Annotated in this window: 51 protein-coding genes (2 of these 51 cut by a window edge); 20 read left to right on the top strand and 31 right to left on the bottom strand. The window is 71.3% G+C overall.

Annotation, left to right across the window (positions count from 1 at the left end; genetic code table 11):
• The 3 genes from ISO16_RS26375 to ISO16_RS26365 all read right to left on the bottom strand — a co-directional run.
• Positions 1-401 carry the 5' portion of an FAD-dependent monooxygenase gene (locus tag ISO16_RS26375; protein ID WP_006938622.1) on the bottom strand. The gene continues 727 nt to the left of window position 1, outside the view, so 401 of the gene's 1,128 nt are visible here — the first part of the coding sequence; its start codon is at positions 399-401; its stop codon lies beyond the left edge, outside the window.
• Between the two features lie 71 nt (positions 402-472).
• Positions 473-1,426: a phosphotriesterase family protein gene (locus ISO16_RS26370; protein WP_072634775.1), complete on the bottom strand. Its 954-nt coding sequence runs from the start codon at positions 1,424-1,426 to the stop codon at positions 473-475.
• Positions 1,427-1,473: 47 nt separating this feature from the next.
• Positions 1,474-2,502: an aryldialkylphosphatase gene (locus ISO16_RS26365; protein WP_072634774.1), complete on the bottom strand. Its 1,029-nt coding sequence runs from the start codon at positions 2,500-2,502 to the stop codon at positions 1,474-1,476.
• Positions 2,503-2,650: 148 nt separating this feature from the next.
• Here ISO16_RS26365 and ISO16_RS26360 point away from each other — a divergent pair, with 148 nt between their 5' ends.
• The gene (locus ISO16_RS26360) at positions 2,651-3,238 is read left to right on the top strand and encodes a TetR/AcrR family transcriptional regulator (protein ID WP_006938629.1); all 588 of its coding nucleotides are present in this window, start codon (positions 2,651-2,653) and stop codon (positions 3,236-3,238) included.
• 37 nt (positions 3,239-3,275) lie between these two features.
• Here ISO16_RS26360 and ISO16_RS26355 read toward each other — a convergent pair whose 3' ends face one another.
• The 13 genes from ISO16_RS26355 to ISO16_RS26295 form a co-directional block, all read right to left on the bottom strand.
• The gene (locus tag ISO16_RS26355; protein WP_044476072.1) at positions 3,276-4,235 is read right to left on the bottom strand and encodes a LysR family transcriptional regulator; all 960 of its coding nucleotides are present in this window, start codon (positions 4,233-4,235) and stop codon (positions 3,276-3,278) included.
• A 58-nt stretch (positions 4,236-4,293) separates the two neighbouring features.
• Complete coding sequence (locus tag ISO16_RS26350; RefSeq protein WP_083662459.1) at positions 4,294-5,439, bottom strand: NAD(P)/FAD-dependent oxidoreductase; 1,146 nt, start codon at positions 5,437-5,439, stop codon at positions 4,294-4,296.
• A gap of 28 nt (positions 5,440-5,467) precedes the next feature.
• Positions 5,468-5,662 carry a ferredoxin gene (locus tag ISO16_RS26345; RefSeq protein ID WP_050034893.1) on the bottom strand — a complete coding sequence of 65 codons (195 nt, stop codon included), beginning with the start codon at positions 5,660-5,662 and terminating at the stop codon, positions 5,468-5,470.
• Positions 5,659-6,837, bottom strand: a complete 1,179-nt coding sequence (locus ISO16_RS26340) for a cytochrome P450 (protein WP_072634773.1) — start codon at positions 6,835-6,837, stop codon at positions 5,659-5,661. Before ISO16_RS26340 ends, ISO16_RS26345 begins: the two co-directional genes overlap by 4 nt.
• 139 nt (positions 6,838-6,976) lie before the next feature.
• Positions 6,977-7,798, bottom strand: a complete 822-nt coding sequence (locus ISO16_RS26335; protein WP_230304437.1) for an alpha/beta fold hydrolase — start codon at positions 7,796-7,798, stop codon at positions 6,977-6,979.
• Positions 7,799-7,805: 7 nt separating this feature from the next.
• Positions 7,806-8,627: an alpha/beta fold hydrolase gene (locus ISO16_RS26330; protein ID WP_072634771.1), complete on the bottom strand. Its 822-nt coding sequence runs from the start codon at positions 8,625-8,627 to the stop codon at positions 7,806-7,808.
• 90 nt (positions 8,628-8,717) lie between these two features.
• Positions 8,718-10,271, bottom strand: a complete 1,554-nt coding sequence (locus ISO16_RS29025) for an HD domain-containing phosphohydrolase (protein WP_072634881.1) — start codon at positions 10,269-10,271, stop codon at positions 8,718-8,720.
• 158 nt (positions 10,272-10,429) lie between these two features.
• Positions 10,430-11,269: an alpha/beta fold hydrolase gene (locus tag ISO16_RS26320; RefSeq protein WP_072634770.1), complete on the bottom strand. Its 840-nt coding sequence runs from the start codon at positions 11,267-11,269 to the stop codon at positions 10,430-10,432.
• A complete protein-coding gene (locus ISO16_RS26315; protein ID WP_072634769.1) occupies positions 11,266-11,697 on the bottom strand; it encodes a helix-turn-helix domain-containing protein in 432 nt (143 codons plus the stop codon). The genes ISO16_RS26320 and ISO16_RS26315 overlap by 4 nt, the downstream gene beginning before the upstream one ends.
• A 128-nt stretch (positions 11,698-11,825) precedes the next feature.
• A complete protein-coding gene (locus tag ISO16_RS26310; protein ID WP_170914060.1) occupies positions 11,826-12,311 on the bottom strand; it encodes an LppA family lipoprotein in 486 nt (161 codons plus the stop codon).
• Positions 12,308-13,891 (bottom strand): alpha/beta hydrolase, encoded by a 1,584-nt coding sequence (locus tag ISO16_RS26305; RefSeq protein ID WP_072634768.1) that lies wholly within the window; start codon positions 13,889-13,891, stop codon positions 12,308-12,310. The genes ISO16_RS26310 and ISO16_RS26305 overlap by 4 nt, the downstream gene beginning before the upstream one ends.
• 228 nt (positions 13,892-14,119) lie before the next feature.
• Positions 14,120-16,642, bottom strand: coding sequence for an ABC transporter permease (locus ISO16_RS26300; RefSeq protein ID WP_072634767.1), 2,523 nt, complete (start codon positions 16,640-16,642; stop codon positions 14,120-14,122).
• Between the two features lie 12 nt (positions 16,643-16,654).
• Positions 16,655-17,413, bottom strand: coding sequence for an ABC transporter ATP-binding protein (locus ISO16_RS26295; RefSeq protein WP_050036311.1), 759 nt, complete (start codon positions 17,411-17,413; stop codon positions 16,655-16,657).
• A 138-nt stretch (positions 17,414-17,551) separates the two neighbouring features.
• Here ISO16_RS26295 and ISO16_RS26290 point away from each other — a divergent pair, with 138 nt between their 5' ends.
• Together ISO16_RS26290 and ISO16_RS26285 are read left to right on the top strand one after the other, a co-directional pair.
• On the top strand, positions 17,552-18,322 hold the full coding sequence (locus tag ISO16_RS26290) for a deoxyribonuclease IV (RefSeq protein ID WP_006938663.1): 771 nt from the start codon (positions 17,552-17,554) through the stop codon (positions 18,320-18,322).
• A gap of 47 nt (positions 18,323-18,369) precedes the next feature.
• Positions 18,370-18,972: an AMIN-like domain-containing (lipo)protein gene (locus ISO16_RS26285; protein ID WP_072634765.1), complete on the top strand. Its 603-nt coding sequence runs from the start codon at positions 18,370-18,372 to the stop codon at positions 18,970-18,972.
• Between the two features lie 9 nt (positions 18,973-18,981).
• Here the strand turns inward: ISO16_RS26285 and ISO16_RS26280 are convergent, their stop codons facing one another.
• Complete coding sequence (locus tag ISO16_RS26280; protein WP_072634764.1) at positions 18,982-19,443, bottom strand: PPOX class F420-dependent oxidoreductase; 462 nt, start codon at positions 19,441-19,443, stop codon at positions 18,982-18,984.
• A gap of 193 nt (positions 19,444-19,636) precedes the next feature.
• Between ISO16_RS26280 and ISO16_RS26275 the strand changes: the two genes are divergently transcribed.
• The 3 genes from ISO16_RS26275 (at position 19,637) to ISO16_RS26265 (ending at position 22,962) form a co-directional block, all read left to right on the top strand.
• The gene (locus tag ISO16_RS26275) at positions 19,637-21,538 is read left to right on the top strand and encodes an ABC transporter ATP-binding protein (protein WP_072634763.1); all 1,902 of its coding nucleotides are present in this window, start codon (positions 19,637-19,639) and stop codon (positions 21,536-21,538) included.
• The gene (locus ISO16_RS26270; protein ID WP_072634762.1) at positions 21,535-22,050 is read left to right on the top strand and encodes a mycothiol transferase; all 516 of its coding nucleotides are present in this window, start codon (positions 21,535-21,537) and stop codon (positions 22,048-22,050) included. The genes ISO16_RS26275 and ISO16_RS26270 overlap by 4 nt, the downstream gene beginning before the upstream one ends.
• 108 nt (positions 22,051-22,158) lie before the next feature.
• The gene (locus tag ISO16_RS26265; RefSeq protein WP_006938668.1) at positions 22,159-22,962 is read left to right on the top strand and encodes a DUF1206 domain-containing protein; all 804 of its coding nucleotides are present in this window, start codon (positions 22,159-22,161) and stop codon (positions 22,960-22,962) included.
• A gap of 46 nt (positions 22,963-23,008) precedes the next feature.
• On the opposite strand, the gene ISO16_RS26260 is transcribed toward ISO16_RS26265, so the two are convergent.
• The 3 genes from ISO16_RS26260 to ISO16_RS26250 all read right to left on the bottom strand — a co-directional run bounded on the left by ISO16_RS26260 (position 23,009) and on the right by ISO16_RS26250 (position 26,622).
• Positions 23,009-24,943, bottom strand: a complete 1,935-nt coding sequence (locus tag ISO16_RS26260) for a DEAD/DEAH box helicase (RefSeq protein ID WP_083662456.1) — start codon at positions 24,941-24,943, stop codon at positions 23,009-23,011.
• Positions 24,944-25,012: 69 nt separating this feature from the next.
• Entirely contained in the window at positions 25,013-26,053 is a 1,041-nt protein-coding gene (locus tag ISO16_RS26255) for an SDR family oxidoreductase (RefSeq protein ID WP_072634760.1), read from the bottom strand.
• The gene (locus tag ISO16_RS26250) at positions 26,050-26,622 is read right to left on the bottom strand and encodes a TetR/AcrR family transcriptional regulator (RefSeq protein ID WP_083662455.1); all 573 of its coding nucleotides are present in this window, start codon (positions 26,620-26,622) and stop codon (positions 26,050-26,052) included. The genes ISO16_RS26255 and ISO16_RS26250 overlap by 4 nt, the downstream gene beginning before the upstream one ends.
• Positions 26,623-26,744: 122 nt before the next feature.
• Between ISO16_RS26250 and ISO16_RS26245 the strand changes: the two genes are divergently transcribed.
• The 4 genes from ISO16_RS26245 to ISO16_RS26230 all read left to right on the top strand — a co-directional run bounded on the left by ISO16_RS26245 (position 26,745) and on the right by ISO16_RS26230 (position 31,242).
• Entirely contained in the window at positions 26,745-28,019 is a 1,275-nt protein-coding gene (locus ISO16_RS26245; RefSeq protein ID WP_072634758.1) for a TrpB-like pyridoxal phosphate-dependent enzyme, read from the top strand.
• Positions 28,020-28,155: 136 nt separating this feature from the next.
• Positions 28,156-28,587, top strand: coding sequence for a hypothetical protein (locus ISO16_RS26240; protein WP_006938685.1), 432 nt, complete (start codon positions 28,156-28,158; stop codon positions 28,585-28,587).
• Between the two features lie 62 nt (positions 28,588-28,649).
• On the top strand, positions 28,650-29,279 hold the full coding sequence (locus ISO16_RS26235; protein WP_006938688.1) for a phosphoribosyltransferase: 630 nt from the start codon (positions 28,650-28,652) through the stop codon (positions 29,277-29,279).
• A 160-nt stretch (positions 29,280-29,439) separates the two neighbouring features.
• Positions 29,440-31,242, top strand: coding sequence for an AMP-dependent synthetase/ligase (locus ISO16_RS26230; protein ID WP_065922814.1), 1,803 nt, complete (start codon positions 29,440-29,442; stop codon positions 31,240-31,242).
• A 70-nt stretch (positions 31,243-31,312) separates the two neighbouring features.
• On the opposite strand, the gene ISO16_RS26225 is transcribed toward ISO16_RS26230, so the two are convergent.
• Positions 31,313-31,951: an alpha/beta hydrolase gene (locus ISO16_RS26225; protein WP_072634757.1), complete on the bottom strand. Its 639-nt coding sequence runs from the start codon at positions 31,949-31,951 to the stop codon at positions 31,313-31,315.
• Between the two features lie 32 nt (positions 31,952-31,983).
• Between ISO16_RS26225 and ISO16_RS26220 the strand changes: the two genes are divergently transcribed.
• The gene (locus tag ISO16_RS26220) at positions 31,984-33,339 is read left to right on the top strand and encodes a DUF2252 domain-containing protein (protein WP_072634879.1); all 1,356 of its coding nucleotides are present in this window, start codon (positions 31,984-31,986) and stop codon (positions 33,337-33,339) included.
• Position 33,340: 1 nt separating this feature from the next.
• On the opposite strand, the gene ISO16_RS26215 is transcribed toward ISO16_RS26220, so the two are convergent.
• Both ISO16_RS26215 and ISO16_RS26210 read right to left on the bottom strand, forming a co-directional pair.
• Positions 33,341-34,516 carry an amino acid deaminase/aldolase gene (locus ISO16_RS26215; RefSeq protein WP_072634756.1) on the bottom strand — a complete coding sequence of 392 codons (1,176 nt, stop codon included), beginning with the start codon at positions 34,514-34,516 and terminating at the stop codon, positions 33,341-33,343.
• 72 nt (positions 34,517-34,588) lie between these two features.
• Positions 34,589-35,233 (bottom strand): TetR/AcrR family transcriptional regulator, encoded by a 645-nt coding sequence (locus ISO16_RS26210; RefSeq protein ID WP_006938699.1) that lies wholly within the window; start codon positions 35,231-35,233, stop codon positions 34,589-34,591.
• 77 nt (positions 35,234-35,310) lie between these two features.
• Here ISO16_RS26210 and ISO16_RS26205 point away from each other — a divergent pair, with 77 nt between their 5' ends.
• Positions 35,311-36,636 (top strand): D-arabinono-1,4-lactone oxidase, encoded by a 1,326-nt coding sequence (locus ISO16_RS26205; protein ID WP_029542516.1) that lies wholly within the window; start codon positions 35,311-35,313, stop codon positions 36,634-36,636.
• A gap of 8 nt (positions 36,637-36,644) precedes the next feature.
• Here the strand turns inward: ISO16_RS26205 and ISO16_RS26200 are convergent, their stop codons facing one another.
• From ISO16_RS26200 to ISO16_RS26180, 5 genes are all read right to left on the bottom strand, one after another.
• Entirely contained in the window at positions 36,645-37,568 is a 924-nt protein-coding gene (locus tag ISO16_RS26200; RefSeq protein WP_029542515.1) for an adenosine deaminase, read from the bottom strand.
• 55 nt (positions 37,569-37,623) lie between these two features.
• Positions 37,624-38,385 carry a crotonase/enoyl-CoA hydratase family protein gene (locus tag ISO16_RS26195; protein WP_006938704.1) on the bottom strand — a complete coding sequence of 254 codons (762 nt, stop codon included), beginning with the start codon at positions 38,383-38,385 and terminating at the stop codon, positions 37,624-37,626.
• A 108-nt stretch (positions 38,386-38,493) separates the two neighbouring features.
• Positions 38,494-39,549, bottom strand: coding sequence for a class I adenylate-forming enzyme family protein (locus tag ISO16_RS26190; RefSeq protein WP_029542511.1), 1,056 nt, complete (start codon positions 39,547-39,549; stop codon positions 38,494-38,496).
• Positions 39,550-39,615: 66 nt separating this feature from the next.
• A complete protein-coding gene (locus tag ISO16_RS26185; RefSeq protein WP_006938708.1) occupies positions 39,616-40,413 on the bottom strand; it encodes an enoyl-CoA hydratase/isomerase family protein in 798 nt (265 codons plus the stop codon).
• Positions 40,414-40,423: 10 nt separating this feature from the next.
• Positions 40,424-41,893: a DHA2 family efflux MFS transporter permease subunit gene (locus tag ISO16_RS26180; protein ID WP_072634755.1), complete on the bottom strand. Its 1,470-nt coding sequence runs from the start codon at positions 41,891-41,893 to the stop codon at positions 40,424-40,426.
• Positions 41,894-41,931: 38 nt separating this feature from the next.
• Here ISO16_RS26180 and ISO16_RS26175 point away from each other — a divergent pair, with 38 nt between their 5' ends.
• Complete coding sequence (locus ISO16_RS26175) at positions 41,932-42,627, top strand: GNAT family N-acetyltransferase (RefSeq protein ID WP_072634754.1); 696 nt, start codon at positions 41,932-41,934, stop codon at positions 42,625-42,627.
• A gap of 28 nt (positions 42,628-42,655) precedes the next feature.
• Positions 42,656-43,684 carry a glutathione S-transferase family protein gene (locus tag ISO16_RS26170; protein WP_072634753.1) on the top strand — a complete coding sequence of 343 codons (1,029 nt, stop codon included), beginning with the start codon at positions 42,656-42,658 and terminating at the stop codon, positions 43,682-43,684.
• A gap of 1 nt (position 43,685) precedes the next feature.
• On the opposite strand, the gene ISO16_RS26165 is transcribed toward ISO16_RS26170, so the two are convergent.
• Positions 43,686-44,087 carry a VOC family protein gene (locus ISO16_RS26165; protein ID WP_072634752.1) on the bottom strand — a complete coding sequence of 134 codons (402 nt, stop codon included), beginning with the start codon at positions 44,085-44,087 and terminating at the stop codon, positions 43,686-43,688.
• Complete coding sequence (locus ISO16_RS26160; protein ID WP_006938721.1) at positions 44,084-44,941, bottom strand: helix-turn-helix transcriptional regulator; 858 nt, start codon at positions 44,939-44,941, stop codon at positions 44,084-44,086. Before ISO16_RS26160 ends, ISO16_RS26165 begins: the two co-directional genes overlap by 4 nt.
• Positions 44,942-45,057: 116 nt before the next feature.
• Here ISO16_RS26160 and ISO16_RS26155 point away from each other — a divergent pair, with 116 nt between their 5' ends.
• The 6 genes from ISO16_RS26155 (at position 45,058) to ISO16_RS26130 (ending at position 56,372) form a co-directional block, all read left to right on the top strand.
• The gene (locus ISO16_RS26155) at positions 45,058-45,807 is read left to right on the top strand and encodes a hypothetical protein (protein ID WP_170914059.1); all 750 of its coding nucleotides are present in this window, start codon (positions 45,058-45,060) and stop codon (positions 45,805-45,807) included.
• Position 45,808: 1 nt separating this feature from the next.
• Positions 45,809-46,648: an alpha/beta fold hydrolase gene (locus ISO16_RS26150; protein WP_072634751.1), complete on the top strand. Its 840-nt coding sequence runs from the start codon at positions 45,809-45,811 to the stop codon at positions 46,646-46,648.
• Between the two features lie 43 nt (positions 46,649-46,691).
• Entirely contained in the window at positions 46,692-47,783 is a 1,092-nt protein-coding gene (locus tag ISO16_RS26145; RefSeq protein WP_072634750.1) for an ABC transporter ATP-binding protein, read from the top strand.
• A complete protein-coding gene (locus tag ISO16_RS26140; RefSeq protein ID WP_072634749.1) occupies positions 47,780-48,565 on the top strand; it encodes an ABC transporter permease in 786 nt (261 codons plus the stop codon). The genes ISO16_RS26145 and ISO16_RS26140 overlap by 4 nt, the downstream gene beginning before the upstream one ends.
• 125 nt (positions 48,566-48,690) lie before the next feature.
• The gene (locus tag ISO16_RS26135) at positions 48,691-52,491 is read left to right on the top strand and encodes an ABC transporter ATP-binding protein (protein WP_072634748.1); all 3,801 of its coding nucleotides are present in this window, start codon (positions 48,691-48,693) and stop codon (positions 52,489-52,491) included.
• Positions 52,492-52,598: 107 nt separating this feature from the next.
• On the top strand, positions 52,599-56,372 hold the full coding sequence (locus tag ISO16_RS26130; protein WP_072634747.1) for a multifunctional oxoglutarate decarboxylase/oxoglutarate dehydrogenase thiamine pyrophosphate-binding subunit/dihydrolipoyllysine-residue succinyltransferase subunit: 3,774 nt from the start codon (positions 52,599-52,601) through the stop codon (positions 56,370-56,372).
• A 117-nt stretch (positions 56,373-56,489) separates the two neighbouring features.
• Here the strand turns inward: ISO16_RS26130 and ISO16_RS26125 are convergent, their stop codons facing one another.
• Positions 56,490-57,038: the 3' portion of a TetR/AcrR family transcriptional regulator gene (locus ISO16_RS26125; protein ID WP_072634746.1), read on the bottom strand. Its footprint extends 84 nt past the window's final position; the window shows 549 of its 633 coding nt (coding positions 85-633); its start codon lies off the right edge, out of view; it ends in the stop codon at positions 56,490-56,492.

Here is a 57,038-nt window from a genome sequence, read left to right as displayed (position 1 = left end):
TCGACGGTCTGCAGCTTGTGACCGAGGTGCACCATGCCGTCGGGGAGCACGCCCAGGAGAGCGTCGATGAAATCACCGCGGTGGATCAGGTAGGTCTTCGTCTGGTCGGCGGAGGCCGGCCAGGTGTCCTTCATGATCGGATCACCGGTGGCGGTGAGGATCTCGAAGTAGTCACTCGGCGAGCTCACGTTCGCGATCGCGTCGAAGATCCCCCATTCGCGGAAGCGGTCCATGCTGGACGGGCGCAGACCGATGCCGGCGCCGACCTCCCGGACCTCGGTGGCCTGCTCGTACACGTCGACATCGGCGCCGAGCAGGCTCAGTGCCTTGGCCGCCGCCGCGCCGGCGTATCCTGCGCCGACGATGGCGACGCGGAGGTTCTTCAGGTCTGAAGGCTGCATGGGTCTCTTCTCTCTGGGTCGGGCGTACGGGAGCGCCCTGGGAGTGGATGCGCTGGGTTGTCCTGGGGCGATCAGGACTGGATCGTGAGGAAGTCGGCCGGGTTCTCGACGAACAGCGTGGTGATCGTGGCCTCGTCCAGACCGGCCTCGCGCAGGTCCGGAATGAGGTCCTCGAAGAGGTAGTTCACGGTGTGGCCCTTGACACCCGGCCACCCGAGCGGGCTGCAGTTGGCATCGACGCCGGCGAGTGCCTGGTCGAGGTGGCCCTCCCCGAGGAACCGGAGGAAGTGGTCCAGGCGTTCCTTGCGCGGCCGGGCCCAGAACGGCGGGTCCTCGAGTTCGGTCTCGTATCCGAAGGTGTCGAAGCCGACGCGGCCACCCTGTTCGGCGATCCAGGTGTCGCGCGTCTTCTCGGCGTTCACGCCGTCGTCGGCGTGCCCGAACAGCACGCGGTCCAGCGGGAGGCCCTCCTCGTTGAAGATGGTGATGGCGTTCTCGGCGTCGATCGCCAGGTGGGTCAGGATCGGCACGCCGGTGCTCAGCGCGGCGCGAGCGGCAGCACGGTAGATGCGCTTGTCCAGCTCCGTCATCCGGCCACCGCGGCTCACCCCGACCTTGATGACGCCGGCGCGGCTGCCGGTGTCGCCGATGCCGACGGTGATCTCGTGCACGAACTGCCGGGTCAGGTAGTCCACGCTCGCCCGTTCGAAGAACGGCAGGGCGGTGTCGCCGCCGACGAATCCGGTGCAGGCGATGATGTTCACGCCGGTCTTGGCGGACAGCGACTTGTAGTAGTCGATGTCACGGCCGTTGCAGATGCCGGTGACGTCGACGAAGGTGCCGCCCCCGTATTCGTGGAACCTGCGCAGCTTCGGGACGGTCTCCTCGTAGCGCTCCTCGGGGGTCTTCCACCATCGGGTGTCCAGTTCGGAGCCGGGCATGCCGTATCCGATGTGTTCGTGGATGGCGACGATGCCCAGTTCCTCGGTCGCGATCGGACCCAGAACGGTGTTCACTCTCGACACAACAACTCCCCTTCGGGAAAATCTCTTCGGCGGTTTCGGGTGGGGCGTCAGCGCACGGCCAGCAGGTCGCGCGGGTTGCCGGTGAGGATGCGCTGGATGTCCTCGTCGCCGAGACCCTGCGCGGCGAGCAGGGGCACGAACGTCGAGAGCACGTAGCTGAACGGCAGGTCCCGGCCGGGCCGGCCCGTGTCTCCGGCGGGTTCGCCCGTGTCTCCGCCGGGTTCGCCCTTCGACACGCCGGTCGCGTTGCACGAGAGCAGGATTCGGCTTCCGTGCCCGGCCTCGATCAATTCGCGGATCACGGCGGCGCGCTCCTCGTCGGTGACGTGGATGTCGTCGGCCGTGCCCACGTGGTCGAGGGCGACGAAGGCTCCGCGGCGAGCGATCTCGAACGGTGCGCCGGCGGCGATCGCGTCCTTGCGGTCGAGACCGCCGACGACGACGCGGTCCGCCGGCAGCTTCTCGGCCAGGACGATCCCGAGGTCGTGGACGGCGTCGTTCCCGTAGCGGATCGAGGCCGCGACTCCCGTAGCGAGGGCGGTGCGGGCCGCGCCGCGGAACAGGCTCTCCTCGGTGGCGGTCATACCGTCGGGATCCGCGGCGGTGGTCACCAGGCCTGCGGCGCCGCGGCGCTCGACGCGGGGAACCACCATGCCCTCGGTGATCTCCCTGGTGAACAGGTCGGCGAACTTCTCCGCGGGCCACGGGGTGGGCGGGTCGGTCTGCGGCGTGAGGAAGTAGCCGCCGAGCAGGTTCTCCGGGCCCATGCCGGTGGACGCGACGATGTGCACGCCTGTCGTGCGGGAGAGTGCCTCGTACAGCTTCACGTCGCGACCGTGGAACATGCCGGTGCTGTCGACGATCGTCCGTCCGCCGTGTTCACGGAAATCGGTCAGTTTCGCGGCCAGGGTCTCGAAGATCTCGGCGCGGTCCAAGGTGATGTCGAATGCGTGCTCCGCGCCCGGAACCACCGACAACAGCGCCTCGTGAACCGAGACAACCCCCAACTCGTCGGCGGGAACGGGGCCGAGGACGGTATGGACGGTGTTGCCCTCGGCAGTGTGGGCGCCAGTCATCGGCACTTCCTTTCGTCAGCGTCGCGTCGGCACGACGTGGTGCGTATCACAGTAAGCGTTCGCATTACATCATGTCAAGTAAAGATGCATATCGACATGTGACTGTGCTGACAAGTCAGTGGCTGTACTGCAGCTAGAATCCGAGCCCATGTCGCTCCGTGCCGCACAGAAGCAGATGACCTACGAGCTCTTCCTCACGAAGGCACTCGAGCTGTTCGGAACCAAGGGCTACGCCGCGACCACGATCGACGACATCGCCACCGCCGCCGGCTCGACCCGGACCACCTTCTACCTGCACTTCGCGTCCAAGGCCGAGGTGATGAGCGCACTGCTGACGAAGGTCGACGCGATCCTCACGACGGCCGACGACCCCACGCTGACCGCAGTGGTCGCCTCCGGCTCGCGCGACCGGATCCAGGAGTGGCTGGACCGCAAGTTCTCGCAGTGGGACGAGATCAAGCCCTACCTCACCGCGTCCTACCAGGCCGCCCATGAGCCGGACGTCGCGGCCAGGACCGAGCAGTGGTTCGAGGACGCGGTCGGCCAGATGACCGAGGGGCTGAACCTGGCGAACCGATTCCCGCCGGACCGTCGCCGGATCCGCTGCGTGCTCGCGTTCGGCCAGCTCGAGTACCTCTCGCGCCGCTACTTCTCGGTCGGCTGGCGGACCCCCCGCGAGATCTGTCTCGACGAACTCACCGGATCCTGGTGCCACCTGCTCGCATCGGCCGACTGAGGCTCAGCATCGGCACGAGGAAGTCCGTCCCCGACGATCACCCGTCACGGGCTGCCCGGGACGTCGGTGCCGCCGGCTCGAAGGCGGACGCGTCGACCAGGATCCCCCGCAACCAGCCGATGAACTCCTGATCTGCCAGGCGCGGGTTCCACACCATGTCGACACCCAACGGAGAGACCGGCAGCGGGAACTCCTCGATGCGGAGGTTCACCCGTTCCCGCATCGCGACAGCGACCCGGAAGGTGTGTACCGCCACCCCACCTGCCGTTGCCACCAGATGCGGGATGAGCAGGTGGTCCGAGATCAATTGCCCGATCCGGTAATGGACGCCGTGCGCGTCCATCGCGGCGTACGGTGCCACCCGGTGCCGGGAGTCGTAGGTGACGTGGGGCAGCGAGGTGAGCAGGTCCAGCGCAGACGCCTCGGGATCGCTGTCCGGGTGGGCGATCACCACCCAGCGGTTCTCGTAGAGCCGGTGGCGCGGGTACGGCGAGGAGAACGCCTCGGACACGAGTACGACGTCCACCCCGTCGTCGGTGAAGTCGCTCGGATGCGGCTCGACGAAGTTGCGCATCCGGAGGGTCGCATTCGGTGCCCGCTCGGCGATCAGTCGCGCCAGATTCGGCCCGACCACGAAGGCGGTGCTGGTGGTCATCGCCACCGTGATGGTGCGGCTGTCGCGAGCGGGATCGAAGCCCGGGAAGTCCACCACCCGCGCGGTCTGCCGCAGCACGTCACGCAGCGGAGCGATCAGTTCCAGGGCGCGCGGGGTGAGCACCAGGCCGCTCCCCTGCCGCATCACCAGGTCGTCGCCGATCAGCCGGCGCATCCGGCCCAGGGCATGGCTCATCGCGGGCTGGGTCATGCCCACCCGGGCCGCGGCGCGGGTGACGGACCCCTCCTCGAGCAGTGCCAGCAGCGGCACCAGCAGGTTGAGGTTGACCGAGGCGAGCCGTCCCAGGTCCGGATCGCTCGGGTGGTCGAGCGGTTGGTTCATCCACACGAACTCTACGTATCCGTCGGCCGACCCCGCGGCGACAGTCGAAACTGCGGCGTCACGCGTCGGCCGAGGCCATGCGGCGCAGCTTCGGGATCGGGATCCGGTGATTGACGGCCACCGCGACGCCGCGTCCGTCGTCGTGCGTCCAGCGCATCACCGACGGTCCGTGCGGGCTGTCACCGATGAGGAACTCGGGTTCCCCGGCCGCCGGCAGGTGGCCGGTCGCCTTGAGGTTCAACCCGAACTGCTCGGTCCAGAAGTACGGATCGAGGTCGAGTTCGGGCGCGGCGTCGCCGGCCAGGAGCGCGACGGCCGCGACCTTGGCCTGCTCGATCGCGCTGCTCCACAGCGGAATCCGGCGCACACCTCCACGCGTCGGGATCGCCGCGACGTCCCCGGCCGCGACGATGCCGGGCGCGACTCGCCCGCGCGAGTCCGCCTCGAGGCGGCCGTCGACCATCAGTCTGCTGGTGGCCAGCCACTCCGTGTTGGGAATGTCGCCGATCGCGGTGACGATCAGGTCGGCCTCGACCCGTGAGCCGTCGCTCAGGACCACGGCACGCGCGCCGTCGATTCCTGCGGCGGTACCGTCGACCAGTTTCAGCCCCTGGGCGACCGCAGCCGCGGTGAACGCTTCGGACAGGCACGGCCCCAGATGCGGGAGCATCGGCCTACCGTCGGCCACCAGCGTGACCTCGCATCCCGCCGACAGCGCCGCGGACGCGATCTCCATGCCCAGTGGGCCGGCGCCGACGACTACGACAGACGGCCGCGCCGCCAGCCGCTCCCGCAACGCGAGGGCATCGTCGAGGGTGCGCAAGGTCAGCTCCGGGCTGTCGGGACCACCGAGGCGCCGGGCCCGGGAACCCGTCGCGATCACCAGTCCGTCGAAGCTCAGCTCCGATCCGTCGGCGAGACTCACGCGGCGGGACTCGACGTCGAGGCCGACCGCTGCGACCCCGAGCACCTCGGTGGCCTCGTGCGTGGGCGGGGCCAGTTCGTGGGAACCACCGTCGACCAGGAGCGCCTTCGAGAGCGCGGGCCGCGAATAGGCCGCCCGCGGTTCGTCCCCGACGATGGTCAGGTCGCCGTCGAAACCCGCGGCGCGCAGGCTGTCACAGGCCGTCTGGCCGGCAATCCCGTTGCCGACGACCACGATTCGTCGGGGAGCTTCGGTGCCGTTCATGTCGGTGCCGTTCATGTGGGTTCCGTTCCTGCGGCTGTCGGTGTCAGGCCAGTTTGAGGGCGGCCACGGGGCAGACCCGGACGGCGGCACCTGCGGCGGCGAGTTCGGTGCTGCCCTCGGGGAGCTCGCCGACGTCGATGATCAGTTCGCCCTCGTCGTCGAGGTGCATCAGTGCGGGAGCGACCTCTTCGCACAGTCCGTGGCCTTCACAACGGGGCCTGTCGAGCACGATCTTCATGCGGGGACCACCTTCAGGATCTCGAGTTCGTCGATGGAACGGGTGATGTTGCTGGGCACGCGAACCGGCTCGGCGGCCACGAGCCGCTGCGCGTGATTCGCCAGTGCCGCGATGACGGCGTGAGCTTCGAGACGGGCCAGACCCTGACCGGCGCAGCCGTGCGGACCGTAACCGAAGGACAGATGGTCGACCGGGTTCCGTTCGACCAGGAAGGCGTCCGGGTTCTCGTAGTGCCTCGGGTCGCGGTTGCCCGCACCGAAGAGGATCGCCACCTGGGATCCGGCCGGCACCAGGGTGCCGTCGATCTCCACGTCCTCGGTGACCGAGCGGCCCCAGGCATGGATCGGAGCCCAGAAGCGGAGAGCCTCGTTGAAGGCCGCCGGCACCAGGGCGGGATTCCGGCGGACCAGGTCGAACTGGTCGGGGAAGGCCGAGAAGAGCGCGACGATGTTGCCGAGCGCGGTGATCGTGGTGTCCACCCCCGCACCGAGGTACTGGTGGATGATGTGGCCGGCGGTGCCGGGGGGAATGACGCCCCGGGCCTCGGCATCGAAGATCCCGCGACCCACCGACCCCGGTGCCAGATCCTCGGCCCGGACCCCGGCGCACCATTCGTAGAGTTCACCCGCGATCGGGAAGTTCTCGGCCGTCCGCTGGTTCATCGGGCCGATGACCTCGATCGCGGCCTGTCCCCAGCGCAGCATGTTGTCGCGCGCCGCGCCGGTGAAGCCGATCAGGTCGGCGACGACCTCGAGCGGAAAGGCGCGGGCCAGCGCATCGATGGCCTCGAACGATCCCTCGGCCACCAGGTCCGCGACCAGCGCATCGGCCTTGGCCTCGATCTGGCCCTTGAGTCCCCGCAGCGCCCGCGGGGTGAGGTTCTCGGTGAGCGCCGCGCGCAGTTCGGTGTGGATCGGCGGGTCGGAGGCCAGGGACGTGCCTCGGAGCGCCTCGTTGACCATCGGGTTGAAGCCGATCGTCCGGGACGAGAAGGTGCCGGGGTCGGCCAGGGCGTCGCGGATGACGTCGTACCGGGTGAGGGCATAGACGTCGTTGGCGGGCAGATGCACCACCGCGCCGAGATCGCGGAGTTCGGCGTACGTCGGATAGGGGTCAGTCAGGACCTCGTCGGCGAAGAGGTCGATGTCGGAACTCGCGGGAGTGCTGCTGGTCATGCACCCATTGAAGTGACTCCACTCACATAAATCCAACTCATATTGTGCATACAAATACATGCACCTAGTTCATGTGATGTCCCGCGGTCTTCGGGGATACCGCCGGTAGGAGATGGCGTTGAGGCGGGGACGGCCGCTTCTACGACCGGATGAACCGGCCGATGACGGTGGCGACCATGGCGGGATCGGTCTTGAGGGCCATGTGGGCATGCCCTTCGAGCATCTGGATCCGGGCGTCGGGAATTGCACCCGCTGCGCGGTGAGTTGCCTCGTTCAGCCGAGAAGGGCTCTCGGTGCCCGCCAGCAGGAGCGTCGGGGCCGCGATCCCGTCGAACCGGCCGGGCCGATACACCCAGCCCTCCTCGGCTCTGCACTCCCTGGACACGGTGGGCGCAGCGGCGAGGAGGGCCGACCATTGCGGACCCGATCGCATTGTGTCGCATTCCTCTTCGGTCAACTCCAGGATCTCGACGAGGATTGCACGGATCGCTGTTTCCATGTCGCCGGCAGCCACCGCCTCCTCGATCGCATCGATCAAACCCGCGGGATAGACCATCCCCAGGCTCGGCTCGTAGAGCACGAGGTGATCGACGTTGCGCGCGAGGGCAGCTCCGCCCATCGCGCAGTTGGCCCCGTAGGAGTGACCCCACACCGCGACAGTCCCGCCGGTGCGGGCCACGACGGCATCCACGACCGCGGCCACGTCCTCGAAATCACGCTCGATGGCGTAGCCCGGTGTGTCGCCGCTCGCACCGAAGCCTCGGCGGTCCATCGCGAACGTGGTGACGTCGGCGTGCAGCTCGTCCACCAAGGGGCCGAACGTGGTGTGGTCGCGGAGGGACCCGTGCACCATGACGAGCGGCGGCCCGTCGCCGTCGACCCACACGGCCAGCGGTGTCCCATCGGTGGATCGAACGTCGAATCGGGTTGCTCTGCCCTCGGCAGCCCTCATGTGACTCATGACCGTCTCACCTGCCGCCCTGTGCGGCTGCCGTGCGCCGGTCGAGCTCGGTGGCGAACGACGACGCGGCGTCGGCGAATTCGTCGGGCCGCTCGGCGTAGGTGACGTGGCCGCTGCCCTCCAGCTCGACGAAGCGAGCGTCGGGGAGGGCCGCGGCCAGTTGACGGGCGATCGACCGCAGCGACGGGTGGCTTTCGCTTCCGGCGACGACGAGCGCGGGCACTGTCACGGCGGCCAGGTCCCCGGCCGTGACCTCGAGCGACGGGGACCGCAGGTCGGTGAAGCCGATGTCGGCGTTGGCTCGATAGCGGTTCCTTCGCTCGTCGTCGATCATCGACCACAGCCCCGGGCAGACGACGGAGAAGAACGCGTCGACCCCGGCGGCCGGTCCGCCGGCGGCGGTGGCCTGCTCGACGCGGGGCACCACGTCGCGGAGGACGACCCGGCCGGCAACCGGATCGAGGCTGAACAGCGGCGGCTCGCTGAACACCGCGCCGCGGAGCAGGTGACCGTGGCGCAACGCGACCTCGACGGCGACGGCGGCGCCGCTGCTCGATCCCACCAGCAGGCAAGGGGCAAGTTCCAGGGCTTCGATCAGGGCGGCGGCGTCGTCCGCGTGCAGGGAGTCGCTGATCGTGGCGTCGCCGCGGGAACTTCGGCTGTGGCCCCGGCGGTCGTAGCGCACGCACGTGTAGCGGTCCGACAACCGCCGTGCCTGGTCTGCCCAGACCTCGGCGTCGCCGCACATACCGTGCACGAACAGGATCCCCCGCCCTGACCCCGTGCGCTCGAAATAGATTCTGGCGTCGTTGATGTCGATCGTGGGCATGGCTGCCTCCCTCGTCTCCGGTCCCTGTCGGCGAGTGTGAACCGGTCGCCGCCGGCGCACATCGGGCGTTCGCCCCATTTCCGACGCCGGTCAGGGTGAGAGGAGGCCGTGCTCCATCGCGAACAGCGTCGCGCCCGCTCGCGTGGTGACCCCGGCCTTGGTGTAGATGTGTTCGATGTGGTGTCCCACCGTCTTGGGCGAGATGACGAGGGCGCTCGCCACTTCCTTGTTGGTGCGGCCGCGGGCGATGAGCGCCAGCACGTCCACCTCGCGCTCGGTGAGACCCGCGGGACGGGAGACCCGCGGCGGGCGGCTCACCTGACCGGCAGCATCGAGCACCGCGTCGACCTCGACCCGGGTGAAGCGGCCCGCGTCGACCTCGTCGAGCAGCTGCGACGCCGCCTCGGCCGGGGTGAGCGCCGGCCGGTGCGGCCGGTTCTCGGTCATCGCGTGGTAGGCATCGGCGGCGCCCAGCAGCCGGGCACCAAGGCCGAGCTGGTCTCCCGAGGCCCCGCGGTGGTAACCGGAGCCGTCGGCTCGCTCGTGGTGGCGTGCCGCCAGGTCGGCGAGGGGGGCCAGCAGCGCGCAGCGGTGCAGGACCCGCTCGCCGAGGTAGGGGTGCAGCCGAACCCGTTCCCACTGCTCGGCGCTGAGCGGACCCCGGCGATCCCAGATCCCGTTGGGGATACCGACACGTCCGACGTCGTGGACCAGTCCGGCTCGGCCCAGCGTCGTCGCGTCGGCAGTGGCAAGGCCGGCAGCTTCGGCGGCGGCAACGGCCAGCCGCGAGACACCGGTGGAGTGGCCTCGAAGGTACGGCGACTTCAGATCGGCGAAATCGGCCACCGCGGTCAGAGCCACGTCGAGGTTGCCCGACTCGATCGTCAGGGCCGGTGCCGGCTCGGCATCGAGGACCGCCGCGCACGGGTCGTCACCGATTCCGGCGAGCCAGTGTTCACCGTCTGCGACCACGGCGTCGACCACGGCCGGGTCGTACGCGCGGCCCCTGCGGTGCAACAGCACGTCGGTGGCTGCCGCCCAGCCCGCCCGGCGCACCCACAGCTCGGCGTCTCGGGCGACCGTCACGATCCGCACCGCCACCGGCACCTCGTCGGCCGCCAGGCCGGCCGGATAGCCCTTGCCGTCCCAGCGCTCGTACGCATGCGCGAGCGACCGACGGACGGATTCGGCCATCCCGAGGCGGGTTGCCAGGCGGGCGCCCGCCTCGCAATGTTGCGACAGGCTGCGCCGATTCATGTCCGGGTCGCTCAGTGCCCGCACAATCCGCCCCACGCGGCGGTGCGACGGGAGATCGTTCGCCAGATGGCGGACGAAATAGCGCACACCTTCACCGGGCTCGGCCATCAGCATCGGCGCCATCGTCGCGTCGAATGCGATGTCGTCGCCGCCGGCCAGTACCGCGGTCTCCGACGCATCCGACGTGCATCCCAGAAACCGAAGCAGCGCAACGTAGTACACGCAGGACCGCGCCGGCGCGGCCAGCCCGAGTGCCTCCGACGCGGCCAGTGACAGCCAGCACGTACGCAACCCGTGCTCCATCGGTTGCCCCGTGCCCAGATCCGTCGCCAACGACAACGCAATCGTCAACTCCGCCACGCGTCCGGACCGGGCATGGTCGCTCACAACCACCACTATCCCAGCCGGAACTCCCTGGTAGTCGCGATTCGACCGTCGATCCTGCGGCGGTCCGCGGGTCGGCCCGTCTCGTGAGGCAGGTTCGGGGACATGACGCTTCTTCCTGGCGGATTCGCCTCGACCGAAGCGGGTTGCCGCGCGACGGGTCAGTCGCGCAGGAATTCGAGGACGGATTCCGTCCGGCCGAGGATCGCGTGCCCGGCCTCGGGTAGCACCTCGACGGTCGCGTGCGGGAGGCACCGGTGCACGCGGTCGGCGGTGCCCTCGGAGTCGAACAGGACGTCGCGGCCACCGACGATCACGAGCGCGGGCATGGTCAGCCGCCGCAGCGTGTCGTCGGAGAACACGGGCAACCGCTCCGTACGCGGCTTGAAATGGGCGAACGTCAGCACCACCTCGTCGAGGACCGGACGCGTCTCGGGAGTGTCCAGGCCGGTGACGACGGCCGCCGAACGGAGTGCCCCCCGGCGCCCGAAAAGACGCAGGAACATCGCCTTGACCAGCCAGCCCATCCGCTGCCGGCCCAGGCCACCGGGGCACAGCAGGACCAGCCGCGTCACCCGTTCCGGGCGCCGGGTGGCGTAGTCCACCGCCATCCAGCCGCCGAGGGACACGCCGACGATCGCAGCGCTCGTGACCCCCAGACCTTCGAGCACGTCATCGAGCCACAGCGCGTACGCGTCGGAGGCCAGGGGCGGCCGGGACGGCGCGCTCTCCCCCGGTTCACCGACGAGGTCGACGGCGTAGGTTCGGAAATGCCGCGCCCAGGAGCCGATGTCGTCACGCCACATCGTCGCGTTCGCTCCCGAGCCGTGCAGCAGCAGCACGGGCGGCGCGTCGTCCGGACCGGAGACGAGCACGAAGGTCTCCCCCTGGCGAGTGGGTACCCGCACATGCTCGGCCGGAATCGGCCAGTCCCGCAGGGCATCACGATAGCGCCGCCGGACCTCGCGGGCGCCGGCCTCGGACGTGTAGATCGTGGTCATGACTCGAGCACCCCGTCGATGTAGTCGAACAGCCGGGCGGTGTCGGCCAGCCCGCCGAGGATGACGATCTTCATCCTCGCCCTCCTCTCGTCGTACACCGTCTCGATCCGCAGTGGCTCGTCGCCCGAACGGCGGTTGCCCGCCGCGCTCGTCACGAGAGTGGTCAGGCGGTGGGCCGTCTCGGCGCCGACCGCGTCGATCTCCACGATGCTCGACACGTCGGTGTGCCGCCGGCGTCCGGCCGACTCGCGCGACGACGGCGGCATCGGGCGGCCGGTGAAGGCCTCGAGGTCCTGCTGCGCGATGCGGTACTGCTTGCCGATACGGACCGCGGGGAGCCGCCCGGAGCGCACGTAGTTGCGGACGGTGCGCACATGCAGACTCAGGCTTTCGGCCACCTCATCCACCGAATAGAGACGTTCACTCACATAAATACCCTAAACTTCCCTCTCTATCCGCGCAATAGGGATATTAACGTGCGTATGAGGAACCTCCCCCACTTCTCGCCTCCGGCCCTTTCTGCCCTCGTCGCACACCGGCGGGCACGGGGAGTTCACTACGGCCGGTCCGGGTAGCACCCCACCGTCAGCCCCACCGTCGCGGCGAGATAGCTGCCGAACGAGATGGAGGAACCGTCCGCGGCGAACATCCGGATCTGGAGCCCGGTCTCGACCGGCAGCGACCGGGCACCGCGGAAACCGGTGCCCGCCAACGATTCCTCGAACACCCGCGCCGCCCGCTCCAGCTGCCCCGGCGGCACCGGCCGATCGGAGAGGTGGATCGGGAGGAATACCGTGGTGCCCGCCGATCCGTCGGGCATCTTGCAGTAGGCCGTCGTGGCCGGGTCCGATTGCCGGAACTGCATCTCCGGGAAAGCGTCCGACAGGGCGGCCATCGCGTCGCGCTGGACCCGGGTGTAGTACTCGACGGCACCGGCGCGGTCCGCCGCCACCGGCTCGGGCACGGCGACGGGGACCGGCCCGCCCGCGCACCCCGCGAGCGACAGGGCCAGCACCGGCACACCGACGCGCAGAACCTTCATCGCACCACTCGATCCGGGAGGCCGCCGACGACCGCGGCGACGTTGTACAGGCTCATCGTTCCGTCGCTCAGGTACTCGCTGTGCCCGGTCGAGCCGAGCCGCGGCCGGCCGGACGCGTCCGCCCCGGCGTCGCTCGACAGGTGGGTCACGCCGTCGAGGAAACTCGGATCGCCGTCGAACGTGCCGACGTCACCGACCGGGTCGCGGTCGGCCTCCACGAGGTACGTCGCGCCCGGCGGCACACCGAGTTCGGCGACGTCGTCGGTGCCGATTCCCGGGGCGCCGAGGAACACGGCGGCGTCCACCCCGACACCCTGCTGCAGCGCCAGGCCGGTGGCGAGCGCACCGTAGGAGTGACCGACGGCGGTGACGTGCGGGTCCCGCTCGGCGTACAGACCGTCGAGAAAGCCGGCGAGCCGCGGGGCGGCACGAACCGCCGCGAGGTCCGACACCGGGCTCAGCTCGGTGCGGGCGAGGCCCCAGCCCCATTGCGGCACCTGGTAGTTCAGCCACGTCACGGCGGCGACCGACTCGGCGGCACGGCCGGCCTCCTGCAGGTGGCGCATGGTCTCCTCCCGCAGCGCCGCCATCCGGGTGTCGTACCCGGCGAGGTTGCCCTGCACCGTGGAGCCGGCGCCGGGGGTGAACACGGTGACGTGGTCGGCGGTGTCGACGTCCCCGACCGCCACCGCGGCCATCGCTTCCCGGCCCGAGAGATCGAGGCCCAGCAGCCGCCTGTCCTCGCGGGCCAGCGTCGTCTCGATGGCGTCGAGCGCGGCGATCTTGTTGCGGGTCTGGGCGAGTCCGGCGTCGGCGTTGCTCGCCAGTCCGCCGAGCGGATCGGCGTCGAGCTGGGCCTGCAATCGGGCGGCGACCTCCTCGAGCCGGCGCCGTTCCCCCGTCAGTTGCGCGCGGTTGGCCAGGTCCCGGACCGCGGCCGGCACGCCGTCGAGGTTGCCGATCAGCTCGGGTGCCAGGGTGACGACCTTCGTGCGCTCGCCGTGGTCGAGTCCGGCCCACCACGCGGCCACCTGGGCCGCCGCCGTCCCGGGCGCCGGCACCGCCGGGGTGGACGCGGGCGCAGCGCGCACGCCCCCGAAACCGAGCGGACGCGAAGGGCTTTGGTCCGGCACCCGGCCGAGGTCGGCTGCGGCCCGCCGATCCAGCGTCTCGGCCCGGTCGAGGACCGCACGGATGCGGGCCTGTGCCTCGTGCCGCTCCGGGTCGGTACCCGGTCCGCCCGCGACGGTTCCGTCGTCCCGCACGGTCAACGCCCGGTCCCGCGCCCAGCGGGTCGCGTCGTCGAGTTCCGCGCGCAGTGCCCGCAGCCGCGGCGCGCACCACGCCGCGCAGCGGCTCACCTCCCGATACGCGTCGGACCGTCGCACGATCCCGCCGGTGACGTCACCGAGCCGCTGCTCGGCGGCCGCGTGCGCGAGCCCCGACCACTGTCCGTCGAACCGTCCCGACGCGGTGATCTGCGCGCCGATCCGCTCGAGTTCCCCCGCATGCCGGTCCAGCATCGCGCCGAGACCGTCCAGCGCATCCGGGTCCCACCGCTGCAACTGCCGAAGATCCATTCGATCCACCCCCTCGGCGCGGCAGCGTAATCCGCTGCGCGCCTGCCGCGGCGGGGTGCACTGCCGCCGGCGTGAAACTGTGGAAGAACGGGCCGGTTGTGGACAACTCACGTCCGGAGACGAGGGTCCCGGTCACCGCGGCCGGGTCGCGACTGCGGCAGCACGAGTTCCGCCCCCGGCGCGCGGGGCACCGGGGGCGGACGGAGACGGGCGAGGGATCCCGTCGCGTCAGATGTCGGAGATCGCCTCGAGGGGCGGCGTGCGTGCGGCACGGACGCCGGGCCACAGGGCGGCGAGCACACCGACCACGCCGGATCCGACGAGCATGGCGATCACCTGCCCCCACGGGACGGCGATCTTGTCGAGGCCCTGGTCGGCCAGCGTCCGGACGAAGCCCCAGCCGAACGCCAGGCCCAGCACCAGACCGACGACCGCGCCGAACACCGCGATGAGCATCGACTCGATGTAGATCGTGCGGCGGACCTGGACCCGCTGCATGCCGACCGCGCGGAGCATGCCGATCTCCCGGCGTCGCTCCACCACCGACAGGGCGAGGGTGTTGACGATGCCCAGGACCGCGATGACCACCGCCAGCGCCAGGAGCCCGTAGAGCACTGCGAGCAGCGTGTCGATCTGGGCGGCCTGCTGGCCCTTGAACTGCTCCCGATCGAGCACCTGGACCACGACGAACTGCTTGGTGGCGTCCTCGAGCGCCGTGCGGATCGTCTCCGGATCGCTGCCGGCCGCGGTGTTCACGAACACCACGAAGTCCGAGCGCGACGCAGGCGGGGTGAACTGCTGGTAGACCTCCTCAGAGACGACCCACGAGCCGAGCAACTGGTTGTCGGCGAAGATGCCGCTCACCGTCGTGCCGACGTCCTCGCCGTCGCGGCTGGTGAGGGTGACCGCGTCGCCGACCTTCCAGCCCTTCTCGCCCGCGGTGGTCTGCGACACCAGCAGGTCGGTGCCGGCGACGTCCTCGCGGCCCTCGGTGACGTCGACCTCGAGCACGTCGCCGAGGGGGCCGGACAGCGCGACACCGAACGTGTCCTCGTCGCCGATGCGCGCCGGGACGCCGTGCATCGCGATGGTTTCCTCCACGCCCTCGGCCCGCGCCGCTGCGGCGGCGGCCCCCACGGGCACCCCGATCATCTGCGGTCCGGTGAGCATGAAGTCGGACTTGACACCGGTGTCGACGAGCGAGTTGACGCTCTCCTTGGCGGACGCGCCGAACACCCCGATCACCGACACCAGCATCAGGCCCAGCGTGAGCGCGAAGGCGGTGGCGGCGGTACGGCGGGGGTTGCGCACCGCGTTGGTGCGGGCGAGCCGGCCCACGGCCCCGAACGGGCGGGCGAACACCGCGCCGAGCCCCGCGACGAAGGGCCGCGACAGCGCGGGCGCCGCGAGCAGGACCGCGATGATCAGGGCGAAGGCCCCGACGCCGACGGTGGAGGCCGCGCCACCGCCGGTGCCCTGGGCGCCGACGACGACGGTGACGGCACCGGCCACGGCGGCGACGGCTCCGATGACGGTCCGCAGCCGCAGCGACTCGACGGTCGCGGTGGACTCCTCCCGCATGGCCGCGACCGGCGGGACCTTGCTCGCGCGGCGGGCCGGCGCGTAGGCGCTGACCACGGTGACGACGACGCCGATGAGCAGGGCCACGAGCACGGTCCGCGGCGCGAGCTGCAGCGGGCCCGAGGGCAGGCCGACGTCGAACGCGTTGAGCGCGGAGCGCAGCCCGTAGGCCAAGGCCACGCCGCCGGCGATGCCGAGGGCACTGCCCACGATCCCGACGACCAGTGCCTCGAGGTTCACCGACCGGCCCACCTGGCTGCGGCTCGCCCCGATCGCCCGCAGCAACGCGAGCTCCCGCAGTCGCTGCGCCACGATCATCGAGAAGGTGTTGTAGATGATGAAGGTGCCCACCAGCAGCGCGATCGCGCCGAACGCGAGCAGGAAGTAGTTCAGGAAGCTCAGCGCCTCCTCGATCTCGGTCTTGATCTCCTCGCTGACCTCGGCGCCCGTCTGGACCTTCTGGCCGGGCACGGCGGCGGCGATGCGGTCCCGCAGCTCGTCCGCGGGCACACCGTCGCCGGCGACGTCGATGTACTGCACGTGCGTGCCGTCGGTGAACAGGGTGCGGGCCTGGTTCTCGGTGAACATCGCCCCGACGTAGCCGCCGGTGTCGGTCTCGACGTCGTAGATGCCGCTGACCGTGACCGGGACGATCCCGGCCGAGGCGGCGAGGATCTTCGTCGGGTCCCCGACGGACAGTCCGGCACGCTCGGCGGCGCTCGAGTTGAGCGCGATCTCGCCGTCGACGGCGGGCGGTTGTCCGGCGACGAACTCGCTGGGGTCGCCGAGCTGCTGGTCGGGGGGCAGGTAGGCGGTGCCCTCGCTGGGGGCGCCGCCGGTCTGGATGGCCGCGCCCTCGGAGTCGAGGACGATGACCGGCCCGCCGAACGCCGGCACCACGGTCCGCACGCCGGGGACCGCGGAGACGACGGCGACGTCGGAGTCGGGGACGCCGCTCGCGCCCTGCTGTTCGCTGCTGACGCGGACGTCGACGCCCTTGGCGGCGTCGGCGAAGATGCTGTCGAATGTGCGCTGCAGGGTGTCGGTGAAGACGAAGGAGCCGGTGACGAACGCGGTGCCGAGCACCACGGACAGGACGGTCAGCAGCAGCCGCACCTTGTGGGCGGCGAGATTGCGCAGGGCAACTCTGCGGATGGGATTCGCGCTCATGATCGGCTCGCCCTACTTCGCCGTGGGAACGGCGACGGCGTCGAACTGCTTCATCCGGTCGAGCACCGAGTCGGCGGTCGGGTCGCGCATCTCGTCGACGATGCGCCCGTCCGCGAGGAACACCACCCGATCCGCGTAGCTGGCCGCACGCGGATCGTGGGTGACGATCACGACCGTCTGCCCGAACTCGTCGACCGCGGCCCGCAGGATCGACATCACCTCGCCCGAGGAACGGGAGTCGAGGTTGCCGGTGGGCTCGTCGCCGAAGATGATCTCGGGCCGGCCGGCGAGCGCGCGGGCGCACGCCACGCGCTGCTGCTGACCGCCGGACAACTCCCCGGGCCGGTGGTCGAGCCGGTCGCCGAGTCCCAGGCGGTTCACGACGGTGTCCAGCCATTCGCGGTCGACTTTGCGGCCGGCGATGTCGACGGGCAGCGTGATGTTCTCGAGTGCGGTGAGCGTTGGCACCAGGTTGAACGCCTGGAAGACGAAGCCGATGCGGTCGCGCCGCAGCTGCGTCATCTGTTTGTCCGACAGGTCGGTCAGGTCCGTGTCGCCGAGGACCACCGAACCGGACGTGGCGGTGTCGAGGCCGGCGAGGCAGTGCATCAGCGTCGACTTCCCCGAACCCGAGGGACCCATGATGGCGGTGAACTCCCCCGCCGCGAACTCCGCGTTCACGCCGTCGAGGGCGTGGACGGCGGTCTCACCGGTTCCGTAGGTCTTTCTCAGGTCGATTGCGCGCGCGGCAGTGGCGGTGTGGGCTGGCATGCCCACCATCTTCCTGACTTTTCCGACAGGGCACCATCGGGGACGTCCCGGATTCCGCGCCGGACGGTTCTCAGGGTGCGCCCGGTGACGTCCCGGTGAGGTTCTCCTGCGTCGCCGCCGGGCGCTACCGTCGAGACCATGCGGATAGGAGCACACGTCCGGCAGGACGACGATCCGATCGGCTGCGGCGAACGCGTCGGCGCAGACCTGGTGCAACTGTTCCTCGGCGATCCCCAGCAGTGGACGAAGCCGGGCCCGCACCCCCGGGAGGAACAGATCCGCGATTCCGACGTCGCGGTGGTGGTGCACTCCCCCTACGTGATCAACGTGGCCAGCACGAACAACCGGCTGCGGATGCCGTCGCGCAAGGCCGTGGCCGAGCACGCCGAGGCGGCCGCCCGGATCGGCGCCTTCGGCCTGGTGGTGCACGGCGGCCACGTCCGGTCCGGCGAGGAGGTCGCCGCGGGCGTGGAGAACTGGCGCAAGCTGTTCGAGCGACAGGAGGACAAGGGCGGGTTCGCGGTGCCCGTCCTGATCGAGAACACCGCCGGGGGCGAGTTCGCGATGGCCCGGCACGTGGATGCGATCGCGCGGTTGTGGGATGCCGTCGGCGACTACGACGTGGGCTTCTGCCTCGACACCTGCCACGCGTGGGCGGGCGGCGAGGACCTCGTCGACGTCGTCGAGCGGGTACGGGCCGCGACCGGCCGGATCGATCTGGTGCACCTGAACAATTCCCGCGACGGCTTCGGCTCCGGCCGGGACCGGCACGCCAACATCGCCGCCGGCACGATCGACCCCGGCCTGCTGGTGGCGGTGTGCCGGGCCGCGGACGCGCCGATCGTCCTCGAGACCCCGGCGGAGGGGATCGCCGAGGATGTCGCCTACCTGCGCGAACTGCTCGGGTGAGGCACGTCTCCCGGAGACCGGGCCGTCACAGCCGTAACATCTTGCTCATGAAGCACGCCCGGATCGCCTTCGCCGTCACCGCCGCCGCGCTGGTACTTGCGGGCTGCTCGGACGCCGACAGCCCGGCACCGTCCGCGTCGGCGAGCACCGCCACCTCCACGATCTCGCCGGGGTCGGGGTCCGCCGACTCGTCGCCGACCCCCGAGCCCGCGCCGACCGACGCATCGGACAAGACGTCGCCCGCCTCGGCCGGCGCGAAGCTGACCGTCACCGACATCCGCACCGGCCGGCACGAGAACTTCGACCGGGTCGTGTACGAGATGGGCGGCACCGGCACCCCGGGGTGGCGCGTCGGATACGTCGACCGGGCGGTGCAGGACGGCAGCGGCAACGACGTGGCCGTCGCCGGCGGCGCGATCCTGCAGGTGCTCATCGACGGGTCCGCGTATCCGTTCGACAGCGGGGTCGAACCGTACTCCGGCCCCAACCCGGTGCTCGCGCAGCCGGGCGGCTCGGTCGTCGAGGTCAACGGCTCCGGCGTCTTCGAGGGCGTGACCCAGTCGTTCGTCGGCGTCGCGGAGCCGAACACGCCGTTCGCCGTGTACGCGCTGACGAACCCGACGCGGCTGGTCGTCGACGTCGCTCGCTGATCGGGCGGCTCAGGCCCGGCCGGGCGGGAAACCGCCCGTCGCGACCGGACCCCAGTCCTCGACGGTGATGCGGATCAGCGACTTGCCCTGCGTGCGCATCGCCTCCCGGTACTCGTCCCAGTCGGGGTGCTCCCCGGCGACGGCGCGGAAGTACTCGACGAGGGGCTCGACCGAGTCCGGCAGGTCGATCACCTCGGCGGTGCCGTCGACCTGGACGTAGGGCCCGTTCCAGTCGTCGGAGTGGATCAGGATCGACACGGCCGGGCGGCGGCGGATGTTGACGACCTTGGCGCGTTCCGGGTAGGTCGCGATCACGATGCGGCCGGCGCCGTCCAGCCCGCACGTGACCGGGGACATCTGCAGCCGGCCGTCGGACCGGGTGGTGACCAGGGTGCCGCGGTGGCGCGGGCGGACGAATTCGAGCAGCCGGTCGCGGTCCACGCGGTCCGCCGTTGCGATCTTCGGTGCCATGCTCCGACCCTACGTGCGCGGCCGTGACGACGGGCCCTGTCGGAGGTCACGTGCAGAATCCGGTGGCGGGTTCTACACGAACGGGCAGACTCGGTGCCGGCCTCGCGAGCCCGCAGCAGTCCGCGCACCTACGCTTGACCTCGAGTCCACTCGAGGTTCTACGGTCGGGCGACCGACTTCAGGAGGCTCCCGCATGAGCATGGAAGTGACCGCGTGGAACGCGATGTACAACGCGATGCACGCGCAGAGCGACCGGCGTCCGTTCTCGCGCGCCAGCCTGCGCCGGATCGCCGAGTTCGCCCGCCCCCACCGCCGCAACATCGGCATTTACCTGCTGCTGAGCGTGGTGATCGCCGCACTCGGCGTGGCCACCCCGGTCCTCGCCGGCCGGGTGATCGACGCCATCGTCGACCGCGCCGACCTCTCGGTCATCACGTGGCTGGCGATGCTGATCGCCGCCATCGCCGTCGTCGAGGCCGGGCTCGGCATCCTGAACCGCTGGCTGTCCGCGAGCATCGGCGAGGACCTCATCCTCGACCTGCGCACCACCGTGTTCGACCACGTGCAGCGCATGCCCATCGCGTTCTTCACCCGCACCCGCACCGGCGCCCTCGTCAGCCGGCTCAACAGCGACGTCATCGGCGCCCAACGGGCGTTCAGTGACACCCTGTCCGGCGTGGTCGGCAACCTCGTCACCCTCGCGATCACGCTCGTGGTGATGATCGGGATCTCCTGGCAGATCACGTTGCTCGCACTGTTGCTGCTGCCGATCTTCGTGGTGCCCGCCCGGCACATGGGCGTGCGGCTGGCGCGCCTGAATCGTGAAGCGGCCAACCACAATTCGGTGATGAGCACCCAGATGACGGAGCGATTCTCCGCGCCCGGCGCGACGCTGGTGAAGCTGTTCGGCCGGCCGTCGCAGGAGTCGTCGGAGTTCGCCGTCCGCGCCCGCCGGGTGCGCGACATCGGGGTGAAGACGGCGATGCTGCAGTCGGTGTTCGTCACAGCCCTGACCCTCGTGTCCGCCCTCGCGCTGGCCCTCGTCTACGGCCTCGGCGGCTTCTACGCGCTGCGCGGCCAGCTCGAGCCGGGTGCCGTCGTGGCGATGGCGATGCTGCTGACGCGCCTGTATTCGCCGCTGACGGCACTCGCGAGCGCCCGCGTCGACGTGATGAGCGCGATGGTGAGCTTCGAGCGGGTCTTCGAGGTGCTCGACCTGCGGCCGCTGATCGAGGAGGCCCCCGACGCCCGCCCCGTCCCCGACGGCCCGGTCGCCGTCGAGTTCCGGCACGTGGACTTCGCATACCCCGCCGCCGACAAGGTCTCGCTGGCGTCGCTGGAGGAGGTGGCCACGCTCGACACCCGCGGCGGCGCACCGGTCCTGCACGACGTGAGCTTCCGGGCCGAGCCCGGGCAGATGGTGGCCCTGGTGGGCTCCTCCGGCGCCGGCAAGTCCACGATCGCGCAACTGGTGCCGCGGCTCTACGACACCGACTCCGGATCCGTGCTGCTCGGCGGGGTCGACGTGCGCCGGCTCACCACCGCGTCGATCCGCGGGACCGTCGGCATGGTCACCCAGGACGGGCACCTGTTCCACGAGAGCGTGCGGGCGAATCTGCTCCTGGCCCGCCCGGAGGCAACCGAGGACGAGCTGTGGGAGGTGCTGGGCCGGGCCCGGCTCACCGACCTGATCCGCTCCCTGCCCGACGGCTTGGACACCGTCGTCGGCGAGCGCGGGTACCGGCTCTCCGGCGGTGAGCGCCAGCGGCTGACCATTGCGCGGCTGCTGCTCGCCCACCCGCGGGTGGTCATCCTCGACGAGGCCACCGCGCACCTGGACTCGACGTCGGAGGCTGCCGTGCAGGAGGCGCTCACGGAGGCGCTGGCCGGACGGACCTCCGTGGTGATCGCACACAGGTTGTCCACGGTCCGCGCGGCGGATCTGATTCTCGTGGTCGAGGCCGGACGCATCGTCGAGCGCGGCACCCATTCCGAGCTGCTCGCCGCCGGCGGGCGTTACGGCGAGTTGTACCGCACCCAGTTCGCCGATTCAGGACCGCGGGTGTCCGCAATGGCTCCCACACTGGGCGCATGACGACGAACGAGACCGATCTGCTGCTCCTGCTTCTCGACAATCAGCACGCCGCGTTCCGCAACGCACTGTCCGGCCTGACCGAGGACCAGGCACGCAGCGTGCCCAGCGCCTCCGCGATGAGCCTGGCGTCGCTGTTGAACCATGTGATCGACGGCGAGGTCGCCGCCGCCGACCGCATCGCCGGGACGCAGAGCCGCGAGCCGGACCCGGTGGCGGCGTGGACAGCCGGGTGGGCGGTGCGCGACGACGAGACCGTCGCGGATCAGCTCGCCCGGCTCGACACAGTCGCGGCCCGCTTCGCCGACGTGCTGCGGGCGGACCCGGACCTGGGCCGGGTGGTGGACCTGCCGGCGGACATCGCCCGATGGCTGGACCAGGGCGTGCCGCTCTCCGTGCGGTTCCTGGTCCTGCATCAGATTGAGGAATGGGCCCGGCACGCCGGCCACGCCGACATCATCCGCGAATCCGTCGACGGCGCCACCGCCGACGTCCTGGCCGGCAGGGTCCGGTAGCCGGCGCCGGCGAACCCGGACGACGCCCCGCCGGCGCGATAGGCTCGCCGTAGGCACCACTGCCGGGGCGCCCCGGCGCCGTCGCCGCGAGATCCTGGAGGCCGTCGCGTGACCGGACAACAGACCAGCACGGGAGCTGCGGGCGCTGCCCAGCACCCGATGTTCGAGAAGGTGGCGCGGGTCGGACAGGCCGCGAGCGGGGTCGTGCACCTGCTGATCGCCTACATCGTCGTCCAGGTCGCGTTCGGCGATCCGGCCAGTGCCGATCAGTCCGGTGCCCTCGGCGAGCTCGCCGCCCAGCCCGGCGGCCGGATCGTCCTGTGGATCCTGGCCGTGACGCTCACGGCGCTGGCACTGTGGCGTCTGGTCGAGGCCGCAGTGGGCAAACGTTCGGACGTCGAGAAACCGTCCGCCCTGGACCGGGTCAAGACCGTCGGCGTCGCCGTGGCGTACCTGGCGCTGGCACTGGCCGCGTTCCAGTTCGCGCGGGGCACCGGCAAGTCGAGCGGTGAACAGAACGCCGGACTCAGTGCTCGCTTGATGCAGTCCGGAGGCGGCAAGGTCCTGCTCGTCGCGGCCGGGCTGGTGATCATCGGAATCGGCGCCTACCACGTCTACAAGGGCGCGGCGAAGAAGTTCCTCGACGACCTGCACCGGGCGCGGTTGCCCCGGTACGCCGAGCCGCTCGGCGCCGTCGGGTACGTCGCGAAGGGCCTGGCGATCGCCGGCGCCGGCGTCCTGGTCCTCGTCGCGACGTTCACCGCCGATCCGTCCAAGGCGACGGGACTGGACGGTGCCCTCAAGACGCTGGGCACCGCCCCGTTCGGTCAGATCCTGCTCGTCGCGGCCGGCCTCGGTATCGCCGCGTACGGCGCGTACTGCTTCGTCCTCGCGCGGTACGGGAAGATGTGAGCCCCGCCGCTGTGCTCAGTCGCGCCCGCGGTGGCCGCCGCTGTGCTCAGTCGCGCCCGCGGTAGCCGCCGTTGTGGCCGCCCGAGCCGTGTCCACCGGACTGCCCGCGCTCGCCGGAGCGTTCACGGAATCCGCGGTTCGGCTTGTCTCCGAACCGGTCGCCGCGCCCACCGAAGTCCTTGTTGCGGCCGCCGCGATCGCCCCAGTCCTTCTTGCCGCCGTACTCCTTGCGCTCACCCTGACGGCGTTCGCCGCGGTCGTCGCGCTGACGGTAGGTCGACGGCCGACCCGCCGGTGCGCCGCTGTCGGGCTGCAGCTGGATGAGCACCCCGGAGATGCGGGTGCCGCGCAACGCCTCGAGCGTCTCCGGCGACAGGTCCTTCGGCAGCTCGACGAGGCTGTGGTCCGGGCGGATGCTGATGTGCCCGAAGTCGCTGCGGCGCAGGCCGCCCTCGTTGGCGATGGCGCCGACGATCGCGCCCGGCACCACCCGGTGCCGCTTACCCACGGCGATGCGGTAGGTCGCCATTTCCTGCCCGTCGCGCCCGACGCGTGACGCACCGTCGTCGTCGAACCGGCGCGGCGGCCGCTCCCGCGGCTCGCGTTCCCGCCGCGGCGGCGCCACGGGCTCGGGTTCGGCCTCCATGAGGAACGACTCCCCGTCGCGGGAGAGCACGGCCAGCGCCGCCGCGATGTCGGCGAGGGGCACGTCGTGCTCGCGCTCGTAGTCCTCGACGAACGTGCGGAAGAGCGACAGGTGATCCGACGTGAGCGCCTCGGTGATCGAATCGTTGAACTTCTCGACGCGCTGGGCGTTGACATCCTCCACCGACGGCAGCTGGATCTCGGTGAGCGGCTGCCGGGTGGCCCGCTCGATCGCCTTGAGCAGGTGCCGCTCGCGGGGGGCGACGAACAGCAGGGCGTCACCGCTGCGCCCGGCGCGGCCGGTGCGGCCGATGCGGTGCACGTAGGACTCGGTGTCGTGCGGGATGTCGTAGTTCACGACGTGGCTGATGCGGTCGACGTCCAGACCGCGGGCCGCCACGTCCGTCGCGACGAGGATGTCCAGCGCACCGCTCTTGAGCTGGCCGATGGTGCGTTCGCGCTGGGCCTGCACGATGTCGCCGTTGATCGCGGCGGCCGAGAAACCGCGGGCTCGCAGCCGCTCCGCGAGGTCCTCGGTGGCCTGCTTCGTACGGACGAAGAGGATCATCGCCTCGAACTGCTCGACCTCGAGGATCCGGGTCAGGGCGTCGAGCTTGCGCTGGTGCGACACGAGCACCCAGCGCTGGGTGATGTTCGCCGACGTCGTCGTCTTCGACTTGACCGTGATCTCGACCGGGTCGTGCAGGTACTGCTTGGACAGCCGGCGGATCGCGCCCGGCATGGTCGCCGAGAACAGCGCGACCTGCTTGGTCTCCGGGGTGTCGGCGAGGATCCGTTCGACGTCCTCCTGGAAGCCCATGGTGAGCATCTCGTCGGCCTCGTCGAGCACGAGGAACTCGAGTTCGGAGATGTCGAGGGTGCCCTTGGCGAGGTGATCGATCACACGTCCGGGGGTGCCCACGATGACGTGCGCGCCACGGCGCAGCCCGGACAGCTGCACGCCGTAGCTCTGGCCACCGTAGATGGGCAGCACGTGCAGACCCGGGATGTGCGCCGAGTACTTACCGAAAGCCTCCGCGACCTGCAGGGCGAGCTCACGGGTGGGAGCCAGGACCAGTGCCTGGGGCCGCTTCACCGCGGTGTCGATCCGCGACAGGATCGGCACCGCGAACGCGGCGGTCTTGCCGGTGCCGGTCTGCGCGAGACCGACGACGTCGCGTCCCTCCAGCAGCGGCGGGATGGTGGCCGCCTGGATCGGCGACGGGGTCTCGTAGCCCACATCCGAAAGCGCTTGCAGCACACGGGCGTCGATGTCCAGATCGGCGAACGTGGGGGTAGCGGTGTCGGCTTCGGGGTCTTGCACAGTATCACTCATTTGACCTGCAGTTTATCGGATGGACGGCCATGACCCTTCCACAGCGCCGGACAAGGGTCCCCGACCACCCTATCCGGACGTCGCATCCGGTGCCGTCGCCGCCACGTGGCGGGCCCACAGCCGGAGCGCCGGCCGCACCGGCGGGTACTCGAGCCCGTGCCGGCGCGCGAGGGCGGTGGCGGGCGCTGTCGGATAGGTGTCGGCGCTGAGAAAGCTCAGGGTCTCCTTCTCCGCCCCGGTCAGGCGGGCCGGCAGAGCCCGCAGCGCCGCGACGGGTATCCGCAGGCGCGGCGCGGCCACCCCGAGTTCGCCGGCGACCAGCGCGACCAACTCGGGCAGCGGCGGCGTGGCGTCGTCGAGGACCCAGTAAGCCTGCCCCGCCGTCTCCGGGTCGCGCGGCATCAGCGCCAGGAAGCGCGCGAGGTGGTCGATGGTGACGACGGGCAGCACGGTGCGCCGCGAGCCGGGCACGGCGCGCAGCTGCCCGCGGGCGAGTTGCACGACCAGCTCCGCGAGCCCCAGGTACTGATCGGCCTCCCCGGTCCGGGAGTCGCCGATCACCGTCCCGGGGTTGACCACCGTGAGGGGGACCCCGAGCTCCGCGGCGAGTGCACGCACCACCGCGTCGGCCTCGATCTTCGACGCCTCGTATGCGCCGAACCTCCGGTAGATCCGGCGCCGGTGCCGGGGCGGCCACGGCGCCGGCACGGCCGGGTACGCCGCGACGCGGTAACCGCTGACGTGCACCAGACGGCGCGCGCCGGCAGCGGCCGCGAATCGGGTGATCTTCTCGGCCAGAACCACATTCACCTCACGCGCCGCCCGGGCCGTCATCCCGAAGGCGAACGCGGCGGCGAGGTTGTAGACGTCGCGCACGTCCGCCGCCACGGGATCCAGGACGAGCTCGGCGGAGCCCGGATCGAACACGTGGACCGAGAGCCGGTCCAGCGGCACCCCGCCGGACGCGAGCCGGTCGCGCAGCCGCGCCCCCGACTCCGCGGTCCGCACCGCCGCGACGACGAGGTCGTCGCCGTCCGGGTCGGTGAGCAGTTCCCGCAGCAGGCCGCGGCCGATGAACCCCGTCGCGCCGAAGACCACCGCGGCGCTCATCGCGCGGCTCCGAGGAGGTCGAGCGCGACGGCACGGGCGTCCACCAGAGGGGCCACGTCGTGCCGGGCACGGGCGACGGTGGTCGCGCCCTCGACGAGGCTGACGATCACCCCGGCGAGCCGGGCGGCATCGGGCATCCCGTCGCGGACGAGCACCCGCTCGAGGACCACCCGCCACGACTCGTAGACGCGGGCGCAGCTCTGCTGCAGAACGGGGTTGTCGGTGGCGGCGTCGACGGCGACGGAGGCGACGGCGCAGCCGGCCGCGAACCCGGATCGCCCGAGCCGGGCGGCGAGGTCGTCGAACACCGCGGCGACGATCTCAGCGGCGGTCCGCCCCTCGGCCAGCAGCGCCTCGAGCAGGCCGGTGAACTCCGCACCCACCCGGTCCAGCGCCGCCACGACGAGCTCGTCCTTGCCGCCGGGGAAATGGAAGTACACCGAGCCCCGGGGCGCACCGGAGGCGTCGGTGATGCGGGCGAGGCCGGTGCCGTGGTAGCCGCGGGTCTGGATCAGCTCCAGCGTGGTGTCGATCATGCGCGCCTTCGTGCGTGCTCCCTTGGTGGTCACAGCAAAATAATAGACCGGTCTACATATTTCTGTCGACACCGCGAGCCCTCCGCCGGACGGGCCACGTGCGACGGGGGGCACACTGAACCGGTTCCACTCTCGACAGACGAAAGGACCTTCCGGTGCCGGAGCTCGTCAGCATTCCCACCCACTGGTACAACATCGCGGGAGACCTGCCCGACGCCCCGCCGCCGCACCTGCATCCCGGCACCAGCGAACCGGTCACGGCCGCCGACCTCGAACCGCTGTTCGCCGCCGGCCTGATCGAGCAGGAGCTGTCCACCGAGACCGACATCGCGATCCCCGAACCCGTCCGGGAGGCGTACGCGACCTACCGCACCACGCCGCTGCTGCGGGCCCGGTCCTTCGAGCGCGCACTCGGTACCCCCGCCCGCATCTACGTCAAGTACGAGGGCGTGAGCCCGGTGGGCAGCCACAAGACGAATTCGGCTCTGGCGCAGGCGTATTACAACTCCCTCGACGGCGTGAAGAAGCTGACGACCGAGACCGGCGCCGGCCAGTGGGGCAGCGCGCTGTCGTTCGCATGCGCCAAGTTCGGCATCGATCTCGAGGTGTGGCAGGTGCGCGCCTCGTACGAGTCCAAGCCGTACCGCCGGCACCTCATCGAGGTGTACGGCGGCACCGTGCACTCGAGCCCGTCGGAACTCACCGCGTCCGGCCGCAAGGTGCGTGCCGAACAGCCGGACACCCCCGGCTCGCTGGGGATCGCCGTGTCCGAGGCCGTGGAGGTCGCCGCCGGCGACCCCGCCGCCCGGTACGCGCTCGGCAGTGTGCTCAACCACGTCGTGCTGCACCAGACCGTGATCGGTCTCGAAGCCGTCGCCCAGCTGCGCGCCGCCGGCGAGGAGCAGGCCGACGTCGTGTTCGGCTGCGCCGGCGGCGGCTCCAACCTGGCCGGCCTGTCGTTCCCGTTCCTGCGCGAGGTGCTGCACGGTCGCGCCACGACGCGGGTGGTGGCCGCCGAGCCGGCCGCGTGCCCGTCCATCACGCAGGGCGAGTACCGCTACGACCACGGCGACATCGTCGGCCTCACCCCGCTGCTCAAGATGCACACCCTCGGTCAGGACTTCATCCCCGACCCCATCCACGCCGGCGGGCTGCGCTACCACGGCATGGCGCCGCTGCTGAGCCACACCGTCGAACTGGGATACGTGCAGGGCACGGCCGTCGCGCAGACCGATGCCTTCGCGGCGGCCGTCGAGTTCGCCCGCAGCGAGGGCATCGTGCCCGCCCCCGAGTCGGCCCACGCCCTCGCGGCGGCCGCCGAGTACGCGCGGACCGTCACCGGGCCCGAGGTGATCGTGATCGGGCTGTCCGGGCACGGGCAGCTCGACCTGCCGGCCTACGCCGCATACCTGCACGGCGAGCTCGGATAGCCCCGGAGCGTGTCTTCCTCCCCTGTGACGGGGAGGAAGACACGCCGAGGAAGTCTGTGATGCAACACACGCCCGGTCATCGGCGATACACCTGTGGAACCGCTCCACCGCGCCATGTCACCACCGGGAGGCCCCGATGCCCGACGCAGCCGACAACCTGGCCCTGCGCCTGCTCGACGCAGTGCACCGCACCCGAGGCGTAGATCCCGGGATCGTCACCGATCGCTACCGGGCCTACCGGGCCGCCCAGGGCGCGGACGCCGGCCGCGACGGGATCCGCGCGCTCCTGCGCACCTTCGAGGAGACCGGCGGCAGCGCCCAGTGGGCCGGCAAGGTCGGCCACTACCGTCGCCGCTACAGCCCCGACGAGGCCCCCATCGCCGCCGACACCGTCGAACTGGCCGCCGAGGTCCTGTACCGGCACGGCGTCGACACCATCGACGACCTCGCCGGTACGGACGACACCACCCTCGCCGGCGAGTGGCAGCGGCGCGGCGGCGACGCCTCCACCTGGCAGCCGCTCCTCGACGCCCTGCGGCCCGCCCGAGCCCTGCACACCGTCGCCTGAGCGGGCCCGGATCCGGACGCAAACCCGCCCGGGCCGCCCGCCGCCGGGCGCATACTCGACCTATGCGTTATTCCGGCCGTCCGGAGGCCGGGCGGCGGCTGGCCCGCTCGGTCGCCCACCTGCGCGACGCGAACCCCGTGGTCCTCGCCCTCCCACGCGGCGGCATCCCCGTCGCCCGCGAGGTGGCTCGCGCCCTCGACGCCCCGCTCGACGTGCTCGTCGTCCGCAAGCTCGGGGTGCCGTGGCAGCCGGAACTTGCGATGGGCGCCATCGCCGAGGGCGGATTCCGCGTGCTCAACGAGGACGTCATCCGGATCGGCCGGGTGGCCGAGGACTCGATCGCACGGATCGAGGCCCGTGAACGCACCGAACTCGACCGTCGCGCCCGGCTGCTGCGCGGCGGCAAGGAGCGCACGTCGCTGTCGGGACGCACGGTGGTCCTCGTCGACGACGGCATGGCCACCGGCGCGACCGCAGCCGTCGCCTGCCTGGCCGCTCGGGAGTCCGGTGCCGAACGGGTGGTGCTGGCGGTGCCCGTGGCGTCCCCGGAGGCGGCGCGTCGCGTGGGCGCGGTGGCCGACGAGGTGGTGTGCCCGTTCACGCCCGCGGACCTGGGCAGCGTCGGCGCCGCATACGACGACTTCCATCAACTCTCCGACGACGAGGCCGCCCGGCTGCTCGAGCCCGCCTGAGCACGCACCCGCGGACAACGGTTGTCCGTGTCCGTTATTAACAGGTATCTTCACGGGTCAGAGCGAAAAGGCTACAAATCGGGCACCCCCGTTGCTGCGTTTTCCGTCCTCGTGTGATGCAATGCACATCCACCAGTGAAAAATTGATGGAGGGGTCACCGTGAGAGAGTTTGCCGTGCCACAGTCGTTCTCGATTCCCGAGGACGCATCGATGGCGGACGCCGTCTTCCGGCACGAGAAGGAGTCGCCGACCTGGGTGCCGTTCGAGCGCAGGGTCGACGGCCGGTGGGTCAGCGTCACCGCCGCCGAGTTCGCCGCCCAGGTCCGCGGGGTGGCCAAGGGCCTGATGGCCTCCGGGATCGAACTCGGCGACCGGGTCGCGATCCTGTCGAGCACCCGCTACGAATGGGTCCTCATCGACTACGCGATCTGGGCCGCCGGGGGCTGCACCGTCGCGATCTACGAGACCTCCTCGGCCGACCAGGCCCAGTGGATCCTCGAGGACTCGGGGACCTCGCTGCTGGTCGTGGAGAACGACAACCACGCGCGGACGGTCGCCGCCGTGGCCGAGGCCGCGCCGGCCCTGCGCGAGGTCCTGCAGATCGAGGGCGCGGCGGGAGCGAAGGGCGCCGTCGACGAACTGATCGCGCGCGGCGCCGCGATCACCGACGCGCAGCTCGAGGAGCGGCGCCACCAGGTGCGTGCCGAGTCTCCCGCCACCCTGATCTACACATCGGGCACCACCGGCCGCCCCAAGGGTGTGCAGCTGACCCACAGCAACCTGTGGGCCGAGGCGGCGGCCGTCAAGCTCGCCCTGCCGAACTCCATGGTGAGCGGCAAGCGGACCCTGCTGTTCCTGCCGCTCGCGCACGTGTTCGCCCGCGAGATCTCGTTCGGCGCGTTCGAGCACGGCGTCACCGTCGCGCACACCTCCGATCTGACCACGCTGCTCGACCAGCTCGGCGAGTTCAAGCCGAACTTCATCCTGTCGGTGCCGCGCGTGTTCGAGAAGGTCTACAACTCGGCCAAGCAGAAGGCGTACGACGGCGGCAAGGGCCGGATCTTCGAGAAGGCCTCCGATACCGCCATCGCGTACAGCGAGGCGCTGGACAAGGGCCGGCCCGGTCTGGGCCTGAAGATCAAGCACGCGGTGTTCGACAAGCTGGTGTACAGCAAGTTGCGCGCGGCCCTCGGTGGCGAGTGCGAGCAGGCGGTTTCCGGCGGCGCAGCCCTCGGCGCGCGCCTGGGCCACTTCTTCCGCGGCGTCGGCATCCCGATCTTCGAGGGCTACGGCCTGACCGAGACCACCGGTGGCGTCACCATCAACACCCCCGAGCACCAGCGGGTGGGCAGCGTCGGCCGGCCGGTCAACGGGCACGCCGCACGGATCGCCGAGGACGGCGAGCTGCTGCTCAAGGGCCCCGCGGTGTTCGGCGGCTACTGGAAGAACGAGAAGGCCACCGCCGAAGCGATCGTCGACGGCTGGTTCCACACCGGTGACATCGGCAAGATCGACGAGGACGGATTCGTCCACATCACCGGCCGCAAGAAGGAGCTCATCGTCACCGCCGGCGGCAAGAACGTCGCCCCGGCCGTGCTCGAGGACGCTCTGCGGGCGCACCCGCTGATCAGCCAGGTCATCGTCGTCGGCGACGCGAAACCGTTCATCGGCGCGCTGATCACCCTCGACCCCGAGGCCCTGCCCGGCTGGAAGGAGCGCCACGGCATTCCGGCCGACGCCCCGGTGTCCGAGCTGTTGAAGAACCCCGACCTGATCGCGGAGATCGACGCCGCGGTGGCCGAGGGCAACAGGAAGGTCTCCAACCCCGAGCAGATCAAGAAGTACCGGATCCTCGAAGTGGACTTCACCATCGAGACCGGCGAGCTGACCCCGACGCTCAAGCTCAAGCGCAACGTCATCCACGAGGCGCACGGCACGGCGATCGAGGCCATCTACTCGTAGGGCCACGCCCATGGTGAGCGAATGTATCCTTCATCTCATCTGATCGAGTGAGGGATACATTCGCTCACTGTTATTGGGGGGCCGGCACTTCGGTCACGGTCCGGACGAACTCGGCGACGTCGCGCGTCACCGTGCGGTGCACCGGTTCGTGCAGCAGGTCGTGGCCCGCGTCGGGGTACTCGCGCAGGTCCAGGGCCGGGATCGCCCGGGCCCAGGCCCGCACGGGGTCGATCGGGGCCAGCCGGTCGTCGGCGCCGTGCACCGCGAGCAGCGGGATGCGAGCCCCCGCGAGGATCTCGGCCGTCGCGGGCACGGCCGCCGAGCGCGGCGTCCCGCACAGCACGGCCCCACGGAAGCGGCCGGCGTCGGTGCGCAGCAGCGTGAGGGCGGTCGCCGCGCCGAGCGAATGCCCCATCACCACCAGCGGCATCCCCGGCTCGGCACGCTCCGCCACCTCGGCGACGCGCAGCAGGTCCGCAGCCAGGTCGTCGAGGACGCCCGGTTCGCCGGGGCTGCCCTCGGACAGACCGTGCCCGGCGAGATCGATGCCCCACAACGCGATGCCGTGCGTCGCCAGGACCGCCGCGAAGCGGTGGTAGTGGCCGGTGTGCTGACGCATCCCGTGGGCGAAGACGACGGCGGCCGCCGCGCCGTCGACGGGCCAGTGTCGGTAGTGGATACGGCCGGTGCTGCCGTCGAAAAAGGGCATGCGGTCATTGTGCGCCGGTGCACAATCGCGGGATGACACCGACTACCGCCGCCGAGCGCAGTCGAGCCGAGGGGCGTGCCGCCCGCACCCGCGTGCCCCGCGGTGCGCACGGCGAATTCCGTTGCCCCGACCGCGACCCCGTGGCGATCTTCGAGCAGCAGAACCGCACCCGGCTGCCGGAACTGGTGCCGATCCGGTACGAGCGGATGACGGAGTCCCCGTTCGCCTACTACCGCGGCAGCGCCGCCGCGATGGCGGCGGACCTGTCCACCGAGCCCGTGACGGGACCGCACGTGGTGGCCTCGGGCGACGCCCATCTGGCGAACTTCGGCCTGTACGCCTCGCCGGAGCGACGGGTCCTGTTCGATCTCAACGACTTCGACGAGGCGTATCCGGCGCCGTGGGAATGGGACGTCAAGCGGCTGGCCGCCTCGGTATGGCTGGCCGGCCGTCACACCGGCTGCACCGAGCAGCAGTGCCGCGACGCGACCCTCGCGACGGTGCGCTCGTACCGCGAGACCATCCGGTTCCTGTCCGGCCTGACGGCCACCGAGCGGTTCTACTTCCAGGTCGACGCGGAAGAGATCGAGCAGGCGTCGCGGAATCCGGAGGCGATACGAGCCGTCGTGCAGAAGGCTCGCAGCCGCACGTCGGAACAGGTCCTGAGGAAACTGACGGTCACCACGGCCGACGGCGTTCCGCGCATCGTCGACCAGCCCCCGATCGTCCGCCACCTCGACATCGGGTCACTCGACGCCATCGAGCGGATCGTCGCGTCCTACCGTGCGACGGTGCGGGCGGATGCCCAGCTGCTGCTTTCCCAGTACCGCGTCGTGGATTTCGCGATGCGGATCGTGGGGGTGGGCAGCGTGGGCACCCGGTGCTTCCTCGTCCTGCTGCTCGGCCCAGCCGACGAGCCGCTGTTTCTCCAGGTCAAGGAGGCCGGGCGGTCGGTGTTGGAGACGCACGGCGGGATCCGGGAGACCCCGCACCGGGTCGAGGCCGACCTCATCGCGCACGGCCAGGGCGCCCGCGTCGTGGGGGCGCAGCGGATCCTGCAGGCCCACTCGGATCCGCTTCTCGGCTGGATCACCGGCGTCCCCGGCGCCGACGGCGTGCGCCGGGACTTCTATGTGCGTCAGTTCCGGGACATGAAGGGATCGGTGCAGTGGGAACGGCTCAGGCCCGCACAATCGGAGCAGTACGGCCGGCTGTGCGGAGCGCTGCTCGCCCGCGCCCACAGCCAGAGCCCGGACGGCGCGTTCGTCGCCGGGTACCTCGGCCGCGGGACGGTGTTCGACGAGGCGGTGGCGCGGTGGTCCGCCGCCTACGCCGATCGCACGGAGCAGGACTGGAAGGCGTTGTGCAACAGCGCGGCACCGGCGTAGCTCACCAGCAGTGTCCCTCGCCGCGATAGGTGGGGACGGTGGTGCGGGTGCCGCCGGCGTCGACGAGATGCAGGTGCGCGAACCGCTCGCACAGCTCCCCCGCCTTGGCATGCCGCAGCCACACGCGGCCGCCGACGGGCAGGTCTGCGGCGGCGCGGCCGGTGACCGGGGTCTGCACCTCGCCGGCACCCTCGGCGCGCAGCAGCCGCAGTCCGGCGGGCCGCACCGGCCGCGGTACCCGGGACGGACCCGTCGGGCCGGAGGCGATGTAACCGCCACCGAAGAGCGTGGCGATGGTGGGACTGGGCCTGCGCACCGTGGGCAGCGCGAAGTACAGCGCGGGCCGCGGTGTGAAGGCCCGGTATCGGTCGAACAACGTGGGCACGTAGAGGCCGGAGCCGGCGGTGACCTCGGTGACGACCGGGTCCGCGGAACTGATCTCGAGCGAACCCGTGCCGCCGCTGTTGACGATCTCGAGGTCGCCGACGACGGCGCGGACGGCCCCGACGACGGCGCTGCGACGGGTGGCCAGCTCGGCGGCCGACCGGCGCTTGATCAGGCGGACCGCGAGCGACGTGTCGGGCAGACCGGCGATCTGCGCCTCGTAGAACATCACTCCGACGACGGCGAAGCCGGCGGTCGTGGCGCAGCGGGCGAGCTGCCCCACCTCGTCGGGCGTGCGCAGCGGCGAGCGCCGCACGCCGAGGTGCACCGGCCCGAGCCGCAGCGACGCATCCACGTCGAGGCACACGCGGGGTCGCACACGGGCGGTGCCGAGGGCGTCGCGGACGATGCCGAGCTGGGCGGCGGAGTCGACCATGAAGGTGAGGGCGTCGAGGGCGTGCGGCCGGCCGGCGAGTTCGGCGAGCGCGGCACGGTCGACGGTCGGGTATCCCAGGAGCACGTCGCGGGCGCCGCGCTCGACCAGCCAGAGCGCTTCGCGCAGCGAGTACGCCATGATCCCGCGGAAACCGCCGTCGGCGGTGAGGCCGGTGCCGAGCACCTCCTCGAGGACCGCGCGGCACCGGACGGACTTGCTCGCCACCCGCACGGGCGTGCCCCCGGCGCGACGGACGAGGTCGGCGGCGTTGCGTCGGAGTGTGGGAAGGTCGACGGCCGCGAGCGGCGGGTCCAGGTCGGCCGTCGCGTCGTGGAGCCGGTCGAGGGGGTGGGTCACGGCGGGGGTCCAATCCACGGCAGGTCGGGTCGTCGCGGCCAGTCAAGCACCGACTTGGACCTGTGTCCAGGTTCAGGTCGTTTCCACGGCCCGGCCGGCGACGATCGCGGCGATGTCGTCGAGTTCGGTGACGATGGCGTCGCTGTCACGATCCACCAGCCACCGCAGGACCAGGCCGTCGAGCATGGCCAGCGCCAGGCGCGCGACGGTCGAGACCGGCTCGACCCACTCGGTGCCGGTGCGGGCGGCGCACTCCTCGAGAAATGCCTGGGCCTCGACGTCCATGATGCGGTACTGCTCGGTGGCGATGTTGCCGCCGAGCGGCTCGCCGGCGGCGCGGTGGCGCAGCGAATAGGTGGTGATCTCGTAGGTGAGCAGCTGACGGTCGGCCGTCGCCTCGATCGTCGGCCACATCGCATTGATCCCGGCGTAGAGCAGCTGCCGCAGCCCGCGCGGGCCCTGCGGGTCCGGCCCGTTCTGCGGGAGGGTGAAGGCGGTGCGCAACGCCTGGCTGAGCTGGAGCACCAGCGTCTCCCCCATCGCGGCGACGAGGGCTTCCTTGCTCTCGAAGCAGTAGTGCACCACCCCGAGCGATACGCCGGCGTGCTCGGCGACGGCACGCACTGTGACGGCCCCGAGACCGCCGCCCTCGGCCAGCGCGAGGGCGGATTCGACGAGTTGGGCTCGACGTTGGTCCGCCGGCAACCGGTTCAGCATGCCTCCGATCGTAGAACCCGGTCCGGATCCGTCGGCCCCTATTGACCTGGACGGTCGTCCAAGTCGATGATTGCCCCATGGCCACCGACCGTCCCGCAGCCACCTGGCGCAACTGGGCGCGCACCGAATCCGCGACGCCGCGCGCGTACGAGACTCCGGAATCCCTGGACGAGATCGCCGCCGTCGTCGCACGCGCATCCGAGCGGGGCCTGCGCGTCAAGGCGGTCGGGGCGGGACACTCGTTCAGCGGCGCCGCCGTCACCGACGGCGTGCTCGTCTCCCTCGACCGCTTCACCGGCATCGAGGACGTCCGGCCCACCTCCGCCGGTGCGCTCGTCACCGTGCGGGCCGGCACCCGGCTGCGGGATCTCAACCGGCTCCTGTGGGACCAGGGTCTGGCCGTGCCCAACCTCGGGGACATCGACGTGCAGTCGCTCGCCGGCGCGATGTCCACCGGCACCCACGGCACCGGCGCGCGATTCGGGGGCCTCGCCACCGTCGCCCGCGCCGCCACCGTGGTGCTCGCCGACGGTTCCGTCGTGCACTGCTCCCCCGACGACCACCCGGAACTCTACGAGGCCGCCCGGCTCGGCCTCGGCGCCGTCGGCATCCTCGCCACGATCACACTCGAGTGCGTGCCCGCCTTCGCGCTGCACGCCGCGGAAGCGCCCGGCACGCTGCACGACACCCTCGCCGTGCTCGAGCGCGACCGGCTCGCCGTCGACCACTTCGAGTTCTACTGGTTCCCGCACACCGACCGGGTGCTCACCAAGCGCAACACCCGGCTGCCCGCCGACGCGCCCGGCGCCCCGGTGGGCCGGGTACGGGGCTTCGTCGACGACGAGGTGCTCGCCAACGGCATGTTCGAGGTCGTCCAGCGCGTCGCGACCCGCGCCCCCGCGACCATCCCGCGGCTCAACGAGTTCGCCGCCCGGACGCTGTCGCCGCGGGAGTTCGTCGACCGCAGCTATCGCGTCTTCGCCTCCCCGCGCCGGGTCCGGTTCCGGGAGATGGAGTACGCCGTACCCGTCGGCTCGGTGACCGACGTGCTCACCGAGATCGATGCGTGGCTCTCCCGCAACGACTTCCGTGTCGCTTTTCCCGTCGAGGTACGCTTCGCCGCCGCCGACGACGTGTGGCTGTCGACGGCACACGGCCGCGACAGCGCGTACCTCGCCGTGCACCAGTACCACCGGCGCGAGCACCGGGCGTACTTCGATGCGGTCGAGGCGATCGCCCGCGCCGTGGACGGACGGCCGCACTGGGGCAAGATGCACGGCCGCAGCGCGGCCGACCTGCGCACGACGTATCCGCGCTTCGACGACTTCCTCGCCGTCCGCGACCGCGTCGACCCGCAGCGCACCTTCGCCAACCCGTACCTGGACCGCGTGCTCGGCCCGTAGGCCGCGGGCTAGCCGAAGGACGCCGCGATCGAATTGCGCGCCAACGTCTCCCGCTGATCGGACGTGAGCCCGAGCCGATCGCGCAGCGCCGCGAACGTGTCGTCGACGTACCCACCGAAGTACGCCGGATCGTCGGAGTTGACGGTCACCAGCAGACCCGCCTCGAGCATGCGCGGCAGCGGATGCCGCTCGAGCGAATCCACCACGCGCAAACGGACATTGGACAGCGGACAGACCGTGAGCGGAATCTGCTCGTCCACGAGGCGCGTGACGAGGAGGGGGTCCTCGAGGGATCGGATGCCGTGGTCGATGCGTTCGGCCCCGAGCAGATCCAGTGCCTGCCACACGTATTCGGGCGGGCCCTCCTCTCCCGCATGGGCGACCGTGTGCAGGCCCTCGGCGCGGGCGCGGGCGAACACGTCCTCGAACAGCGACGGCGGATAGCCCACCTCCGCAGAGTCCAGGCCCAGCCCGATGATCGGAGCCGACAGGCGCAGCAGCTCCCCGAACACCTCCTCGGCCTCGTGCACGGGCCGGTCCCGCACGACGGAGGCGATCATCGCCGCATCGACGCCGAACTCTCGCCGGCCCGCCGCGACGGCGTCCGCGAGGCCCTCGACCACCTCCGTCAGCGGCACGCCGCGGCTCGTGTGCGCCTGCGGGTCGAAGAAGAACTCGGCCCGCGTCACGCCGGCCTGCGCCGCCCGGCGCAGGTACGCCCGCGCGAGATCGGCGAAGTCCTCGGCCGTCCGCAGCACCTGCATGTTCGCGTAGTACAGGTCGAGGAAGGACTGCAGATCGGTGAACTCGTACCGGCTGCGCAGTTCCGCGAGGTCGGCGTACGGGAGCGCGACCCGGTTGCGCTCGGCCAGAGCGAAGATCAGCTCCGGTTCGAGAGTGCCCTCGATGTGGACGTGCAGTTCGGCGAGCACGATCCTCCTTCGTCGACGCGTCCCTTCCGCGGCCGCGCGGAAGGGACGCGGGTCGTCAGCGGCCCTTCCAGACCGGGGAACGCTTCTCCGCGAACGCCGTCGCGCCCTCGCGGGCGTCCTCGGACACGAACACCGGGCCGACGATCTCGCGTTGCCTGTCGAAGGCCTCGTCCGCCGGCCAGTCGGCGGCCTTGGCGATGACCTCCTTGGTGGCCGCCACGGCGAGCGGGCCGTTGGCCGTGATCCGTTCGGCGAGGGCCAGGGCACCCTCCAGCGCGCCGCCCGGCTCGGTGAGAACGTTGACGAAGCCGTACCCGTGGGCCTCCTCGGCGGTGAACGCGTCGCCGGTGAGGGCCAGTTCCATCGCCTTCTGATACGGGATCCGGGTGGGCAGGCGCAGCAGGCCGCCGCCCGCGGCGACGAGTCCGCGCTTGACCTCCGGGATGCCGAACCTGGCGTCCGCGGCGGCGACCACGAGATCCGTGGCGAGGACGAGTTCGGTGCCGCCGGCCAGCGCAAAGCCCTCGACGGCGGCGATGATCGGTTTGCGCGGCGGCGCCTCGGTGAAGCCGAGGCCCTTGCCCGGCACCGCGACGTTCTCCCCGGCGACGAACGCCTTGAGATCCATGCCGGCACAGAAGTTGCCACCCGCACCGGTGAGCACGCCCACGGACAGGTCGGGATCGGCGTCGAGTTCGTCGACGGCGGCGGCGAGGGCGTGGCTGACGGCCGCGTTGACGGCATTGCGGGCCTCGGGCCGGTTGATGGTGATCACCAGGATTCGACCGCGACGCTCGAGCAGGACCTCGTCGGACATGCGCGCACACCTTTCACAGGATTCGGTAGCCGACCGCGCGTACCGCGGTCCATTCGCTTATACCGCAACCGAACCCGGCGGCGGCGGCGGACCGGCCGTACCGCCGTGTCACGACACCCGGACGGCGACGGGCGTGACGAAGCCGTCCCCGTCGATGTGCACCTGGTCGCCGGTGTGGAACCAGCCGTCGTCGAAGGTCTCGGCGGTCGATTCCGGGTCGTTCCAGTAGCGGCGCGCGACGCTGGGACCGCGGCACAGCAGTTCGCCGACGCCTTGATCGGCGGCCGGGCCGAGGAGCGCGACCTCCATGCCGCCGAACGGAACTCCGACGCTGCGCGGGTGCGCGGCCCGCTGGTCGGTGGGCAGCAGCAGCCCGATGCCGCCGGTTTCGGCCACCCCCCAGCCGCGTACGCACCTCGCCGCGGGGAACGACGCGCGCAGGTGCCGCCACGGCACCCGCACCCCTCGGGCCCCGGCGGCGACGACGGTGCCGCCGGCCGCCAGGGTGGGCAACAGCTGCACGGCGCTGCCCGCCGCCGTGGACAGCGGTGCGGTGAGCACCGTGCGCGCCCCCTCCGCGGTCAGGTCCATCGCGTGCACCACGGCCTCGATCGTGGAGAGGATGTTCTCGTTGGTCAGCTCCACCCCGTGCAGTCCCCCGCCGCGTTTGCGCACGTAGTACAGCACCGCGAGCTCGTCCGGGGCGGCGCCCTCGTCCAGGAACGCCACCCCGTCGGGCAGCTCGCCGTCGAGGGTCAGGACGGCGCCGCTGTCGTCGGCGATCCACTCGAGTTCCGGATCGCTGCACGTCGGATCCGGCAGCACCGGCACCCCACCGGCGAGGACCACCCCGAGAAACGCGTACAGCCAGCGGAACCCGTTCGGATAGTGGACGACCACCCGGTCGGCCGGGCCCACGCCCTGATCGAGCAGTCCACCCGCCACCCGTGCCGCCGACGACCACATCTGCCCGTAGGTGAGGGCGTTGCCGGCCCGGTCGACGGCGGCGACGCGGGCGGAGTGCCGCAGCGCGCTGCGGTCGAGCAGCTCGGCCAGGCACGGCTCGAGGTCCTCGTACCGCAGGACACCGTCCAGTCGGCGACTGACACGCTCGTCACGGAACCACCCCGCTGCGCACGAAACCCGGACCACCGCCACCGACATCGTCACCTCCGCCTCGTCGTGTGCCTGCACTATATGGCGCGGGTCACAACTGGGGGCGGGATCGGCTCACCTTCCGGTGTACGACGCCTTCCCCGGGCCGACAGTGAGGAAGCTGCGCACGGCACCCTTCAGGTCGTCGGTGCCGAACAGCGCGCCGGAGACGTCCGGGGTCTCCGAGTCGGCGTGCGCGACGCCACCGGACCGCCACGCGCCGATGATCTGCTTGGTGGCGTCGTGGGCGCGGGTGGGGCCGTCGGCGAGCCGGTCCGCCAGGGCGCGTGCGGCGGAATCCACGTCCTCGTGGACCGCGTTGACCACGCCCCACGACCGCAGCGTCTCGGCGTCGTAGAGGTCGCCGGTCATCACCAGTTCGCGTGCGCGGCCGGAGCCGGCACGCTCGGCCAGCCGCTGCGGCCCGCCCATCGACGGGGTCAGACCGACGACGGTTTCCACCAGCCCGAACTTCGCGCCCGGCGCCGCGAGGACGATGTCGCAGGCGAGGGAGATCTCGAACGCCGCAGTGAGGGTGAGCCCGTGCGCGGCGAACACCACGGGGCACGGCAGGGCCTCGAGCGGGTGGATGATCTGCGCGAACAGGTCCTGCCACAGCTGCGCGCCCTGCCCGGCGTCGAGGCCGTCGAACAGGTGGACGTCCACCCCGCCGGAGACGACCTTGCCTTCCGCGCGGATCAGTACCGCGCGCGGCGGCGCGGCCACGAGCGCGGTGATGTCGGCGATCACGGCGTCGAACAGGGCCCGGTCGAACAGGTTCAGCGTGCCGTGCGCGACGGTGAGCACGGCGACCTCGGCACCGGCCGCGGTGGTGTGGCGCTCGAGGCGGGTGGGATGTGTGGTCTGCGTCATGCGCGCCACACTAGGCGAGCGTGCGGCGCTGCTCGAGGGGTGGTCTCGGCGCCGGCTCGGTGCGCACGGGCCGCGCGAAGAACAGCGCCGCGGCGAAGCCGACGAGCAGGACCGCGGCAGGCAGCAGCGTCGACTCGGCCATGGCGGCGGCGAACGGCGCGCGCACCGGCTCGGGCAGGGCCGTCGTCCCGCCCTCGCCGGCACCGCCGCCGGCCAACCCGTGCACGGCGAGGCGGGACGTGATGAGCGCACCCACGGCGGCGCTGCCCAGGACGGCACCGACCTGCCGGGTGGTGTTGTAGACACCCGACCCGGCCCCCGCCTGATGCGGCGGCAGGCCGTGCGTCGCGGTGGCGGCCAGCGGCGACCAGATGCCGGCCATCGCGGCGCCCATGAGGGCGATCGGCAGCAGCAGCTGCCACACCGGCGAGTCGGGCGTCATCACCGCGGCCAGCCACGCCAGCGACACGGCGAGCAGCGCGAATCCGGTGCCGGCGATGTAGCGCGGATGGGTCCGGTCCACGAGCCGCCCGACCATCGGGGCGAGCACGCCGGTGAGGACCGCCATCGGGGCCATCAGCAACGCCGACTCCGTGGGTGTCCAGCCGCGCACGCCCTGGGCGTAGAACATCAGCGGCAGCACCATCGCGGTGACCGAGAAGCCCATCGTGGCGATGCCGATGTTGGCCAGCGAGAAGTTGCGGTCGCGGAACAGGCCGAGCGGAACGAGCGGCTCCCCGCGCCCCCGGGACTGGTACCACACGAACACCGCCAGCAGCGCCACCCCGGCGGCGATCAGCACCCACACGGGAGTGGACCAGTCGTAGGAGTTGCCCTCCTGGATACCGAACACGAGACAGAACATGCCCGCGCCGCTGAGCAGCACGCCGAGGAGGTCGAACCGGTGCGGATGGGTGGGCAGCGCCGGGACCAGCCGCGCCGCGAGGACGAAACCGACGATCCCGACCGGCACGTTCACGAAGAAGATCCATTCCCAGCCGAGGTTGTCGACGAGGACACCGCCGGCCAGCGGGCCCACGAGGGTCGCGACCCCCGCCACCGCGCCCCACAGGCCCATCGCGGTGCCTCGCCGGTCGGGCGGGAAGGTGCGGGTGATGATCGCCATCGTCTGCGGGGTCATCAGGGCCGCGCCGAGGCCCTGGAAGACCCGGGCGACCACGAGGGCGGCGACGGTGCCGGACAATCCGCACCACAACGACGCCGCGGTGAACAGCACCAGGCCCGCCAGGTAGACGCGCTTCGGGCCGAACCGGTCGCCGAGGCGGCCGGTGACCAGCAGCGGCACCGCGTATGCCAGCAGGTACGCGCTGGTGACCCACACGACGTTGTTGATGTCGGTATCCAGCGCCCGCATGATCGCCGGGTTGGCGACCGCCACGATGGTGCTGTCCACCAGGATCATGAAGAACCCGAGGCACAGCGCCCACAGCGCCGGCCACGGATTTGTCTCGGTCTCCACCCGCACGTCCTCCGCTCGTAGGCGTCTACGGTAGCGCCGTGGACGGACATCTCCTGGACATCGTGCGGCTGGCCTGGTGCCGCGAACTCGGGCTCGACGACGGAGCGCTCGCCGCGCCGGGACGGGTGACGCGGGTGGACGACGCGTCCGCGCTGGTCCGGGTGCTGCGCCTCGGTGAGGCCACCGCGGTGGTGGGTCCGAGCTGGGCGGTCGAGGCCGTCGCGGCGGTGCCCGACGCGGAGCTGGACGCGTCGGCGTTGCTCGACCTGACCCGCGGCCGCGCGGTGCGCAGCCACGCGCTGAGTTACTGCGCCGACTGGGTCGACGCGACGCGGGTGCGCGATCCGCTGATCTCCCACGAGGTCGACGATCTCGCGGAGCTGTTGCGGCGCTGCCCACCCGACGACGCGACCGAGGCGGGACTCGAGAATGTGAACGGGGAGGCCTCGTCGTTCGTGCTGCTCGACGACGACCACCGGCCGCTGTCGGGGGCGGTGTACCGGGAGGTGCAGTCGATCCTGGCGGACGTGACGGCACTGACCGTGCCGGAGCACCGCCGGATCGGTCTGGCGGCGACGGTCGCGACGCTCGCGACGCACGACGCGCTCGACGCCGGGCTGATCCCGCAGTGGCGGGCCCGGCGCGACAACACCGCGGGCCGTGGCCTGGCCGCGGTGCTGGGATACACCGAACTGGGTACCCACACCTCGGTGGCCGTACCGGCTAGCGTCTGAACGGGCCGCACCGAGCGAAGGGAGCCCTGTGAACGAGCACTCCGGAGGCGACAGCGACGGGTATGTCACGCCCGGCGCCGAGTACAGCCGCGACACGCACTACATCACCACGCGCATCACCGCCGACGGGCGCGACGGGTATCCGGTGGAGGCGGGCCGATACCGGCTGATCGCCGCCCGCGCCTGCCCGTGGGCGAATCGCACGCTCATCGTGCGCCGGCTGCTGGGGCTCGAGGACGCGCTGTCGCTGGGGTTGTGCGGGCCCACGCACGACGAGCGCAGCTGGACGTTCGATCTCGACCCGGGCGGGGTGGATCCGGTGCTGCAGATCCCGCGGTTGCAGGACGCGTACTTCGCCCGGGACCCCGAGTACCCACGGGGCATCACGGTCCCGGCCGTCGTGGACGTGCCCACCGGCCGGGTGGTCACCAACGATTACGCGCAGATGACCCTGGACTTCTCCACGGAGTGGACGGCGCTGCACCGCGACGGCGCCCCCGACCTCTACCCGGAGCCGTTGCGCGACGAGATCGACGAGGTGGCCCAGCTCGTCTACCAGGACATCAACAACGGCGTGTACCGGTGCGGGTTCGCCGGGTCGCAGCGCGCGTACGACCGCGCCTTCGACCGGCTGTTCGCGCGGCTGGACTGGCTCGAGGAACGGCTGAGTTCGCGCCGGTACCTGGTGGGCGAGACGATCACCGAGGCGGATGTCCGGCTGTTCACCACGCTGGCCCGCTTCGACGCCGTCTACCACGGGCACTTCAAGTGCAACCGGGGTCTGCTCTCGTCGATGCCGGCGCTGTGGGGGTACGCCCGGGACCTGTTCCAGACGCCGGGCTTCGGCGACACGATCGACTTCGTGCAGATCAAGGAGCACTACTACATCGTGCACGCCGACATCAATCCGACGCAGATCGTGCCGAAGGGCCCCGACCTGAGGGGGTGGCTGACGCCGCACGGCCGGGAAGAGCTGGGCGGCAAGCCGTTCGGTGACGGCACGCCACCGCCCCCGCCGCGGGCGCAGGAGGCGGTGCCGGCCGGTCACGGCGCGTGATTCACGCGCCCGGATAGGTTCCGAAGCTCCAGTACACCCCCTGCGGGTCCCGGCACGTGAAGTCGTGTGAGCCGTAGTCGGTGTCGTGCAGGGCGACGACGATCGTGGCGCCCGCGGCCACGGCGCGTTCGTGCAGCGTGTCGACGGCGGTGGTATCGGGGGCGACGAGGTAGATGCAGCCGGTGCCGGCGGGCGTCTCGATCGGGCCGCCCCGACCGGCCGAGCCGAGCATGACGCCGCCGCCGTGCGGCCATCTCAGCTCGGCGTGGTCGACGCGGTCGCCGTCGCCGTAGACGGCGTTCTCGGTGAAGCCGAACGCGTCGACGAGGAAGCGGATCGCCGCCCGGGCATCGGTGTAGGAGAGGCAGGGCCACACGGTTGTGGTGAGTGCTGTCGTGGTCATGTCTGCCAGTGTTCGTCGACGGCCGGGTCGCCGTCTTGGACGATTGGGAACTGCTCGTCGCGCAGCCAGCGCGACGGCGGGACCCCGGCGATCTCGCGCCATTCCCGCGCGAGGTGGGCCTGGTCGTAGAACCCGCACCGGGCGGCCACGTCGGCGAGCACGTGCGGCCCGGGGCTGCGCAGCAGCCGACGGGACCGGTCGAATCGGATCACCCGTGCCGCCTCCTTGGGCCCGACCCCGAACTCGGCGGTGAATCGCGACGTCAGATGCCTTCGGCTCCAGCCGATCTCGTCGGCCAGATCGGTGATCCGCGGCCCCGGCGAACGCGGGTCCTGCAGCCTGCGCCACGCGTGCCGCAGGCGGGGATCGATCTCGCCGCGCCCGCCGGCGAGCCGCCGGCCGAGCACCTCGTCGAGGACCCGGAACCGGCTCTCCCACGCCCCGGTGGCGGCGATCCGTTCGCCGAGCTCGCGGGCGGCGGCGCCGAGCACCTCCTCGAGGTCGACGACCCAGGCGCCGAGCGCACCGGCGGGCACGCCCAGCAGCACCCGGGCTCCCGCCGGGGTGAGTGCGAGCTGGATGCCGTGCTGGTTGCCGTCGTGGGCGATGGTGACGGCGGTGGTGGCCAGCCCGCTCGCGAGCGCACCGAACCGGCCGGGCCCCTGGCCCGGTGCGGCGGCCCGCGCGAGTTCGAGCGGTGCGCCGATCGTGAGCACGACGGTCAGGTCCGGGGACGGCAGGCCGAGGTGGGTGCCGGGTGCGAATCCCGTCAGCCGGTACCCGTCGTAACCGCGCACGTAGGGACGCAGCGACGGGGCGGGCCGCCGCCGGGCACCGTCCGAGATGCCGGTCACGGTCCCAGGGTAAACAGGGATAGAGGACACGCCCATGGGGTACACGGGGTGAGCAGCCGTGGACTCACGGCGGCGCATGCAGGCCCGGGAGGGCCGGGAGGATCGAGGACGGAACGATGACCGACAGGGTGGGACGCGTGGAGAAGTATCTCGTCACGCTCCTGGACAACGGCAGCAGGCTGCAGGCGCCCGCGGTGGCGCGCTACGTCGAACTGACGCGGCGCGCCCATCCCGGCGAGACTCCGGAGCAGATCATTGCGCGGCTGGAGAAGATCTTCCTCACCGGAGTCACCGGCAGCGGCACGGCGGCGGGTGCCGCCGCGACCGTTCCCGGCATCGGCACGCTCGCATCGATCGCCGCGGTCGGCGCCGAAACCGCGTTCTTCCTCGAGGCTGCCGCGCTGCTGACGCTTGCGGTGGCGTCGGTGCACGGGATCGAACCGCACGAGCACGAGCAGCGCCGCGCCCTCGTGCTCGCCGTGGCACTGGGTGAGGCAGGCATGGAGATCGTCGAGCGGGCCACGGGCACGACCGCGAAGACGTGGACGTCGGCGATCACCGGCAAGATCCCCGGCGCCCAGCTGAGGTCCGTGAACAAGTCGCTCGCGCGGACGTTCGTCCGCAAGTACCTCGCCAAGCGCAGCGCCCTCGTGTTCGGCAAGCTGGTGCCGGCCGGGATCGGTGCCGCGATCGGCGGCGTGGGCAACCGCGCGCTGGGCAAGCGGGTCATCGCGAACGCGCGCGATGCGTTCGGCCCGCCGCCGGCGCAGTGGCCGGCGAAGCGTCCGCCGCTCGCCGGACCGGCCACCGGGCCGGACGGCGATCCGAACTGGCAGGCGCTGTCCTCTCCCCTGACCGGCTGGTGAGATGTCCGCGGGCACGGTGTTCGTGCGCGAGAGCGGATCCGGCCCGCGCACCGTGGTCCTCCTGCACGGATACTCCGACCACGGGGGCACCTGGTGCAAGGTGGCCCCGGCCCTGACCGAACGCCACCGGGTCCTGACCGTCGACCTGCCGGGGTTCGGCCGGAGCGCCGGGCACTGGCGGGCGCCGGTACTGGACCACTACGTCGACACCGTCGCCGACGTGATCGCCGACTGCCGGGATCCGGTTGCGCTGATCGGCAATTCGCTGGGAGCGGTGACGTCGCTGGCGTTCGCGTCGACGTATCCGCGCCGGGTGGACGGCGTCGTACTCGCCGACATGCCGGGGATGGCCGGCATACCGCGCAGCTGGCTGGGCGGAGCGCGGCTGCCGTTGGACATGGTGTCGCGCGCGCTGTCCCGGCCCGTGCCGCCGGCGCTCGTGCAGTTCGCCGTCGCCGCCCTGTACACCCGCGCGGCGCTGCACCGCCCGGACCGGCTGGGCGTCGACACGCGCACCGCGTTCGCGGCGAACTACGCGACGCGGCGCAGCATCGAGACCATGCTGGCCGTCGGCCGGGCCGTGATCCCCGAACTGGGCCGGCTGCCGATTCCCGAGATGGTGAACTCCCTGACCGTGCCGGCGCTGCTGGTGTGGGGCGAGCGGGATCTGATCACCCCGGCGCGCGCCGCGGGCCGGGTGAACACCGGGGCCCGGCGACGGGTCGCGATCATTCCGGACGCCGGGCACTGCCCGCAGCTCGACGCCCCGAGCGAATTCCTCGAACTGGTGCTTCCCTTCCTCGACCGGTCCTTCTCCCGGTCCGCCGCGCCGGGCACGTAGGCTCGCGGGGTCCGAGCAGGGGCCCACACCAGGGAGGGTATCGATGACAGCGCCGTTCCCGACGGGGCCGGTCGCCGGCGCCGGGTACGCGAACGCGGCCGCGCCGCCGCCGGGCATCGCCGTGCAGGGGCTGAGCAAGACCTTTCGCAACGTGCCGGCGGTGTCGGACCTGTCGTTCTCCGTCCCGCCGGGATCGATCACGGGATTCCTCGGACCGAACGGCTCCGGGAAGACGACGACCCTGCGGATGCTGTTCGGTCTGGTGCGCCCGACGGCCGGTGCCGCGCTCGTCGACGGGATGGCCTTCACCTCGCTGCCGCAGCCGGCGCGGGTGGTCGGTGCAGTGCTGGACGCGCAGAGCTTCCATCCCAAGCACACCGCCGGAACCCATCTCGACGTGTACGCCGCCGCGATCGGCGTGCCGGCGGCCCGGGTGCGGCACGTTCTCGACCTGGTCGGGCTCGGCGCGGCCGCCCGACGGCGGATCGGCGAGTTCTCCCTCGGCATGCGGCAGCGGCTGGCCCTGGCCACCGCGCTGCTCGGCGAACCGCGCTACCTCGTGCTCGACGAACCGGCGAACGGCCTGGACCCCGAAGGCATGGCCTGGCTGCGCGACTTCCTGCTCGGCTACGCGCGTTCCGGGGGCACCGTGCTGATCTCGAGCCACATCCTGCGGGAGGTCGAGCAGACGGCCGACCGTCTGGTGATCATCAGCCGCGGCATGCTCGTGCACCAGGGCACGACGGCGGACCTGCGGCACGCGCACCGCGCGCGGGTCCTCGTCGCCGCCTCCGACCCGGCCCGCCTGGCGACGGCGCTGGCCGCGGCGGGCCACACCGACGCGCAGGTGCAGCCGGACGGCCGGCTCGCGATCGTCGGGGTGGAGCCCGAGCGCGTCGCGGCGCTCGCCGCCGGACACGGCGTGACGGTGTTCGGGACGAGCATCGAGCACGCCGACCTCGAACAGGTGTTCCTGGCGATGACGGCCGGGCAGTACGTGGGGGCCGCGCCGGGGTGGGGCATGCAGGGGCCGACGCCCCCGCAGCAGCCGCCCTACCCGGGACAGTTCCCGCCGCCCGGGCCGTTCCCGCCCGGGCAACAGCATTCGCCGACCGGCTGGGAGGGACCCCGATGACCGCGTTGCTGACGGCCGAGTTCCGCAAGGTCCTGGGCCTGCGCTACTGGTGGATCCTCGGCATCACCCCGGTGGTGGTGGGCCTGTTCTCCGGTGCGCTGACCCTGCCGATCCTCGGCACGCTCGAAAGCGTCGTCGGCGAGAGCTTCGCCGAGACCGCCGCCGCCGCGATCGGGGTGAGCGTCGCGCTCGCGCTGGTGTTCCTGTTCGCGGCGCTGTTCGGGGTGGTCAACACGGGCAGCGAGTTCCAGCACCGCACCATCGTCACCAGTTTCCTGACCACGCGCGGCCGCGACGGGGTGATCGCCGCCAAGCTGACGACGGCGGTCGCGTTCGGGCTGCTGTACTGCGTGGTGGTCGAGGCCGTGTCGATGCTGACCATCCTGATGTTCGGCGGTGGTCTCGCCGGTGACGGCTCGGGTGCGGGCAGTGTCGCCGCGGTCCTCGGCGCCGGCCTGTTCGCCGCGATGCTGTGGGCCCTCATGGGCGCCGGGCTCGGCCTGCTCACCGGGTCGACGGCCGGCAGCGTCCTGGCGATCACCGCCTGGATCCCGTTCGGGGAGCTGATCGTCTCGCTGATCCTCGACGGCCTCGGGGCGAGCGCACTCGCCCGGCTGCTGCCCGGGCAGCTCACCTGGTACACGGTCTTCACCGTCATCGACCTGCCCGAGGAGGTCGACCCGGCCGTGACGTGGCCGGCGGCGCCGCTGGGGCTGCTCGGCTGGACCGCGCTGATCTGCGGCCTCGGCTGGTGGCGCACCCGGACCCGCGACATCGTCTGAGTCCGACGGCGGTTCTCGCGGCGAAGGGGAGGTTGCTGCGGCATCGATCGAGTGGTGGGCGCAACAACCACCCCCTCGCCGCAGAATCCTCCCGTGTCCCCGGCCGGCGCTAATGTCGGAAGACGATGGCACACGACGCGCGTTCCCCCGGTTGGATCCGTCGGCTGGGCGCGGAGGCCTGGCAGCATCGCCGCGTCGCGCTCGGCGCGCTGACCGTCACCGTCGTCGCCGCACTGATCGACATCACGTTCCCGTTGCTGACCAAGCTGGCGCTCGACAGCGCCACCCACCCCGACGGCCACGACCTGCAGCTGATCGGGCTGGCGGCGGCGGCGATCGCAGTGGGCGCGCTGGTGCGGTTCGGGTGTCAGTACGGCCGGCGGATGCTCGCCGGCCGGCTCTCGCTGGACGTGCAGCACGACCTGCGGCTCGGGCTGCTCGCCTCGCTGCAGCGGCTCGACGGGCGCGGCCAGGACCAGATCCGCACCGGGCAGGTGGTGTCGCGGTCGATCACCGACCTGCAACTCGTCCAGGGCCTGCTGGCGATGGTCCCCATGTCGGCCGGGGCGCTGTTGCAGTTCGCGCTGGCGCTGGTGATCATGGCGGTGCTCTCACCGCTGCTGACCCTCGTCGCCCTCGTCACCGTCCCGGTGATCGCCGGGGTGGTCGCCGTCGTCCGGCCCAAACTGTTCGCGGCGACGTGGTCGGCGCAGCAACGCGCGGCCGACCTGGCCCAGCACGTGGAGGAGACCGTCACCGGGGTGCGGGTGGTCAAGGGGTTCGGGCAGGAGGCCCGCGCCGTGGACCAGCTCGAACAGCACGGCCGCGCCCTCTATGCCGAGCGCATGCGCGCCGCCCGGATCAACGCCACGTTCGCCGCCCCGATGGGTGCCATCCCGCAACTCGGGCTCGTCGCCGTGATCGCGCTCGGCGGCTGGCTGGCCCTGCAGGGCACCGTCACCGTCGGCACGTTCCTCGCGTTCGCCGCCTACCTGGCGACGATGACCGCGACGACGCGCACGCTGTTCTCGGTGGTGATCATGGCGCAGCTCTCCCGCGCCGCGGTCGAGCGGGTGTACGAGGTGATCGACACCGAGCCCGATGTCGCCGACCCGCCGCATCCGGTGCCGCTGCCGGACGGGCCGCTGGGGCTGGTCCTCGACGCGGTGACGTTCGGTTTCGAGCCCGGCCGGCCCGTGCTCGACGGTCTCGACCTCGAACTGGCGCCGGGCGAGACCGTCGCCGTGGTCGGCTCCGCCGGCTCCGGCAAGACGGCGATGTCGCTGCTGCTGCCCCGGTTCTACGCCCCCGAATCCGGCGCCGTGTACGTCACCACCGCCGACGGCGACAGGATCGACGTCGCCGCCCTGCGCGCCGAGCACCTGCGCGAGGCGGTGAGCCTGGTGTTCGACGAACCGTTCCTGTTCTCGGACACGATCGCGGCGAACATCGCGCTGGGCCGGCCCGAGGCGAGCGCCGAGGAGATCCGCGCCGCCGCGCGGGCGGCGTGCGCCGACGAGTTCGTCGAGGCGCTCCCCGACGGGTACGACACCGTCGTCGGGGAGCGCGGTCTGACGCTGTCGGGTGGGCAACGGCAGCGCGTCGCGCTCGCCCGGGCGCTGCTGCTCGACCCCCGGGTGCTGATCCTCGACGACGCGACCTCCGCCGTGGACGCGGAGACGGAGGCCGCGATCTTCGCGGCGCTGCGGGCGCGCCCGAAGCGCACCACGCTGATCCTCGCGCACCGGCGGTCCACGCTGTCGCTCGCCGACCGGGTCGCGGTGCTCGACGGCGGTCGCGTCGTCGACTCCGGGACCGTCCACGAACTCAAGGCGCGCAACGCCCTGTTCCGGGCCCTGCTCAGTGGCGCCGAGGACGAGACGCCGGAACCGGACCGCGCCGACGGGTACGGCGTCGAAGCGTTGTGGCCGGAGGCGGCGCCCGACTCCGATCCGGCCGCGGTCCGGGCGGCCGCGCCGCAGGCGGGGCCGGGCGGGGGTGGCCGCGGCGGCGGTCCGATGAGCGGCGCCCTCGGGTCGATCGCCCCCACGCCGGCGCTGCGCCGGGCGGTCGAGGCGTTGCCCCCGGCCACCGAGCAACCGGGGCTGGACACGGCACAGCTGCGGCGCCCCGACCCCGAGTTCCGCCTCTCCCGGACGCTGCGGCCGGTGCGGTGGCTGCTGGCGGCGGTGGTGCTGTGCCTGGCGGTCGAGTCGCTGACGTCGATCGCGTTCCCGTCGATCGTGCGTTACGCCGTCGACCGCGGCGTCACGCCGGGCGAACCCGCGCGGCTGTGGGCGGCCACCGCAGTGGGCGCCGCGCTGGCGCTCCTGGCCTGGCTGGTGGTCGCGGTGCTCATCGTGCTCACCGCCCGCGCCGGCGAAAGGGTGCTGTTCGGGTTGCGGGTGCGCAGCTACGCGCACCTGCAGCGGCTGGGTCTGGACTACTACGAGCGGGAGCTGTCCGGCCGCATCATGACCCGGATGACCACGGACGTGGACGCGCTCTCCTCGTTCATCCAGACCGGGTTGTCCACCGCGGTGGTGAGCGTGCTGACGCTGGTCGGGATCTCGGTCGCCCTGCTCGCCACCGACCTCACCCTGGGGCTGGTGGCGCTGGCGGTGGTGCCGCCGTTGCTCGCGGCGACGCTGTGGTTCCGGCGGGTCTCGTCCACGGCCTACTCGGTCTCCCGCGAACGCATCTCCCTGGTCAACGCGGACTTCCAGGAGAACGTCACCGGGCTGCGGGCGGCCCAGGCCTACCGCCGGGAGGAGTTCGCGGCCCGCCGGTTCGCCGAGCGCGCCGATGCGTACCGGCGCAGCCGGATGCGCTCCCAGCGGGCCATCTCGCTGTACTTCCCGTTCATTGCGCTGCTGTCCGACCTCGCGCTGGCCGCGGTGGTGTTCGTCGGAGCCCGGGAGGTGGCCTCCGGGGCGACGACCGCGGGCGTGCTCGTCGCGTTCGTGCTCTACCTCGGCCTGCTGTTCGGTCCCATCCAGCAGTTGTCGCAGGTGTTCGACGGCTACCAGCAGGCCCGGGTGGGGCTGCGCCGGATCGGCGACCTGCTGCGCACCGAGAGTTCCCTCGAGACGGGCGGCACCGGCACGGTGCCCGTCCCGGGACACCTGCGCGGCGACGTGCGCCTCGACGACGTCGGGTTCCGCTACGCGGGGGCCGACACCGACGCGCTCACCGGCGTGGACCTGCACTTCCCCGCCGGCTCCACGGTGTCGCTCGTCGGCCGCACCGGCGCCGGCAAGTCCACGATCGTCAAGCTGCTGGCCCGGTTCTACGATCCGACGTCCGGCTCGGTGCGGGTCGACGACGTCGACCTGCGCGGGTATCGCCTGCCCGAGTACCGGGCCCGGCTCGGCGTCGTCCCGCAGGAGGCGCACCTGTTCACCGGCACCGTCGCGAGCAACATCGCCTACGGGCGGCCCGATGCGGACCGCGCGGACATCGAGGCCGCCGCACGCGCGGTGGGGGCCCTCGACATGATCGCCGGTCTGCCCGGCGGCATGCTGCATCCCGTCGGCGAGCGCGGGCAGGGCCTGTCCGCCGGGCAGCGTCAGCTCGTGGCGCTGGCCCGGGCCGAACTCGTCGATCCGGACCTGCTGCTGCTCGACGAGGCCACCGCGACGCTCGACCCGGGCACCGAACGGGCGGTGCTCGCGGCGGGCGAGTCGGTGACCCGCAGCCGCACCGCCGTGGTGGTGGCCCACCGGCTGGCCACCGCGGCACGCTCCGACCTGGTCGTCGTGGTCGACGGCGGGCGCATCGTGGAGACCGGATCGCACGACGCACTGCGGCACGCCGGAGGCGTGTACACGACCCTCTGTGATGCGGCCCAAATGCGGGCAGGGAATAATCGGCTGTCGAGAACCGTCGTCGATGGGGATCCCATCGAATCAGAGATTGTGAGGTAGGTCTCGACCGTGGCAGAGCTTTTTTGTTCGTCACAGCCGCGGGCTAGCCTCATATACATAGGCACTCCGATCGGGTACCGAAGAAAGAAACGAGGCGAACAACTGCCGTGAGCAGCAGCTCTACTTCCCAGTTCGGACAGAACCAGTGGTTGGTTGACGAGATGTACCAGCGGTTCCAGGACGATCCGTCGTCCGTGGACGCCAGCTGGCACGAATTCCTGACGGACTACTCCCCGGAGGCGGCGGTCGCGGGTGGCGCGAACGGCGCCACGCAGACCCAGCGTCCGGCGCAGAGTTCCGCCCCGACCTCCACCGAATCCGCCCCCGCCTCGAAGGCCACCCCGGCCCAGGCTCCGCCGAAGGCCGCTACTGCCCCGGCGAAGCCCGCACCGGCACCCAAGGCGGCTCCCGCTCCGGAACCGGCCAAGCCCGCCGCCGCCAAGCCGGCCCCCGCGAAGCCCGCCGCCGCCGCCAAGCCGGCCCCCGCGAAGCCCGCCGCGCCGGCCACCCAGGAAGAGTCCAAGGTTCTCCGTGGCGCTGCCGCTGCCGTCGCGAAGAACATGAACGCCTCGCTCTCGATCCCGACCGCCACCAGTGTGCGCGCCATCCCTGCGAAGCTGATGGTCGACAACCGGATCGTCATCAACAACCACCTCGCCCGTACCCGCGGCGGCAAGGTGTCATTCACTCACCTGCTCGGCTACGCCATCGTGCAGGCGGTGAAGGCGTTCCCGAACATGAACCGCCACTTCGCCGAGATCGACGGCAAGCCGAACGCGGTCACCCCCGCGCACACCAACCTCGGCCTGGCCATCGACCTGGCCGGCAAGGACGGCAACCGTTCGCTCGTCGTCGCCGCGATCAAGAACTGCGAGTCGATGAACTTCGCGCAGTTCTACTCCGCGTACGAGGACATCGTCCGTCGTGCGCGCGACGGCAAGCTCACCGCCGAGGACTTCTCCGGCGTCACCATCTCGCTGACCAACCCGGGCGGCATCGGCACCGTGCACTCGGTACCGCGGCTCATGCCGGGTCAGGGCACCATCATCGGTGCCGGTGCGATGGAGTACCCCGCCGAGTTCCAGGGCGCCTCGGACGAGCGCATCGCCGAGCTCGGCGTCGGCAAGCTGATGACGCTGACCTCGACGTACGATCACCGCATCATCCAGGGCGCGGAGTCCGGCGACTTCCTGCGGACCGTCCACAACCTGCTGATCAGCGACGATTTCTACGACGAGATCTTCCACACGCTGCACATCCCCTACGAGCCGGTCCGCTGGCGCAAGGACGTGCCGGAAGGCGCGGTCGACAAGAGCACCCGCGTCCTCGAGCTGATCGCCGCCTACCGCAGCCGCGGCCACCTGATGGCCGACACGGACCCGCTGCAGTTCGTCAAGGACAAGTTCCGGTCGCACCCGGACCTCGACGTCACCACGCACGATCTGACCCTGTGGGACCTCGACCGCGAGTTCAACGTCGGCGGCTTCCACGGTCAGCAGCGCATGAAGCTGCGCGACGTGCTGTCGGTGCTGCGCGACGCCTACTGCCGCCACGTCGGCGTGGAGTACACCCACATCCTCGATCCCGAGCAGCAGCAGTGGCTGCAGGAGCGCGTCGAGGCGCACCACGTCAAGCCGACCGTGGCGCAGCAGAAGTACATCCTCAGCCGCCTCAACGCCGCCGAGGCGTTCGAGACCTTCCTGCAGACCAAGTACGTCGGCCAGAAGCGGTTCTCGCTCGAGGGCGCCGAGTCGGTCATCCCGATGATGGACGCGATCATCGACCAGGCCGCCGAGCACGAGCTCGACGAGGTCGCCATCGCGATGCCGCACCGCGGCCGCCTGAACGTGCTGGCCAACATCGTCGGCAAGCCGTACTCGAAGATCTTCACCGAGTTCGAGGGCAACCTGAACCCGGCCGCCGCCCACGGCTCCGGCGACGTCAAGTACCACCTCGGCGCCGAGGGCAACTACATCCAGATGTTCGGCGACAACGACATCAAGGTGTCGCTCACAGCGAACCCGTCGCACCTCGAGGCCGTCAACCCGGTCCTCGAAGGCCTCGTGCGCGCCAAGCAGGACATCCTCGACAAGGGCGAGGGCGGCTTCACCGTCATGCCGCTGCTGCTGCACGGCGACGCCGCGTTCGCCGGCCAGGGCGTCGTGGCCGAGACCCTCAACCTCGCGCTGCTGCGCGGCTACCGCACCGGCGGCACCGTGCACATCGTCGTCAACAACCAGGTCGGCTTCACCACGGCCCCCGAGCACTCGCGGTCGTCGGAGTACTGCACCGACGTCGCGAAGATGATCGGCGCGCCGATCTTCCACGTCAACGGGGACGACCCGGAAGCGTGCGTGTGGGTGGCCCGGCTGGCCGTGGACTTCCGGGAGAAGTTCAACAAGGACGTCGTCATCGACATGATCTGCTACCGCCGTCGCGGCCACAACGAGGGCGACGACCCGTCGATGACGCAGCCGGCGATGTACGACGTGATCGACACCAAGCGCAGCGTCCGCAAGAGCTACACCGAGTCCCTCATCGGTCGTGGCGACATCTCGCTCAAAGAGGCCGAGGACGCGCTGCGCGACTACCAGGGCCAGCTCGAACGGGTCTTCAACGAGGTCCGCGAGCTCGAGAAGTACAAGCCGGAACCGTCGGAGTCGGTCGAGCTCGACCAGACGCCGCCGGCGAAGCTGACCACCGCGGTCGACAAGTCGGTGCTCGAGCGGATCGGCGACGCGTTCGTGAACGTCCCCGAGGGCTTCTCCGTGCATCCGCGCGTCAAGCCGGTCGTCGAGAAGCGCCGGGAGATGTCCCGCGAGGGCCACATCGACTGGGCGTACGCCGAGCTGCTGGCGTTCGGTTCGCTGGTCGAGCAGGGTGCCCTGGTGCGCCTGGCCGGTCAGGACTCGCGCCGCGGCACCTTCACCCAGCGCCACGCGGTGCTCATCGACCGCAAGTCCGGTGCCGAGTACACCCCGCTGCAGCAGGTGGCGGCCGAGGGCGGCAAGGGCGGCAAGTTCATGGTGTACGACTCGGCGCTGACCGAGTTCGCGGGCCTGGGCTTCGAGTACGGCTACTCCGTGGGCAACCCGGAGGCGCTGGTGCTGTGGGAGGCGCAGTTCGGTGACTTCGTCAACGGCGCGCAGTCCATCATCGACGAGTTCATCTCCTCCGGCGAGGCCAAGTGGGGTCAGCTCTCCGACGTGGTGCTGCTGCTGCCGCACGGCCACGAGGGCCAGGGCCCGGACCACACCTCGGGCCGCATCGAGCGGTTCCTGCAGCTGTGCGCCGAGGGGTCGATGACGGTGGCCATGCCGTCCACGCCCGCGAGCTACTTCCACCTGTTGCGCCGCCACCACCTCGACGGCATCCGCCGCCCGCTGGTGGTGTTCACGCCGAAGTCGATGCTGCGCAACAAGGCCGCGGTCAGCGACCTCGAGGACTTCACCACCGGCAAGTTCCGCTCGGTGTTCGAGGAGCCGCTGTACGAGAACGAGGGCGGCGACCGCGACAAGGTCACCCGCGTCCTGCTGACCTCCGGCAAGCTCTACTGGGAGCTGAAGGCGAAGAAGGACAAAGAGAAGCGGGACGACATCGCGATCCTGCGGATCGAGCAGCTGTACCCGGTGCCGCGTCGCCGCATCGCCGAGGCGCTCGACCGGTACCCGAACGCGCACGAGTTCTTCTGGGTGCAGGAGGAGCCGGCCAACCAGGGAGCGTGGCCGTTCCTGGGTCTGGCGCTGCCGGAGATGCTGCCCGAGAAGCTGTCGGGCATCAAGCGGGCGTCGCGGCGCGCGATGTCGGCTCCGTCCTCCGGCTCGAGCAAGGTTCACGCGGTCGAGCAGCAGGAGATCCTGGAGAAGGCGTTCGGCCGGTAGTCACCGGCGGTAGCCCCGCGGTTCTCACGCGAGCCGGGTCGTGCATGCCCTTCGGGGCGGCCGGCCCGGCTCGCGCCGTTTCCGGCCCCCCGGGACGTGACCGAATGTCACACGCGTTCACTCAGATCGAACCGCTGTGACATTCGGTGCGCCCGCGGCGAGGGCCAGCGCGGGCAGGGCGGCGACGGCGAGGTCGACGAACTCCTCGCGGGTGAGCTGCGGGTCCCGGAGCCAGGCGATCGTCGTGTCCTCGACGAACGCGATCCAGCCGCGCACGGCCAGGGCGACGGCGGGCCCGGCGTCGATGCCGATGCGGGGCAGGTACGCGACGGTGCGATCGACCATGGCGGTGCGTGTGTCCTCGAAGACCTGCCGCATGTCCGGGTCCCCGCTCGCGGTGCCGCGCAGCATCGACAGGTAGGTGTCGCGGTGGTCGGTGACGTAGTCGACGTACGCGACGATCGTGCCGCGCAGCATCTCCATCGGTTCGAGGCTGTCGTCGGGTGCGGTGCGCTCGAGCATGTCCCGGCTGGTGTGCCGGACGAGTTCGACGTGGAAGTCGTGCTTGGACGCGAAGTAGTGGAACAGCAGCCCGCGCGACACCCCCGCCTGGTCGGCGATGTCCTCGACGGAGATCTGCTCGAGCGGCCGTTCGGCGAGCAGTTG

The sequence above is a fragment of the Rhodococcus sp. M8 genome, from assembly GCF_015654185.1.
Taxonomy (GTDB): Bacteria; Actinomycetota; Actinomycetes; order Mycobacteriales; family Mycobacteriaceae; genus Rhodococcus; species Rhodococcus aetherivorans.
This window is presented reverse-complemented; position numbering and strand designations above follow the sequence as displayed.

Bases quoted from the DNA above. Each gene is read 5' to 3' on its own strand.
- ISO16_RS26135 (WP_072634748.1), top strand. From the start codon at position 48,691: ATGGCACACGACGCGCGTTCCCCCGGTTGGATCCGTCGGCTGGGCGCG.
- ISO16_RS26320 (WP_072634770.1), bottom strand. From the start codon at position 11,269: ATGACCACGATCTACACGTCCGAGGCCGGCGCCCGCGAGGTCCGGCGG.
- ISO16_RS26140 (WP_072634749.1), top strand. From the start codon at position 47,780: ATGACCGCGTTGCTGACGGCCGAGTTCCGCAAGGTCCTGGGCCTGCGC.
- ISO16_RS26365 (WP_072634774.1), bottom strand. From the start codon at position 2,502: ATGACTGGCGCCCACACTGCCGAGGGCAACACCGTCCATACCGTCCTC.
- ISO16_RS26360 (WP_006938629.1), top strand. From the start codon at position 2,651: ATGTCGCTCCGTGCCGCACAGAAGCAGATGACCTACGAGCTCTTCCTC.
- ISO16_RS26275 (WP_072634763.1), top strand. From the start codon at position 19,637: ATGAGCATGGAAGTGACCGCGTGGAACGCGATGTACAACGCGATGCAC.
- ISO16_RS26270 (WP_072634762.1), top strand. From the start codon at position 21,535: ATGACGACGAACGAGACCGATCTGCTGCTCCTGCTTCTCGACAATCAG.
- ISO16_RS26225 (WP_072634757.1), bottom strand. From the start codon at position 31,951: ATGCCCTTTTTCGACGGCAGCACCGGCCGTATCCACTACCGACACTGG.
- ISO16_RS26300 (WP_072634767.1), bottom strand. From the start codon at position 16,642: ATGAGCGCGAATCCCATCCGCAGAGTTGCCCTGCGCAATCTCGCCGCC.
- ISO16_RS26285 (WP_072634765.1), top strand. From the start codon at position 18,370: ATGAAGCACGCCCGGATCGCCTTCGCCGTCACCGCCGCCGCGCTGGTA.
- ISO16_RS26290 (WP_006938663.1), top strand. From the start codon at position 17,552: ATGCGGATAGGAGCACACGTCCGGCAGGACGACGATCCGATCGGCTGC.
- ISO16_RS26205 (WP_029542516.1), top strand. From the start codon at position 35,311: ATGGCCACCGACCGTCCCGCAGCCACCTGGCGCAACTGGGCGCGCACC.
- ISO16_RS26335 (WP_230304437.1), bottom strand. From the start codon at position 7,798: ATGAGTCACATGAGGGCTGCCGAGGGCAGAGCAACCCGATTCGACGTT.
- ISO16_RS26185 (WP_006938708.1), bottom strand. From the start codon at position 40,413: ATGACGCAGACCACACATCCCACCCGCCTCGAGCGCCACACCACCGCG.
- ISO16_RS26255 (WP_072634760.1), bottom strand. From the start codon at position 26,053: ATGAGCGCCGCGGTGGTCTTCGGCGCGACGGGGTTCATCGGCCGCGGC.
- ISO16_RS26150 (WP_072634751.1), top strand. From the start codon at position 45,809: ATGTCCGCGGGCACGGTGTTCGTGCGCGAGAGCGGATCCGGCCCGCGC.
- ISO16_RS26195 (WP_006938704.1), bottom strand. From the start codon at position 38,385: ATGTCCGACGAGGTCCTGCTCGAGCGTCGCGGTCGAATCCTGGTGATC.
- ISO16_RS26165 (WP_072634752.1), bottom strand. From the start codon at position 44,087: ATGACCACGACAGCACTCACCACAACCGTGTGGCCCTGCCTCTCCTAC.
- ISO16_RS26295 (WP_050036311.1), bottom strand. From the start codon at position 17,413: ATGCCAGCCCACACCGCCACTGCCGCGCGCGCAATCGACCTGAGAAAG.
- ISO16_RS26220 (WP_072634879.1), top strand. From the start codon at position 31,984: ATGACACCGACTACCGCCGCCGAGCGCAGTCGAGCCGAGGGGCGTGCC.
- ISO16_RS26240 (WP_006938685.1), top strand. From the start codon at position 28,156: ATGCCCGACGCAGCCGACAACCTGGCCCTGCGCCTGCTCGACGCAGTG.
- ISO16_RS26345 (WP_050034893.1), bottom strand. From the start codon at position 5,662: ATGAAGATCGTGCTCGACAGGCCCCGTTGTGAAGGCCACGGACTGTGC.
- ISO16_RS26330 (WP_072634771.1), bottom strand. From the start codon at position 8,627: ATGCCCACGATCGACATCAACGACGCCAGAATCTATTTCGAGCGCACG.
- ISO16_RS26155 (WP_170914059.1), top strand. From the start codon at position 45,058: ATGACCGACAGGGTGGGACGCGTGGAGAAGTATCTCGTCACGCTCCTG.
- ISO16_RS26260 (WP_083662456.1), bottom strand. From the start codon at position 24,943: ATGAGTGATACTGTGCAAGACCCCGAAGCCGACACCGCTACCCCCACG.
- ISO16_RS26235 (WP_006938688.1), top strand. From the start codon at position 28,650: ATGCGTTATTCCGGCCGTCCGGAGGCCGGGCGGCGGCTGGCCCGCTCG.
- ISO16_RS26340 (WP_072634773.1), bottom strand. From the start codon at position 6,837: ATGACCAGCAGCACTCCCGCGAGTTCCGACATCGACCTCTTCGCCGAC.
- ISO16_RS26310 (WP_170914060.1), bottom strand. From the start codon at position 12,311: ATGAAGGTTCTGCGCGTCGGTGTGCCGGTGCTGGCCCTGTCGCTCGCG.
- ISO16_RS26355 (WP_044476072.1), bottom strand. From the start codon at position 4,235: ATGAACCAACCGCTCGACCACCCGAGCGATCCGGACCTGGGACGGCTC.
- ISO16_RS26210 (WP_006938699.1), bottom strand. From the start codon at position 35,233: ATGCTGAACCGGTTGCCGGCGGACCAACGTCGAGCCCAACTCGTCGAA.
- ISO16_RS26305 (WP_072634768.1), bottom strand. From the start codon at position 13,891: ATGGATCTTCGGCAGTTGCAGCGGTGGGACCCGGATGCGCTGGACGGT.
- ISO16_RS26350 (WP_083662459.1), bottom strand. From the start codon at position 5,439: ATGAACGGCACCGACATGAACGGCACCGAAGCTCCCCGACGAATCGTG.
- ISO16_RS26145 (WP_072634750.1), top strand. From the start codon at position 46,692: ATGACAGCGCCGTTCCCGACGGGGCCGGTCGCCGGCGCCGGGTACGCG.
- ISO16_RS26190 (WP_029542511.1), bottom strand. From the start codon at position 39,549: ATGTCGGTGGCGGTGGTCCGGGTTTCGTGCGCAGCGGGGTGGTTCCGT.
- ISO16_RS26280 (WP_072634764.1), bottom strand. From the start codon at position 19,443: ATGGCACCGAAGATCGCAACGGCGGACCGCGTGGACCGCGACCGGCTG.